We start from the raw sequence: 57,671 nt of genomic DNA, 5'->3' as shown, positions 1-57,671 counted from the left end.
TGGACATCAGCGGCCGGATGCGGACGCTGCCGTTCGGGCGGTCGTCGGCGGGCGGCGGGCCGGTGGCCTATCACGAGAGTTTCGTCGCCGCGCCCGATGAGGCGTTCGCCGGGTTCGGGGAGTCGTTCGCGCGGCTGGACAAGCGCGGGCAGCGGCCGGTGATGTGGAACTTCGACGCGTTCGGCGCCGAGTCGCAGCGCGCCTACAAGAACGTGCCGCTCTATCTGTCGAGCCGGGGCTACGGGGTGCTGGTCGACAGCGGCGCGCCGACGGAGTTCGACGTGTGCCAGTCGACGCACAGCGCGGTGCAGATCGTGGTGCCGGACGACGTGCTGGACTACTACGTGATCGCCGGGCCGACGCCGCCGGAGGTGCTGGAGCGCTACGACCGGCTGACGTGCCGGCCGGAGCTGCCGCCGAAGTGGGCGTTCGGCACCTGGATCTCCTCGGGTTTCTGCGTCGACAGCCAGGAGCGGGTGCTGGCCAGGGCGCGGACGATCCGGGAGCGCGGGATCCCGTGTGACGTGCTGCATCTGGACACCTACTGGCAGGCCGACGGGCACTGGTCGGATCTGCGCTGGGACCCGGTGAACTTCCCGGACCCGGCGGCGATGCTGGCGGAGCTGGACGGGATGGGGTTCAAGGTCTGTCTGTGGATGAACCCGTACATCTCCCACCTGAGCCCCGCGTTCGCAGAAGCCGCTAACGCGGGATATTTCCTGAAAAATGGGGCGGGGGAGGCGTACGTCGCCGACACCTGGCACGGGTCGTTCCCCGCCTGCGGCATCCTCGACCTGACCCGCCCCGCCGCGAAACGCTGGTTCCAGGACCGGCTCCGGGCGCTGTTGCGCCAGGGCGTGCAGGCGTTCAAGACGGACTTCGCCGAGGGCGTGCCCGCCGACGCCGTCGCCTACAACGGCATGACCGGCACCGACCTGCACAACGTCTACACGCTGCTGTTCAACGACGCGGTCGCCGAGGTGACCCGGGAGGTGCACGGGCACGGCCTGGTGTGGGCGCGCTCGTCGTTCCTGGGCGGGCAGCGGCACAGCGCCCAGTGGAGCGGCGACACGTACACGAGCTATGCCGCGATGGGCAGCACGATCCGGGGCGGGCTGGCGCACGGGCTGTCCGGGGTGCCGTTCTGGAGTCATGACGCGGGCGGGTTCACCGGGAGGCCGAGCGACGACCTGTTCGTGCGGTGGACGCAGTTCGGCGCGCTGTCGCCGCTGGTGCGGCTGCACGGCACGACGACGCGGGAGCCGTGGGAGTTCCCGGCCGTCGAGGAGCAGGCGGTCGACGCGCTGAGGCTGCGTTACCGGCTGATGCCGTACCTCTACTCGGCGGCCGTCGAGGCGGCGCGGACGGGAGCGCCGATGATGCGCGCGCTCTGCGTGGACCACCCGGAGGACCCGGTCGCCTGGCAGGCCGATCTGGAGTACCTGCTGGGGCGGGACCTGCTGGTCGCGCCGATGACCTCGCCCGGCGGCACGCGGGACGTCTACCTGCCGGAGGGCGAGTGGGTGGACTACTGGACCGGCGAGACGCACGAAGGCGGGCGGTACGTGCGCGTGACGAAGCCGCTGGAGCAGATCCCGCTGTTCGTGCGGCGCGGCGCGCTCGTCCCGGTCGCCGAACCGGGCGAGACCGTGACGACGCCGGACACGATCACGCTGGTCGCCTTCGGGGGCGGCGACTGCCGGATGCGGATCCACGACACCGACGGCGAGACCGCCGTCGTGGCCACCCGGGACGGCGACACGCTGCGCGTGACCGTCACCGGGCCGAAACGGGTCGCCGCCGTCGAGTTCGCCCCGGTGGCGGGCGCTCCCGGCAGGGCCGTCATCACCCAGGAGGGACCATGATCAGAAAGACTGGCGTGGCGGCGCTGGTGGCCGTGACGCTCGCGCTGTCGGCGTGCGGTGGCGGCGGTGGTGAGCCGGCGGCCGAGCCGGGTCAGCCGCGCGTGCTCAAGCTTTGGCACTACGAGGCCGCCGAGAGCGCGATGGGCAGGGCGTGGGCCGAGGCGATCAAGAAGTTCGAGGCCACGCACCCGGGCGTGAAGGTGCGGTTCGAGGAGAAGAGCTTCGAGCAGATCCAGAAGACGGCGAGCATGGTGCTCAACTCCGACGAGGCGCCCGACCTCATGGAGTACAACAAGGGCAACGCCACCGCCGGCCTGCTGTCCAAGCAGGGCCTCATCGCCGACATGAGCGAGGAGGTGACCAAGCGCGGCTGGGACAAGCTGCTGCCGGGCGGCCTGGCGACCACCGCCCGCTACGACGACCGGGGCGTGATGGGCTCCGGCAACTGGTACGGGCTGCCCAACTATGGCGAGTTCGTGATGGTCTACTACAACAAGGACCTGTTCGAGAAGCACAAGGTCGAGGTCCCGGCGACGTACGAGGAGTTCACGGCCGCGCTGGACGCCTTCGTCAAGGCCGGCGTGACCCCGGTGTCGCTGGCGGGCGCCGAGTACCCGGCCCAGCAGATCGTCTACCAGCTCGCCCTCAGCAAGGCGGACCGCGCCTGGGTCGACGCGTACCAGTCCTACCAGGGCAAGGTCGACTTCCAGGGCCCGGAGCTCACGTACGGGGCGACGACGTTCGCCGACTGGGTGAAAAAGGGGTACGTCGACGAGAAGGCGTCCGGGCTGAAGGCCGAGGACATGGGCGTGGCGTTCATGAAGGGCGACTTCCCCGTCATGATCAGCGGGAGCTGGTGGTACGGCCGGGTCGCCGAGGAGGCCAAGGGGTTCGAGTGGGGCCACTTCCTGTTCCCCGGCTCGACGATGGCGCCCGGCTCCAGCGGCAACCTGTGGGTGGTGCCGGAGAAGTCGGAGAACAAGGACCTGGCCTACGACTTCATCGACATCACGATGAGCAAGGAGATCCAGAACCTGCTCGGCAACTCGGGCGGCGTCCCGGTCGCGGCCGACCCGGCGGCGATCACCGACCCGAAGAGCAAGGAGCTCATCGAGACGTTCAACAAGCTGACGGCGGCCGACGGGCTGGCCTTCTACCCCGACTGGCCCGCGCCCGGCTACTACGACGTCCTGGTCGCCGGCACGCAGCAGCTCATCAACGGCGCCAAGTCGCCGGCCGAGGTGCTGACCGAGATCGCCGGGCCGTACGAGGACAACCTCGCCGACCTCGGCAACTGAATGAGAAGGAGAGGCTACTGGCTCTACCTGGCGCCCAGCCTGCTGCTGTTCCTGGGCGTCATCGTGGTGCCGTTCCTGATGAACCTGGGCGTGAGCTTCACCCGCTGGTCGGGGGTGGGCACGCCCAGGTGGGTCGGCCTGGACAACTACGCCAGGCTGCTGGAGGACGAGCGCTTCTGGCTCTCGTTCCAGAACAACGTCGCCCTCATCGTCGCCATGGCGATCGTGCCCACGGTGATCGGCCTGGTGCTGGCCGCCGCGCTGTTCGACTACGTCGGCAAGCGGTTCGGGACGCGGACGGCGGCGGCGCTGCGGGCCATGTACTACCTGCCGCAGGTGCTGCCGGTCGCGGTGGCGGGCGTGGTGTGGGGCTGGATGCTGCACCCGTCGTACGGGGCGGTCAACCGGGCGTTCGGGCTGGAGCTCGACTGGCTGGGCGATCCCGATCTGGCGCTGGCGACGGTGATGGCGGTCATGGTCTGGTTCCAGCTCGGCTACCCGGTGGTGATCTTCATGGCGGGGTTGCAGCGCGTGGACCCGGCCTACTACGAGGCGGCCGAGCTCGACGGGGCGTCCTGGTGGCGCCGGGTGTGGCACATCACGGTGCCGCAGATCCGGCCGGAGATCTTCGTGGTGCTGCTGACGTGCACGATCGCCGCGCTGAAGGTGTTCGGGCCGATCTTCGTGCTCACGCGTGGCGGGCCGGGCAACGCCACGATGGTGCCGTCGTACTTCTCGTACCTGAACTTCTTCCAGAAGAGCAACGTCGGGTACGGGTCGGCCATCGCCACGGTGCTGGCGCTGATCATCGTCGTGGTGACGTTCCTGTTCCTGCGCGTGCAGGAGCGTGAGCGATGAGGGGCCCGGGGCGCTGGGCGGTGCTCGCGGCGCTGGTCGTGCTGGCCGTGGTCATGGTGTTCCCGTTCCTGGTCGTGGCGCTCAACGCGGTCAAGTCGCGGGAGGAGTACAGCTCGGAGGGGCCGCTGAGTCTGCCCGGCGGCCTGTACCTCCAGGGCGTCGTGGACTTCTGGGAGCGGGTGGACTTCGGCGAGAAGCTCGTCAACAGCCTGCTGATCAGCGGCTCGGTGGCGGTGCTGGCGGTGGTGCTGTCGGTGCTCAACGCGTACGCGCTCGGCATCGGGCGGGTGCGCGGCCGGCTGTCGATCCTGGTGCTGTTCCTGGTGGCGAACACGCTGCCGCAGGAGGCGCTCGCCTACCCGCTCTACTACCTGGCCAAGGAGCTCGGGCTCTACGACACCCGGCTGTCGATGATCATCATTTTCACCGTGATCCAGGCGGCCTTCGGGACGTACCTGCTCAGCGCGGTGCTCGGCCAGTTCCCCAAGGAGATCCTGGAGGCGGCGGAGATCGACGGCGCGGGGCGGTTCCGGGCGCTGACCCGGATCGTGGTGCCGATCAGCCGGCCGACGCTGAGCGTGCTGATGATCTTCTTCTTCATCTGGACGTGGAACGAGTTCTTCCTCCCGCTGATCTTCCTGATCTCCAACGACAACCAGACGGTGCCGGTGGCGCTCGGCGTGCTGCAGGGAGAGCGGTACATGGACGCGACCATGTCCAGCGCCTCGGCCCTGCTGGGCATCGTCCCGGCCGTCGCGTTCTTCCTGATCTTCCAGCGCACGCTCACCCGAGGCATCACGGTCGGCGCCGTGAAGTGAGCCTCCCTTTCCCGAGGAGACACCCCCCATGTCCTTACGGTTACTCACCGCGGCCGTGCTGGCCGCCTCGCTGCTCACCGCGCCGGCCGCGCATGCGACGGCCGAGCCCGCCTTCCGCGACCCGGGGCTGCCGCTGGAGCAGCGGGTGGCCGACCTGCTCGGCCGGCTCACGCTGCCGGAGAAGCTCGGCATGCTGCACCAGTCGCAGCCGGCCATCCCCAGGCTGGGCATCCCGTACCACAAGAACGGGACCGAGGCGCTGCACGGCGTCGCCTGGTCCAACCACCGCGACGACAACTGGAACATGAAGCTCGCCAGCGGGACCGTGTTCCCGCAGGCCGTGGGCCTGGCCAGCACCTGGGACCCGGCGCTGGTCAAGCGGGTCGGCGACGCCGTGGGCGACGAGGCGCGCGGCCACAACGCGCTCGACCCGGTCCTGTGGGGGCTGCAACTGTGGGCGCCCGTCGTCGACCCGCTGCGCGACCCGCGCGCCGGCCGCAACGAGGAGGGCTATTCGGAGGACCCGCTGCTCAGCGGCACGATGGCCACCGCCTACGGCAAGGGCCTCCAGGGTGACGACCCGTTCTACCTCAAGACCGCGCCCGTGCTGAAGCACTACCTGGGCTACAACAACGAGACCGACCGCAGCCTGACCTCGTCCAACCTGACGCCCCGGCTCAAGCGCGAGTACTACGAGCAGCCGTTCAGGCAGGCGATCTCGGCCGACGCCGCGACCGGCGTGATGGCCTCCTACAACCTGGTCAACGGCCGCCCCAACCACGTCAACCGGGACCTGGACGAGGTCGTCCGCTCCTGGACGGACCGGACGCTCTACAACGTGAGCGACGCATGGGGGCCGCACGCGCTCACCGACCCGGAGAAGTACTTCGACGACAAGCCGGAGGCGTTCGCCGCCGTGCTCAAGTCGGGCCAGGACAGCTTCACCATCGACGGCGCCGACTCCGGCCCGCTGGTCGAGAACCTGACGATCGCGCTGGAGCGGGGCCTCATCACCGAGGCCGACGTGGACCGGGCGGTGGGGCACGCGCTGTCGGTGCGGTTCCGGCTCGGCCACTTCGACCCGGACGGCGGCCCGTACCGGGACATCGGGCCCGAGGTGATCGACAGCGCCGAGCACCGGCGGCTGAACCGGGAGGCCGCGGGCAAGGCGGCGGTGCTCCTGCGCAACTCCGGCGTGCTGCCGCTGCGCGACCCCGGCTCGGCGGCCGTGGTGGGCCCGCTGGCAGGCAAGCTGTACGGCGACTGGTACGCGGGCAGCATGCCGTACCAGGTGACGCCGCTCGACGGGATCAAGGAGCGCGTCAAGGACGTGACCACCGCCCAGGGCCTGGAGCGGATCGCCCTCAAGCACCTCGGCTCCGGCAAGTACGTCACCGCGACGGCGGGCAACACCGCGCTGGCCGACACCACGCCCACGGCCGCCTCGCAGTGGGACCTCACCGACTGGGTGAGCGGCGTCTCCACGCTGCGCAACGCCGGCAACGGCAAGCTGCTCGGCGGCAACTGGCGCTCGCTCGACACCGACGACGACGAGCCCAACGGCTGGTACGTCCAGCAGCAGTTCGCGCTGGAGAAGCAGGCCGACGGCAGCCATCTCGTCCGTTACGCCGGGTTCGAGAGCGTGGAGAGCTGGTACGGGCTGCGCGACCCGTACGTGACCGTCAACGCCGACGGGACGCTCGGCCTGGCTCCCAAGGCGCAGGCGGCGCGCTTCGCCAAGGAGGTCGTCTCCGACGGCGTCGCCGAGGCCGCCGAGCGGGCCCGCAAGGCCGACGTGGCCGTGGTGGTCGTCGGCAGCCACCCGTGGGTGCACGGCCGCGAGTTCCACGACCGCGACGACCTCCGGCTCGGCGAGGGGCAGCTCCGGCTCGTCGAGGCCGTGCGCGCGGCCAACCCGAGGACGGTCGTGGTGCTGGAGACCAGCTACCCGGTGATCGTGGACGCGCCGACGCTGCTGTGGACCACGCACGCCGGCGCCGAGACCGGGCACGCCGTGGCCGACGTGCTCTTCGGCGACGTCAACCCGGCCGGGCGGCTCACCCAGACCTGGTACGCCACCGACGACCTGCCGAGCATCCTGGACTACGACCTGGCCAAGACCGGCATGACGTACCTGTATCACCGGGGCGGCGAGCTCTACCCGTTCGGCCACGGCCTCAGCTACACCACGTTCGGCTACCAGGGGCTGCGGGTGCGCGGTGACGAGGTGAGCGTCAAGGTCACCAACACCGGCGACGTGGCGGGCGAGGAGGTCGTCCAGCTCTACACCCGCCAGCGCGTGTCGCGGTTCGACCAGCCGGTCAAGCGGCTGCGCGGCTTCGAGCGGATCGCGCTGGCGCCGGGCGAGTCGCGTACCGTCACCTTCCGGCTCGCGCGGGCGGACCTGGCCGTGTGGGATCACACGCGGGAGCGGTGGGCCGTCGAGTCCGCCACCCACGACGTGCTGGTCGGCTCCTCGTCCGACCGGATCCGCCAGCGGGCCACGCTGCGCGTCAAGGGGGAGACGATCCCGCCGAGGGACCTGTCGCGGACGACCCGGGCGATGAACTTCGACGACTACTCGGGCGTCGCGTTCGCCGACGAGAACAAGGTCGCCGGTGACGTCGTCGCGGGCTCCTCCGGCGACTGGATCTCCTTCACCGACGCCGTGTACGGGGGCGCGCTGACGGCCGGCGTCGCGTCGGTCGCGGGCGGCTCGATCGAGGTCCGGCGCGGCTCCCCGGCCGGCGCCCTGCTGGCCACCGTCACGGTTCCGGCGACGGGCGGCGTGTACGCGTGGGGCACGGCCACGGCGTCGCTCAGGGCGGGGAAGGGCGATCTGTACCTGGTGTTCCAGGGTGACGTCCGATTGCGGGACGTGGCGTTTAAGTTCGTTGATTAACCAAACTATTGACCTCGATCGCCGCCTGTGTGAGCCTCTGTGGTAGCTCATGCGCGCGAGGCGCGGCGACGGTCAGGGTCCTGCAACCTGGTTCGTGCATGGCGCTCTGTCTGTTCGTCCTCGGGTGCGCTTCCGGCGTGCCCGGAAAGGGAGAGCCGCTCATGCGAAAGGCACTGCTCAGCCTGATCGCGATCACCGCCGTGCTGATGGTCACGGCGGTGGTCCGGATGGCGCCGGTCTCCGCCGTGTCGGCGGACCCGTACACCTACAAGAACGTCAGGATCGACGGCGGCGGGTTCGTGCCCGGCGTCCTGTTCAACCCCGGCGAACGCGACCTGATCTACGCCCGCACCGACATCGGCGGCGCCTACCGCTGGAACCAGTCCACCAGGTCGTGGAAGCCGCTGCTCGACTGGGTCGGCTGGGACAGGTGGGGCTGGAACGGCGTGGTCAGCATGGCCGCCGACCCGGTCGACACCGACCGGGTCTACGCCGCCGTCGGCATGTACACCAACGACTGGGACCCCGGCAACGGGGCCGTCCTCCGCTCCACCGACAAGGGCGACTCCTGGCAGGCCGCCGAGCTGCCGTTCAAGCTCGGCGGCAACATGCCGGGCCGGGGCATGGGCGAGGCGCTGGCCGTCGACCCGAACAAGAACAGTGTCCTGTACCTCGGCACGCCCAACGGCAACGGCCTGTGGCGCAGCACCGACCACGGCGCGACCTGGGCGAAGGTGGCGAGCTTCCCCAACCCCGGCGACTACGCCCAGGACCCGGACGACCCCAACGGCTATCTCAGCCACCGGCCCGGCGTCGTCTGGGTGACCTACGACCCGCGCTCCTCGTCGCCGGGCAGCGCCACCCGGACGATCTACGTGGGCGTCGCCGACAAGGACAACACCGTCTACCGCACCACCGACGCCGGGGTCACCTGGGAGCGGCTGGCCGGGCAGCCGACCGGCTACATCGCGCACAAGGGCGTGCTCGACACCGAGAACGGCCACCTGTTCATCGCCACCAGCGACACCGGCGGCCCGTACGACGGCGCCAAGGGCGACGTGTGGCGGTACGCGACCGCGACCGGCACGTGGACGCAGGTCAGCCCGGTGCCGTCGTCGAGCGCCGACGACTACTTCGGCTACAGCGGCCTCACCCTCGACCGGCAGAACCCGGGCACGCTCATGGTCGCGACGCAGATCTCCTGGTGGCCCGACGTGATCTTCTTCAGGTCCACCGACTCGGGCGCCACCTGGACCCGCGTGTGGGACTGGACCTCGTACCCGAACCGCAGTTTCCGCTACAAGATGGACATCGCCGAGGTGCCGTGGCTGACGTTCGGCACCAACCCGCAGCCGCCGGAGGTCACGCCCAAGCTCGGCTGGATGACCGAATCGCTGGAGATCGACCCGTTCGACTCCGACAGGATGATGTACGGCACCGGCGCGACCATCTACGGCACCGAGGACCTCACCCGGTGGGACTCCGGCGGCCAGTTCACGATCAGGCCGATGGTCCGGGGCCTGGAGGAGACCGCGGTCCTCGACCTGGTCAGCCCGCCGACCGGCGCACCGCTGGTCAGCGCGCTGGGCGACATCGGCGGCTTCCGCCACACGGACCTGGACGCGGTGCCGCCGATGATGTTCACCTCGCCCGGGTTCACCTCGACCACCAGCCTCGACTACGCCGAGAAGAACCCGGCCGTCATGGTCAGGGCCGGCAACTTCACCGACGCCGACCGGCCGAACGACAGCCACGTCGCCTTCTCGACCGACGGCGGCGCGAACTGGTTCCAGGGCGGCGAGCCGGGCGGGATCGACGAGGGCGGCACGGTCGCGGCGGCGGCCGACGGCTCCCGGTTCGTGTGGGCGCCCAAGGGCGTCGCCCCGCACTACTCCGTCGGCTACGGCACCTCCTGGCAGCAGGCGCGGGGCCTGCCCACGGGCGCGATCGTCGAGTCGGACCGGGTGAACCCGATGAGGTTCTACGGCTTCAGTGCCGGCCGCTTCTACGTCAGCACCGACGGTGGCGCGAGCTTCACCGCCACGGCCGCGACCGGGCTGCCCGCCGAGGGCAACACCCACTTCAAGGCGCTGCCGGGCAGGGAGGGCGACGTCTGGCTCGCCGGCGGGACGGGCCTGTTCCACTCGACCGACAGCGGCGCCTCGTTCACCAAGCTGCCCGGCATCACGTCGGCGGTGAACGTCGGCTTCGGCAAGGCCGCGCCCGGCGCCACCTACCAGGCCCTGTACGCGGTGGCGACCGTCGGCGGCGTCACGGGCCTCTACCGGTCCGACGACGCGGGCTCGTCCTGGGTGCGCATCAACGACGACGAGCACCAGTGGGGCAACATGGGCGAGGCCCTGACGGGCGACCCGCGCGTGTACGGGCGCGTCTACCTGGGCACCAACGGCCGGGGCATCATCTACGGCGACCGCACCGGCCCCGAGCCGACGATCACCCCGACGGCCACGGTCACCCCGACGGCCACGGTCACCCCCACGGCCACGGTCACGCCCACGGCGACGGTCACCCCGACCACCGACAAGGCGTGCACCGCCACCTACCAGCCCGGCAACCAGTGGCCGGGCGGCTTCCAGGCGGGCGTGACGGTCAAGAACACCGGCGCCTCGGCCGTCTCCGGCTGGAAGGTCACCTGGACGTTCCCCGGCGACCAGCGCATCACCCAGCTCTGGAACGGCTCCCACACCCAGACGGGCGCCGCGGTGAGCGTGACCGACGCCGGTTACAACGGCGCCGTCCAGCCGGGCGCGAGCACGTCGTTCGGCTTCACCGGCGGCCACTCCGGGAGCAACACCCCGCCCGCCACGCTCACCTGCGCGGCGAGCTGACCTGACGCGAGGGGGCGGCGTGCGGGCCGCCCCCTCGCGCTCAGCCCTTGATCGCCCCCACGATCACGCCCTTGGTGAAGTGGCGCTGCACGAACGGGTAGATGACCAGCGCCGGGACCACCGCGATCACCACGATCGCCATCTTGATCGCCAGCGTCGGGGGAGCGTCGTGCCCCATGCCGCTCACGCCCAGCGTCGCGGTGGGCAGCGGGTTGGAGTCGACCACGTACTGCCGCAGGATGAGCGCCAGCGGCCACTTGCGCGTGTCGTCGATGTAGAGCATCGCGTTGAACCACGCGTTCCAGTAGCCGACCGCGTAGAACAGGCCGACGACCGCCGTGACCGCCTTGGACATGGGCAGCACGATCCGCCACAGGATGCGGAACTCGCCGGCCCCGTCGATCCGCGCGCTGTCCATGATCTCGCCGGGGATGTTCATGAAGAACGCCCGCAGCACCACGACGTTGAACGCGGACACGGCCGTCGGCAGGATGAGCGACCAGTAGCTGTCCTTCAGCCCGAGCCCGCTGACCATCAGGTAGACGGGGATGATGCCGGGGAAGAACACGAACATCAGCAGCACGCTGAACAGCAGCGGCCGGTGCGCGAACGAGCCGGGCCGCGACAGCGAGTACGCGCCCAGCACGCTGACGCCCAGGCTGATGGCGGTGCCGCCGACGGTCACGAGCGTGCTCACCAGGACGGCCCGGCTGACCACCGAATCCGAAAATATTTGGATATAGGCGTCGAAATGGATGCCTTCGGGCACCAGGACCAGCCCGCCCACCCGGTTCACGGTCGCCGCCGAGCTCAGGCTCGTCAGCACGATCGTGTAGAGCGGGAACAGCACGGCCAGCACGATCAGCGTGAGCAGCGTTCCCTTGCCGACCCGGCCCGCGGGGGAGGGCGCCTCCTCCCACGCCGCCAGCCCGGCGGGCTTCCTGCCCCGCCTCGTCGCCAAGAGCGTCATGACTTCGAATACACCCCTCGCTCGCCGAACGCGTGGGCCACCCGGTTCGCCGCCAGGATCAGCAGCAGTCCGACCAGCCCCTTGAACAACCCGGCGGCCGCGCCGTACCCGAGGTCGCCGGTGCGCAGGCCGGACCAGTAGACGAAGGTGTCGAACACCTCCGACGCCTCGCTCCCGACGGCGCTGCGCTGCAGCATGAACTGCTCGAACCCGACGTTCAGCGCGTCGCCCAGGCGCAGGATCAGCAGCAGGATGATGACCGGGCGCAGCCCGGGCAGCGTGATGTGCCACATCCGGCGCCACCGCTTGGCGCCGTCGACCGCCGCGGCCTCGTACAGGCTCGGGCTGATCGTGCTGAGCGCGGCCAGGAAGATGATCGCGCCCCAGCCCGCGTCCTTCCAGATCGTCTGGGACGTCAGCAGCAGGATGAACGTGTCGGAGTTCGTCATCCAGTCGACGCCCTCGTGGCCCCGCTCGCGCAGGAGTTGCGACAGCAGCCCGGCCCCGCCGAACATCTGCTGGAAGATGGCCACGACCAGCACCCAGGAGAAGAAGTACGGCATGTAGACGACGCCCTGCACGAACGCCCGCAGCCGGGCCGAGACCACGCTGTTGAGCAGCAGCGCCAGCATGATCGGCACCGGGAAGTAGAACACGAGCTGGAACGCGGTGATCGCCAGCGTGTTCACCATCGCGCGCAGGAACTGCGGATCCTCGAAGAGCAGCGCGAAGTTCGTGAACCCGATGACCGGGCTGCCCAGGATGCCGTCGGTGTAGGGGTTGTAGTCCTGGAAGGCGATGACGTTGCCGAGCGCCGGGATCCACCAGAAGGCCAGGACGACCAGCAGCATCGGCAGGTTCATCAGGACCAGTGGCCAGTCCCTGCGCAGCTTGGCCCGCCAGGTCAGCTCCTTGCCGGGCCTGGCGGCCCGCCTCCGGCGTGGTGTGGCGGCGGTCGCGGAGATCACAGCCTGCCGTTCTCCCGGGCGACCTTGCTGTAGAAGTCCCTGGCCTCGTTGCCGCCCTGGTCCTGCCATTCCTTCACGATCTGCTTCCACTCGGAGACCGGCCGCTTGCCTCGGTAGATCTCGTTGAGCTTGTCCTCGGTCGGCTGCGCGAGTGCGGCCATCTTCGACGGCACCTCGACGCGGATGCCGACGAACGGGTCGTTCTCCAGGTGCTTGGAGGCGGCGGTCTGCCACTCCCACATCGCCTGGACGTAGCCGGGGTACTGGCTCTGCGAGGTGGCGCCGGGCCGGCCCGACAGGAACAGGTAGGTGGGCGCGACCTCCTTGCGCCCGAGCGCGGTGGGCGTGACCTTGCCGTCCTTGACGTCGTAGTGCTTGCCCTCGACGCCGTTGTTGACCAGCTCGTACTCCTGGGTGCCGAACGGGGCCGAACACCAGTTGGCCAGCCCGAGCAGCTCGCGGGTGCGCGCGTCGCCGAGGCCCTTCTTGATGAAGGTGAACATGCCGGCGGGCTCGTTGCGCCACACCATGATCTTGCCGCCCGGCTTGGCCGGGTAGGGGGCGACCGCCCGCATGTCGAACTTGGGGTTGTCCGGCAGGAAGCGGCCCAGCGCCTCGTGCCAGGAGCCGGGGCCGTCCTTGTAGATGACGAGCTGGCCGCTGCCGAAGGGCGCCTTCTGGTCGGCGTCCTTGTTGGCCACGACGTCCGGGTGCACCCAGCCGCTCTCGAAGAGCTTGGTCACGAACTCGACGGAGGCGGCGAACTCGTCGGTCTCGTACTTGTACACCAGCTTGCCGCCGACGTTGCGCCACTCGCGCGGGGAGTCGAAGGCGCGCTGGATCTCCTGGTCGACGGCGCCGAACGCCCAGCGCTTCTTCTTCGGGTCGGTCAGCTCCTTGCCGAGCACGAGCAGGTCGTCGGCGCTCTGGGGCTGCGCCAGGCCGAGCTCGTCGAGGATGTCCTGGCGGACGAACGTGGCGAGCGCGTACGGGTCGTTCTGCCACGGGATGCCCTGGAGGACGCCGCCGAACACGCCGTAGTGCCAGGCGGCGGTGTCGTAGTTGGCCAGCAGCGGGAACTCCTTGGCCTTGTCCCCGGCCAGGTAGGGCGACAGGTCGGCGAAGAGCTTGTTGGCGGCCTCGGTGAAGTGCGCGATCGTGATGAGGTTCCAGCCGGGGATCTGCATCATGTCGGGGACGTCGCCGCTGGCCAGGAGGGTGTTCAATTTCTGTACGTACGTGTTGCCGTCGGAGATGTTGAACCGGACGGTGCCGCCGAGCCGTTCGTTGACGGTCTCGTAGTAGGAGTTGTCGCCGAGCCCCGGAGGGACCGTGCCCCACAGCGGCGTCATCGCCGTCACCTCCTTGCCGCTGGTCAGCGGCGTGGCCGTGACCGCCCGCACCATCTGGGCCGGCCGGGTGACGAAGCCCGGGTAGACGAACTCGGAGCCGGGCAGGTCGGGCGTGAGGCCGGGGATCTCGAACGGGATCCGGTTCGGCACCAGGCTCTTGAGCTTGTCCGCGGCCACGGCCGTGCCTTTGGACAGCTCGCGCTTCTCCGCGCAGCCGGTGGTCGCCGCCAGGACGCCCGCACCTACCAGGCCGAGAAACCCGCGACGGGTCGTCTGAGGTGACATGGCTCGGTCCCTTCTCTGAGTGGGGGATGGCCTCGAGAAAATTAGTTGGTATTTCGACCAAACAAATTAGTAGACTGTGACCGTACCCACAAGGGAGCGTCACGGTCACAGGTTGGTGAAGGGAGCCCGCGATGCGGCATGCTGGGGTCACTTCTCGGCGGGAACGGGGCTGATATTGATCACATCCACGACCGGCCCGCAGCCGGCCGACTTCGCGGACGTCCGGGCCACCAACCTCGCGGTCGTGCTGCGCTTCGTGCGCGAGCACGCGCCGTGCTCCCGGGCCGACATCGCGGCGTCGACGGGGCTGAACAAGGCCACCGTGTCCAGCCTGGTCGCCGACCTCATCGACCGGCGGCTGGTGCGCGAGACCGGCCTGACGGAGAACCGCGTGGGCAGGCCCGCCACGATGCTCGTGCTCGACGGCTCGCCCTATGCCGCGATCGGCGTCGAGATCAACGTCGACTACGTCACCGCCGTGGCCACCGGGCTGGCCGGGGAGCGGCTGCTCACCTGGCGGCGCTCGTTCGGCGCCGGTGACTCGGTCAACCAGGGCGTGGCCGCCGTCGCCGCGATCGTCCGCCGGGTGATCAACCGGATGGCCAAGGAGGAGCGGCAGGTCCTCGGGCTCGCCGTCGGCCTGCCCGGCCTCGTCGACGTGCAGGGCACCGTGCGCATCGCGCCCAACCTCGGCTGGTACGACGCCGACATCGGCGGCGACCTGGCCAAGGCGCTGCGCGATCCCGGGTTCGCCATCCAGGTCGACAACGACGCCAACCTGGCGGCCCTGGCCGAGCAGCGGTTCGGCGCCCACGCCGGGGGCGCCGACCTGATCTACCTGACCGGCGAGATCGGCGTCGGCGCGGGCGTCATCCTCGACGGCCGGCTGCGGCGCGGCGCCCTCGGCTACAGCGGCGAGCTCGGCCACGTCCAGCTCGACCCGGACGGCCCGGAGTGCCGCTGCGGGCGGCGCGGCTGCCTGGAGGCGGTGGCCGGCATCGGCGCCGTGCTGCGCAGGCTGGACCCCTCACCGGCCGAGATCGAGGTGGAGATCGAGGAGGTCGTGCGCTCCGCCCGCGCGGGCGACGACAGCACGCTGACCCTGCTCGCCTCCGTCGGCGCCGGGCTCGGCCGGGGCGTGTCGATCATCGCCAACCTGCTCAACCCGGAGGTCGTCATCCTCGGCGGCTACTACGTGCCGCTCGCGCCGTGGCTGCTGCCCGCCGTGCATGCCGAGGTCGCCGACCGGGCCATCGCGCCGCAGGCCGGCGGCGTGCGGGTGGTGGCCTCGACGCTCGGGCACGACGCCGCCGCGCTGGGCGGCGCCGCCCGCGTGCTCGACTCGGTGGATTCGGGAAGATTGCCCGGAGGAATCTCGCGAAACTCTTGACCCGGGTTCGCGGCGACGTGCACCCTTCATGAAACTCCACGAAACATCCCCGAAACGCCCCCGGCCGGTCATCGAAGCGCTTCGACACCCCCTCAGAGGATGGCCATGCACGAACCCTTCCGCGACCCCGAGCTCCCCCTTCCCGACCGGATCGCCGACCTGTCGAGCAGGCTCACTCTGGCCGAGAAGGTGAGCCTGCTGCACCAGTACCAGGCGCCCGTCGAGCGGCTGGGCGTCGGCCCGTTCCGCACCGGCACCGAGGCGCTGCACGGCCTGGCCTGGCTCGGGCCCGCCACCGTGTTCCCGCAGGCGATCGGGCTGGCCTCCACCTGGGACCCGGAGCTGGTCCGCCGGGTCGGCGAGGCGACCGGCGACGAGGTGCTGGCCTTCCACCACAAGGACCCGACCGGCGCCGGGCGCAACGTGTGGGCCCCGGTCGTCAACCCGCTGCGCGACCCGCGCTGGGGGCGCAACGAGGAGGGCTACTCCGAGGACCCCTGGCTGACCGGTCTCATGGGCGCGGCGTACGCCCACGGCCTTCGTGGGAGCGCTCCCGTACTGAAGACGGCGCCCACGCTCAAGCACTTCCTCGCCTACAACAACGAGACCGACCGCTGCGAGACCTCCAGCAACCTCCCGCCGCGCGTGCTGCACGAGTACGAGCTGCCCGCCTTCCGCCCCGCGCTCGAACAGGGCGCCGCCGTCGCCGTCATGCCCTCCTACAACCTCGTCAACGGCCGCCCCGCCCACCTCAGCCCGCTGATCAACGAACTGCTGCGCGCCTGGGCGCCCGACGACCTGCTCGTCGTCAGCGACGCCTACGCCCCCGGCAACCTGTACGGCCTCCAGGGCTACCACGACACCCCCGCCGAGGCGTACGCGCACGCCGTCCGCGCCGGGCTCGACAGCTTCACCCAGGACGACGACCGCGCCGAGGCCACCCTCGGCCACCTGCGCGACGCCCTCGACCAGGGGCTGCTCACCGAGGACGACATCGACACCGCCGTGCGGCACGCCCTGTCGATCCGGTTCCGGCTCGGCGAGTTCGACCCCGCGACCCCGTACGACGACATCACCGAAGAGGTCGTCAACTGCCCCGCGCACCAGGAGCTCGCCCGCGAGGCGGCCCGGCGCTCGATCGTGCTGCTCGACAACGACGGGCTGCTGCCGCTGCGCGACGTCACCACCGTCGCCGTCATCGGGCAGCTCGGCGACACCGTCCTGGAGGACTGGTACAGCGGCACCCTCCCGTACGCCGTCACCGCCCGAGGCGGGATCGCCGAACGGTGCACGACCGTGTTCTGCGAAGGCGTCGACCGGGTCACGCTCACCGCCGAGGCCGGGCCCGTGACCGCCGACCCCGCCGGCGGCCCGCTCAGCCTCGGCGGCGCGGAGGCCGACACGTTCGACGTGTTCGACTGGGGCGGCGGCGCCTACGCCCTGCGCGCCGTGGCCACCGGCCGGTTCGTGTCCGTGGCCGACGGGGTGCTCGTCAACGACCAGCCGGGGCCCAACGGGTGGGAGGTGCGCCAGACGTTCCGCATGGAGGAACGCCCGCGCGGCTCGCTCGCCCTGCGCCACATCTCCACCGGCTGCTACGTCGGCGCCGCCGGCGACGGCACCCTGCGCCTCGTCGACGACGCCGACCAGGCCGTCTGGCTCGTCATGGACGTCATCAGGGGCGGCGCCCGGCAGGCCGCCGACCTGGCCGCCGCCGCCGACGTGGCCGTCGTCGTCGTGGGCGACCACCCCCTCGTCAACGGCCGCGAGACCGAGGACCGCACCACCCTCGCCCTCGCCCCAGCCCAGGACGCCGTCGTCCGAGCCGTGCGCGCCGCCAACCCGCGCACCGTCATGGTCGTCACCAGCGGCTACCCGCTCACCTGGACCGCCACCGGCCTGCCCGCCGTCCTCTGGTCCGCCCACGGCGGCCAGGAGCACGGCCACGCCCTCGCCGACGTGCTCTTCGGCGACGCCGACCCCGAAGGCCGGCTCACCCAGACCTGGTACCGCTCCGAACAGGAGCTCCCCGACCTGCTCGACTACGACATCATCACCGCCGACGCCACCTACCTCTACTTCCGCGGCACCCCCCGCTACCCCTTCGGCCACGGCCTCAGCTACGCCGCCTTCGACTACAGCGGCCTGCGCGTGACCCTGACGGGAGACACGGTGACCGGCGAGGTCACCGTCACCAACACCGGCGACCGGCCCGGCGCCGAAGTCGTCCAGTTCTACACCCACCAGCAGCGCTCCCGCGTCAAGCAGCCGCTGCGCCGCCTGCGCGGCTTCGAACGCGTCCGCCTCGCCCCCGGCGAGAGCCGCACCGTCCGCCTCACCCTGCCCGTGACCGAGCTCGCCTTCTGGGACGTCACCCGCAGCCGCTTCGTCGTCGAGACCGCCCCGCACCAGCTCATGGTCGGCCGCAGCGCCACCGACCTGCGGCTCAGCGCCCGCTTCGAGGTCACCGGCGAGAGCGTCCCGCCCCGCCGCGGCCTCCTGCGCGCCGTCGACCACGACTCCTACGACGCCGTCACCTTCACCGACGCCGCCCGCGAGAACGGCGAAGCCGTACGCGCCGAGACCGAAGGCGCCTGGATCCTCTTCCGCCAGGTCGACCTCACCGGCGCCGCCTCCTGCCTCGCCGTCGCCGGCAGCACCGAAGGCGGCGTCATCACCCTGCGCCTCGGCGACCCCCTCTACGGCAAGTCCCTCGCCACCTTCCCCGTGCCCCGCACCGGCCGCCACGACCAGCACGCCATCGCCGCCTCCCTTGCGGGCGTGCGCGGCGTGCACGATCTTTATGTCGTGTTCGAGAACGACGGCATCACGCTGGCCCAGCTCGACCTCGGAGCCGGCGCTTGAGCGGGCGCACGGTCACGATCGCCGAAGTCGCCCGGCACGCCGGCGTGGCCGTCAGCACCGTCTCCTACGTGCTCAGCGGCAAACGCACCATCTCCGCCGACACCCGGCGCCGCGTCCTCGACAGCATCAACGCCCTCGGCTACCACCCCCACGCCGGCGCCCGCGCCCTCGCCAGCAAACGCGCCAACGTCATCGCCCTCGTCCTGCCGCTGCGCGCCGGCATGCACGTGCCCGTCCTCATGCGCTTCGCCAGCGCCGTCGTCACCGCCGCCCGCGGCTACGACCACGACGTGCTCCTCCTCACCGCCGACGAAGGCACCGACGGCATCCGCCGCGTCGCCGCCAGCGCCCTCGTCGACGCCTTCGTCCTCATGGACGTCGAACTCGACGACCGCCGCGTCCCCCTCCTGCGCGACCTCGCCGAACCCAGCGTCCTCATCGGCTTCCCCGCCTCACCCGCCGGGCTCACCTGCGTCGACCTCGACTTCGCCGCCGCCGGCGAACGCTGCGTCGCCCACCTCGCCGAACGCGGCCACACCCAGATCGCCCTCCTCGGCGCCCCCGCCGTCGTCTACGAACGCGGCACCGGCTTCGCCCGCCGCACCCGCGAAGGCTTCCTCGCCGCCCTCACCGTCCACCACGTCACCGGCGTCGCCCTGCCCTGCGAGGAGACCTTCGACGAGGTGTACGAGACCGTCCGCACGCTCCTGACCGACCGGCCCGGACTCTCCGGCCTCGTCGTCCACAACGAAGCCGCCGTCGGCCACGTCCTCAGCGCCCTGCGCCAGCTCGGCAAACGCGTCCCCCACGACGTCGCCGTGGTCGCCATCTGCCCCGACGACGTCGCCGAACGCGCCAGCCCGCCGCTCACCTCCGTCCTCATCCCCGCCGAGGAGGTCGGCCGCGAAGCGGTGCGCCTCGTCATGGACAAACTCGCCGGCAAGCCCGCCCCCCAGGCCACCCTCCTCCCCCCACACCTGGCCCTCCGCGCCAGCACCTAGGTTCAGGCCCCCTCCCTTTGAGACGCCCGCCGTAGCGGGCGCGGCCTTTCCGGGGAGGGCGGCGGCTGCCCCGAGCCGCCGCGCGCCGCCACAGAGAGACGCCCGCCGTAGCGGGACCTCGCCTTCTCAGGGACGTGGGCTTCGGGGAGGCGGTGGGGTCGCTTCCTGCGGAGGCGTGCGCCGTCGTCGGGTCTGCCGGCTCGTCGTGGGGCCGTCAAAGGATCAAGAAGGCCCCGAAAGCTCCCAGCAACACGGCGGGCACCGCTGGGGACAGCCAGGTGTGCCAGGCGGGGGGCCGGGAGGCGAGGGGCAGGGTGGGCCAGCGGGTGAGGGTGGCGGCCGTGGCGGCGGCGAGGGTGGCGGCGCCGAGGGCCCAGGTGAACGGGGGGACGGGACCCCAGGCGCCGGCGCGGTGGCCGAGCCAGAGGAACAGGGCCGCCCAGAGGATGCGGCTGACGGCGGAGACCCGGTCGAGGGCGGGGTTGCGGAAGGCGGAGTAGAGCAGCCCGAGCCCGATGAAGGGGAAGGTGAGGGCGAAGAGGAGTTCGCGGATCGGGGGTCCGTCGCCGTCGGGCGGGGTGACGCCGAGGAGGCGCCGGCCGAGGTCGTCGACGTCCTTGCTGGTGTTGCCGAGGACGACCACGCCGCGCCCGCTCGCGGGGTCGAAGCCCGCGTAGGTGCTGTGCCCGCCGGTGGCGCCGTTGTGCCAGGTGATCTGGCGGTCGCCGTAGGCGGTGGTGAACCAGCCGTAGCCGATGCGCCGGTGCTCGCCGGCGGGGAAGCGGGGCTTGGCGGCGTCGGCGCCGGGGGCGGTGCCCGCCATGACGGCCTGGACGAGGCGGGCGATGTCGCGGGAGGTGGACCAGACGGCTCCGCCCGCGCCGGCGTGGCCGTGGTCGCGCCAGGGGTCCATCGGCTGGCCGTACTGGCTCCGGCCGTGCGCGTGTCCGGCGGGGAGTGGTTCGCCGGGCTGGAGGACGACGGTGGAGGTCATGCCGAGCGGCCGGAGGAGCCGGTCGCGCAGCAGGGTCTCGTAGTCGGTGCGGGCGTGTTCGGCGAGGGCGAGGCCGAGGAGTGAGACGCCGAGGTTGGAGTAGGACACCTTGCCCCGGCCGGAGGCGGAGACGGCGGCGGCGTCGGCGAGTGCTTGCTGGGGCCCGGCGGCCGCGTAGGGGTCGGCGCCGCCGAAGACGTACAGGTAGGAGCGGAGGAAGCCGGCCGGGGTGGTGCGCACGCTGGGCACTCCGGCGCGGTGGGAGGACAGTTCGGCGAGGGTGGCGGAGCCGACGGCGGGGTCGGAGAACGGGACGGCGGGTAGCAGGTCGCGGACGGGGGTGTCGGGGGAGAGGCCGAGGTCGGCGAGCAGCATCCCGGTCATGGTCTTGGTGACGGAGCCCAGCTCGTAGGCGGTGTCGGGGCCGACGGGGCGGGGGTCGGGGCCGCCGGTGTCGCCGACTCCGGCGTGGCGGACGCGGCCGTTCTCGATGAGGGCCACCGACAGGCCCTGGTGTCCGGCGTCGCCGGCGGCGCGGCGTACCTGCTGGGCGAGGGCGGGGTCGCCGGTCGTGGCGGGGCTCAGGGCGGGCGGGCGGGGGGCGATGAGCAGGGCGAGCGCGGCCACGACCAGGGCGGAGAGGACAGCTACTCGCTTCATATTTCCGATAATACGTAATTCCGAAGTTCGGTGCGAAGGCGCCGGAAACGCGAAGGGCGCGCCCCCCGAAGGGGACGCACCCGGAAAGGGTCGTGCGGGCTGTTACCAGTCGCCTCCGCCGAAGTCTCCGCCACCGAAGTCTCCGCCGAAGTCGCCCCAGCCGCCACCGCCCATGTCGCCGCCGAAGTCGCCGCCACCCGCGTCGGACATGCCCTCGGCATAGCCGGCGCCGTAGCCGCCCATGCCCCAGCCGCCCATCATGCTGCCCATCATGGTGCCGATGAACATGCCGGTCATGATGTCGCCGAAGCCGCCGTAGTAGCCGTAGGCGTAGGGCTGGTAGGCCGGGCCCGCGTCGTAGTAGGGGCGGCGCTGGCCGTTGACCATGACCTCACGCATCTGCGGGTCGAAGCCGCGCTCGACGGCCTCGGCGTCGGCGGCGCAGGCGGGCACGTCACGCGCCACCCCGCCCTGCGGCGCCCAGCGCACGTCGCGCACCGACGGGCCGTGCTGCGGGTTGAAGAAGCAGGGCGCCCGGCGCTCGGGCACCGGCTGGTTGTTGACCCGGGCCTTCACTACGGCCAGCGCGTAGCGGCCGTCCTCCAGCGTCTGGGTCACGTCGCGCACCTGGTCGGGCCGCTCCACCGCGTTGAGCTGCGTCTTGGCCTTCTCGTAGGAGTCGAGAGCCTGCTGCCACTCCTGGATGTGGCTGCCGCCCTGGCCGGCGAGCGTGACGTCGGTGTCGAGCGCGGCGATCTCCTCGCCGAGCTTGGTGACGTCCTCCTCGACGGTCTGCTTGACCGCGGCCAGGTCCTTGGCGTCCTGGATGGCCTGCTTCTTCTTCCTGTTACGCGAGTAGAGGAAGTAGCCGCCGCCGCCCGCGAGCGCGAGCACGCCCAGCGTGGCGAGCACGCCGGTGCCGCCGCCGCTGCCGCCGACCGGGCCGGAGGTGAGCGCGGAGGAGCGCTTGTTGGTGGCCAGCAGGTTGACCCGCTCGACGAAGTCCTTCATGCCGTCGGACAGGTTGTCGTGGTTGCGGGTGGACAGGTTGGCGGCCTGCCCGGTGTAGCGGCTGAAGTTGGACGCGGCGAACAGCGACTTGCCGTCGAGCACCGCGATCGTCACCTCGCCGCTCTTGGCCGCGGACACGGCCTCGCCGAGCTGCTTCAGGTAAGGGCCGGCGGCGGCGTTGGAGGCCAGCGTGCCGTCGGGCAGGGCGGCCACGTAGATGCTGCTCTTGGAGTCCTTCAGCGCCTCGCGGATCGCCGACTGCTCGTCGGAGGTCAGCGGTGAGCCGGACTGCACGAAGAGCGGATCTTTCTGGTCCTTCCAGTGGGCCAGCACCGATTGGGCGTCAGGGGGCGCGGCGGCCGCGTTGGCGGCAGGGGACAGCGCGAGAACAACGAGTAGACCGGCGATCAGAGCCGCGATCGCGGCCCCTGCACGGCGCAGCGAATGGGTCATTGGCAGCAAGCCTCCTTCGCCCATGAGGACGAACGGGCGGTCGGCAAAGTTCCTCACTGCGCACGTTACCCGCCCGGCGCGCTCCGGGCGCGCCCCGGTGCGGGCATCCTGGCGGGTCCGGACGCCCGCGCCGCGAATCTTTGCCCTCGATCTCGGCGCCGGTGACGGTCAGGCGTCCTTGATCTCGCAGATCACGGCCCCCGAGGTGATCGTCTGGCCGACGGCGGCGGAGAGCCCGGTGATGACGCCGGATTTGTGCGCGGTCAGCGGCTGCTCCATCTTCATGGCCTCCAGCACCACCACGGTGTCGCCCTCGGCCACGGTGTCGCCGTCGGCGGCCACGACCTTGACGATCGTGCCCTGCATCGGCGTGACGAGGGAGTCGCCGCCGGTGGCGGCCGTGCGGGCGCCGCCCCCGGACCGCCTGGGCTTCTTGTTCGCCGAGGGCGTAGCGACGCCCGCGCCGAGCCCGGCAGGCAGCACGACCTCCAGGCGCTTGCCGCCGACCTCGACCGTCACCGTCTCCCGCGACACCGGCTCGGCCGTCTCGGGGGCGCCGGCGTAGGGCGGGATCGTGTTGTCGAACTCGGTCTCGATCCACCGGGTGTGGACGGCGAACGGCTCGCCCGTGAAGGCCGGGTCGGTCACGACCGCCCGGTGGAACGGCAGCACGGTCGGCATCCCGTCGATCTCGAACTCGGCCAGCGCCCGGCGCGCGCGCTCCAGCGCCTCCCGGCGGGTGCGGCCGGTCACGATCAGCTTGGCCACCAGCGAGTCGAACGTCTGGGGCACGGTCATCCCGGCCTCGTAACCGGAGTCGAGCCGTACGCCGGGACCCGACGGCGCGCGCATGGCGGTGAGCGTGCCGGGCGTCGGCAGGAAGTTGCGGCCCGCGTCCTCGGCGTTGACGCGGAACTCGATGGAGTGGCCGCGCAGCTCCGGGTCGCCGTAGCCGATCGGCTCGCCGTCGGCGATGCGGAACATCTCGCGCACCAGGTCGATGCCCGCGACCTCCTCCGACACCGGGTGCTCGACCTGGAGCCGGGTGTTGACCTCCAGGAACGAGATCGTGCCGTCCTCGCCGACGAGGAACTCACAGGTGCCGGCCCCGACGTAGCCGGCCTCCTTGAGGATGGCCTTGGAGCTGGAGTAGAGGATGTCGACCTGCTCCTGGGTGAGGAACGGCGCGGGGGCCTCCTCCACCAGCTTCTGGTGGCGGCGCTGCAGCGAGCAGTCGCGGGTGCTGACCACGACCACGTTGCCCTCGCGGTCGGCCAGGCACTGGGTCTCGACGTGGCGCGGCCGGTCGAGGTAGCGCTCGACGAAGCACTCGCCCCGGCCGAAGGACGCCACGGCCTCGCGGACGGCCGACTCGTACAGCTCGGCCACCTCCTCCAGGCGGCGGGCGACCTTGATGCCGCGCCCGCCGCCGCCGTAGGCGGCCTTGATGGCGATCGGCAGCCCGTGCTCCTCGGCGAACGCGACGACCTCGGCGGCCCCCGAGACCGGGTCCTTGGTGCCGGCGACGAGCGGCGCGCCGACCTTCTGAGCGATGTGCCTGGCCTGCACCTTGTCGCCGAGCGCGGCGATGGCGGCGGGCGGCGGCCCGATCCAGGTGAGCCCGGCGTCGATGACCGCCTGGGCGAAGTCGGCGTTCTCGGCCAGGAAGCCGTAGCCGGGGTGCACGGCGTCGGCGCCGGAGCGCTCGGCGACCGCCAGCAGCTTGCCGATGTCGAGGTAGGTCTCGGCGGGGGACGCGCTGCCCAGGGAGTAGGCCTCGTCGGCGACCCTGACGTGCAGGGAGTCGAGGTCCTGGTCGGCGTAGACGGCCACGCTCCCGATGCCGGAGTCCTTGCATGCCCGTGCCACTCGTACGGCGATCTCGCCGCGGTTGGCGATCAGAACCTTGTGCACCGACGTCCGTCCTTCCTGGCTCGTACTCATCGGAGTTTAAAGCGCCCATCCCGGACGGACCCCCGCTGCCCCGGACGGGCCGAACAATCCTCCGGACGACCATAGCCGCTCGGCATAACCGGGGCGATCAGCGATTCACGCGTCTATGGTGAGGGCGCTTTCATGTCGATCCAGGAGGTACGCATGAGCCAGAGCATGCTCGGTGGCGATCCTGCGGAAATGCAGGCCATGGCCACCCAGTTCACGCAGCAGGCGGAGGCCGTCCGCGCCACGATGACGGCGCTGGACCGCGAGGCGTCCAAGGTCGGCACCGCCTGGACCGGCCCCGGCGCCCAGCGGTTCCAGGGCGCCTGGCAGAACTACCGTGCCGCCTTCCAGCGCATGTCCGAAGAGCTCAACGAGGCGTCCCGGGTCATCAACACCTACCGGGGCAACATCGAGTCGGCGACCCGCTGACGGGGGGAGCCCCGGTCCGGGCCGGGGCTTCTGCCTGATCGACAGGGCAGGCTACTCTTTTCGGACATGATTGCCCGCGCCTTTCTGGCCTGCCTGCTGGCCCTTCAGCTCGGCGTGGCGCCCGCGGCGGCGGCGACCGCCGACGAGTGCCGGCCGAAGCGGGGCACCCAGCAGCTTCCCGGCGCCGAGCCCTGGGCGCAGAAGCGGCTCGACCCCAAGCGCGTGTGGCCGCTGTCGACCGGCGCGGGCGTCCGGGTGGCGATCATCGACAGCGGCGTCGAGCTGAACCATCCGCAGCTCCGCCTGGCGGGCCGGGCCGACCTCACCAACACCGGCATCCGCGACTGCATCGGGCACGGCACCGCGGTCGCGGGCATCATCGGCGCCGTCTACGTCGAGGGCGTGCCCTTCCACGGCATGGCGCCGGCCGCGCAACTGCTGTCGTACAAGCAGACCAACACCGAGCGCGACGGCGACCCCGACCTGATGGTCAAGGCGATCAGGTCGGCCGCCGACGAGGGCGCCGACGTCATCAACATCTCCTCGGCCACCACCGACTTCCCCGCGCTGCGGGACGCGGTGGCGTACGCGCTGGCCAAGGACGTGGTGATCGTGGCGGCGGCCGGCAACAAGCGGGCCGAGGACGGCACCCCGATCCCGGCCTATCCGGCGTCGTACGAGGGCGTGCTGGCCGTCGGGGCGGCCGGGCAGTCGGGGGCGCTGTCGGAGTTCTCCAACGACAAGACGCCGGTCTCCGTGCTGGGCCCGGGCGAGAGCATCACCTCCACCTGGCCGGGCAAGGCCTACAACCTGGAGCTGGAGGGCACCAGCTACGCGGTGCCGTACGTGGCGGGGGTGGTGGCGCTGGTGCGGGCCAGGTTCCCGACGCTCGACCAGGACCAGGTGCGGCGGCGCGTCATCGCCACGGCCGACCTGGGCACGGGCACCACGACGGCGGGGATGGTCAACCCCATGCAGGCGGTCAGCGCCGTGCTGCCGTTCGAGCCGGCCAACGCGCCCGTGGTGGCGCCGCCGCCGCCCGCGCCGCTCCCGCCGGGCGCGGTGGCCGCGGTGCCGCCCGTCGACCACGCGGCGCGGAGCCTCGGGCTGATCGTCGCGGCGTCGGCGCTGGGTCTCGTGCTGCTCGTCGCGGTCGCGCGGGCGCTGGTCCCGATGGGCCGCCGCCGGGGCTGGCGCCCCGGCCGCACCGACTGACGCAGGCCCCGCCGCGGCTCCTACTGCGTCAGCAAGGAAACAAGACCATGAATTGTTGGGTACGGCCCGAAACCTATGTGGCGTATGTGACCAATCTGGTTGAATATAACTAGATCTTGCTTTTTGCCGTGGAAAGGTTTGGGCATGCACCCATTGCGCCCTGGTGATCCCGAGCGGATCGGTGATTACAGCATCCTCGGGCTGCTGGGAGAGGGGCCGCGCGGGGAGACCTTCCTCGGGCGGGAATCCGATGACGCCCCCATCCGGGCCATCAAGCTGCTCCCCGGCGTGCCCGAACCGGCACCCGACGCCCTCGCGCCCTACCTGGCCGCCCAGCGGGTCTCCAGCTCGTACGTGGCGCGGGTGCTCGACGCCGGTTACCTGGCGGACCGCCCGTACGTCGTCCGCGAGCACGTCGAGGGCAAGAGCCTGGCCGAAACCGTCGAGGCCGACGGGCCGCTGACCGGCGACGCGCTGGAGCGGGTGGCCGTCGGCGTGCTGACCGCGCTGTCGGCCGTGCACCTGGCGGGCCTGACCCACCGCTCGCTCACGCCGCACAACGTGATCCTGGCCGCCGAAGGGCCGAGGGTGACCGACGTGACCGTCGGCGACCCTGTGGGCGAGCCCGGCTACCAGGCCCCCGAGCAGCTCACCGGCCTGCAGTACGGGCCGTACGCCGACGTGTTCGCCTGGGCCGCGACGATGACGTTCGCGGCCACCGGCAAGCCGCCGTTCGCCGACCGCGACGCCGTGCTGACCGGCGAGCCCGAGGTGGGCGTCGGGGACGAGGCGCTGCGCCGCGTCCTGCTGTCGGCGCTGGCCAAGGACGTCAGCCAGCGGCCGACCACGTACAGCGCGCTCATGCAGGTGCTCGGCGACCCCGGCGCGGGCCGCCAGCAGGCGCCGGACCAGACCGCCATCGAGGGCGTGCCCGTCCCCGGGGTGGCGCTCCAGGGCGTCCCGATCCCGGCCGTGCCGCTCCCGGGCATGCAGCCGATGGTGCCCCCGCAGGGCGGCCCCGGCCAGCCGATGCAGGGCCCGCCCATGCAGCACCCGACCATGCAGGGGCCCCCGATGCAGGGCTCGCCCGTGCCGGGCGTCCCGCAGCAGGCGGAGCCGATGTGGGGCCCGCCCGAGCCGGGCGGTCAGCCGCAGCAGCCGCCTCAGCCGCAGCAGATCCGGCTGGAGGCCGTGCAGCCCAGGGGCTCGCAGGGGCCGCGCAGGAAGTTCCCGATGGGCCTGGTCGCCGGGGTGGGCGCGGTCGCGCTCGTCTCCGCGATCGGCCTGTGGGGCGCCAACCGGTACGTCGAGTACCAGCAGGTCGGCACCACCGTGGCCGCCCAGGCGAACGCCGACGGCATCCCGGTGCCCAACAGCGCGTCCGCGGCCCCGGTTCCGCAGGGCACCGCGCCTGACGGCGGCCCGGTCCCGCAGCAGCCGCAGCCGACGGTCACCGTGCCGTGGGGCGCCACGCCCGACGTGGACGAGGCCGGGGTGGCCCCGCTGGTGCTGCCGACCGAGTGGCCGACGACCACCGCGGGCGTGCCCGAGCTGACCTCGGTGCCGACGACGCCGACGGCGATGCCGACGCAGCCGGTCGTGGTGCCCACGGTCACGCAGCAGCCGACGGCGGCCCCGACCGCCGAGGCCGAGCCGACGCCGACCAAGAGGAAGAAGAAGCCGCAGCCGACGGCGACCGTCACCAAGACGGAGAAGCCGACGGAGCAGCCCTCCGAGCAGCCGACGGAGAAGCCGTCCGAGAAGCCGACGGAGCAGCCCTCGGAGCAGCCGACCGAGAAGCCTTCCGAGAAGCCGACGGAGAAGCCCTCCGAGAAGCCCTCCGAGAAGCCCACGGAGAAGCCGACGCAGGCCCCGGAGCCGAAGCCCACGCCGACCAAGCCGAAGCCGACGCCCACCCAGCCGAAGCCCACCCCGACGCAGCCCAAGCCCACGCCGACGCAGCCCAAGGCGACGGCCAAGCAGGCGGCCCCGGTGAAGAACCCGTACACGCCCACCCAGGTGTGCGGCTCGGGCTTCGTCGTCCAGCGCTCCAGCTCCTTCTCCGGCGGCGCCACGTACCAGCTCTGGAACAACAGCACCGGCCAGAACTGCGTGGTCACCATGAAGACGGTGGACGTGGGCAAGGCCACCCCGGTGAGAGCCACCCTGGAGGTCCAGAACGGCCCCAGCAAGACCGACTCGGGCAACTTCGAGTACTACGCGGGACCGGTGAAGCTGCCGGCCGCCGGGAAGTGCGTGCGCTACTCCGGCAGCGTGGGCTCCGGCTCGACGAGCGCGGGCTGGGCCAACTGCGGCTGACGACGCCTTGACGAAAGGGCCCGGACGATCACGTCCGGGCCCTTTTCGCTGTCCGTTCCCTAGTAGCCGACGTACCCGCTGCCGTTCTTGGTGCCGACGACGCCGGGCACGTTCGACACCGACCCGTAGCGCGAGATCGCGTAGCGGACGCCCGCGATGATGTTGTCCACCGGGTCGTAGATGTTGCCGTGCCCCGGCAGCTTGTAGGCGTTGAACGTCGGGTCGATGGTCTGCATCAGGCCCTTGGACGGGGTGCCCTTGTCCGCGTTCGAGTCCCAGTTGTTGATCGCGTGCGGGTTGCCGCCGGACTCGTGCCGGATGATCATCCAGATGTCGCTGGCGTTCATCTTCGACACCGGCACGCCGTGCTGCTTGAGGATGGCGATGGCCTCCTCGATCCACTGCTTGACCTGGCCCGTCGGGGCCGGGCCGCCGCCGGGGGGAGGCGGGCCGCTCGGTCCGTAGCCGCCGAAGCCGCCGCCCCCGCCACCGCCACCGCCACCGTTGCCGCTGCCGTTGCCGCCGCCTTGCAGGGCCGTGCGGTCCTGCCGCGGGTTGTAGCCGGGCTCGGGCTGCCAGTCGATCTTCCTGCCGTCCTGCGGCGTGAACTCCTGGGTGACGATCTCGGGGATGCCGCGGAAGGTCTGGGCGCGGTCGCCCAGGAAGGCGTCGATGTCGGTCTTCGCCTTGGTCAGCGCCGTGTTGGCCGAGGTCACGTGCGGCCGCGCGTCGGTGATCGCCTGGTTCACCAGCCCGCGCAGCGCCGTGTCCTTGGCCTGCTGGGTGGCGTCCGGGTTCTCCTTCGTGTACGTGGACGCGCTGGCCGACAGGTCGCGGATGATGGCGGCGATCTCCGTACGCGCCTCGCGCAGTGCCGTGGCGGCCGCGTCCAGCGACCCGGCGGCGTTGGCCAGGGCCGTCTGCAGCTCGTGGGCCGCCCGGCCGTACTTGCGCATGTAGGTGTCGAACTGGTCGGCCGAGCGGCCCCGCCAGGCGTTGTCGACGACCTGGACGGCGCCGCCGAGCGCCCCGCCGAACTCGTTGATGTCGCCGGCCAGGGCCCGCCACTTCTCGGCCACCTTGTTGATCGCCGCGGGGTCGCCGGTGACCTTGGTGAGCATGGCGTCGAGCTGCTCGCCGCCCGGCAGGTGGGAGACGCTCATGAGGTGGCCCGGTGTGCCTTGGTGATGTTGGTCTCCACGTTGCTCAGCCCGGCCTCGGTGTCGCGCAGCTTCCTGCGGGCCTGGTCCATCTCGTCGAGCAGCGTGGACCAGACGCCGTTGGCGCAGCCGGCCAGCGCGGCGGAGCCCTCCAGGTCGCCGAAGGCGCTCGCGCTGATCGGCGTGCGGTTGTTGCGGACCCGGCCGTCCTCCTCGTAGGTGACCTCGCCGGGATTGTTCTCGGTCAAGGTCTCCCGGTAGTGGCTGGTGGCCTTGCTGATGGCTGTGCGGCAGCGGTCGAGCGCGGAGAAGTGCATCTCCAGGTCGGTCATGATCCCCCTTCTCGGATGGCCTGCTCGTCGCCCAGGAACGCGGTCTGCATCAGGCGCGCGCCCAGGCGGCGGTCCACGAAATGGCCGCGGCCGGGCGGGAGCGTCTGCGGCCGGACGTTGCCGAACAGGTAGCCCTCGTCCTTGTTGCCCGACAGCAGCAGCGCCGGCGTGGCCATGTCCTTCATGCGCTGGATGACCGGGTCGAACATGGCCCGGCCGGCGCCGCCCATCTGGCGCGACAGCACCAGGTGCAGGCCGATGTCGCGGGCCTGGGGCAGCAGGTCGACCAGGGGCGCCAGCGGGTTGGCCGAGGTGGCGACCAGGTCGTAGTCGTCGACGAACACGTACAGGTCGGAGCCCTGCCACCAGCTGCGGTCGCGCAGTTGCTGCGGCGTCAGGTCGGCCGGGGGCAGGCGGCTCATCAGCGCTTCCCTGGCGTCCTTGATGAGGTCGGCGGCGGCGGCGCTGGATGCGGCGTAGCCGATGCGGTGCGGGGTCGCCGCCGAGTCCAGCAGGGCCCTGCGGTAGTCGATGACGATCATCATGGCCTGGCTGGGCTGCTTCCTGCTCACCAGTCCTTCGGCGATGAGGCGCAGCAGGTTCGACTTGCCGCTCTCGTTCTCGCCGAACACGACGAAGTGCGGGTCGGCGTCGAAGTCGAGCGTGACCGGCATGAGCGTGGCCTCGTCGATGCCGATGGGGATGCGCTCCTCGTCGGCGGGCAGCGCGGCCAGCGGCAGCACGGCGGGCAGCAGCCGCACCCGGGGCGCCACCGGGCCCTTCCACGAGTCGCGCACGGCCTGGACGAGCCCGCGCGCGCCGTCGGCGAGCGACCCGGGGTCCTGCACGGCGTCGATCCTGGGCAGCGCCGACAGGAAGTGGAAGCCGTCCTTGGTCAGGCCGCGTCCCGGCGCGCCCTCGGGCACGGCGAGCGCCTTCTTCCTGCTGACCTCCGACTCGTACGCGTCGCCGAGGCGGAGCTCGACCTTGGTGCCGAACAGGTCGCGGATGCCGGGCCGGAACTCCGACCACTTGTTGGAGGCGGCGATCACGTGGATGCCGTAGCCGAGCCCGCGCGCCGCGATGTCGGTGATGACCGGTTCGAGCGAGTCGAACTCCTGGCGGAGCGTCAGCCAGCCGTCGACGACGAGGAAGACGTCGCCCCAGCCGTCGCCCTCGATCGTGCCTTCGGCGCACAGCTGGCGGTAGGCGGCGATGGACTCGATGCCGTGCTCGCCGAAGTCGCGCTCGCGCTGTTCCAGGATGGAGCCGATCTCCGCCACCGTGCGGCGCACCCGGTCGCCGTCGAGACGGGCGGCGACGCCGCCGACGTGCGGCAGGCCCTCCAGCGACGACAGCGAGCCGCCGCCGAAGTCCAGGCAGTAGAACTGCACCTCGCGCGGCGTGTGCATGAGCGCCATGCTCGACACCAGGGTGCGCAGCACGGTGCTCTTGCCGCTGCGGGTGCCGCCGGCGACGCCGACGTGCCCGGCGCCGCCGGACAGGTCCAGCCAGAACGGGTCGCGGCGCTGCTCGAACGGCTTGTCCACGATGCCGACGACGGCGTGCAGCTTGCCTCGGCCCTGCCAGCCGGCCGTGGTCAGGCCGTGGCCGGCGGTGACGGACAGCGGCGGCAGCAGGTGGGCCAGCGTGGGCGGCTCCGACAGCGGCGGCAGCCAGATGCGGTGGGCGGCGGGCCCGTGGCCGGTGAGCCGGCCGACCACGACGTCGAGCAGGCTGCGCTGGTTCCCGGCGGCCGGTTCGTCGTCCGGCTCCGGCTCGCCCGTCTGGACGGGCGTGGTGACCTCGGGCAGCGGGATGTGGGCGGGGCCGTACTCGACGACCTCGCGCACCGGCACCTGGCCGTCGGCGGTGGCCGCCTGGACGGGGTCGGCGTGGTGCGCGCCCGACACGTACGCGGCCTTGAACCTGGTCATGCCGGTGGTGTCGTACTTGAGGTAGCCGTTGCCCGGCGCGGACGGCAGCTCGTAGGCGTCGGCGACGCCCAGCACGACGCGGCTCTCCATGGCCGAGAACGTGCGCAGGCCGATCCGGTACGACAGGTGGGTGTCGAGGCCGCGCAGCCGTCCCTCCTCCAGCCGCTGGGAGGCCAGGAGCAGGTGCACGCCGAGCGAGCGGCCGAGCCGGCCGATCATCACGAACAGGTCGATGAACTCTGGCTTGGCGGCCAGCAGCTCGCTGAACTCGTCGAGCACGATGAACAGCGTCGGCATCGGCCGCAGGTCGGCGCCCTGTTCGCGGGCGCGCTCGTAGTCGCGCAGGGAGGCGTAGTTGCCGGCCGCGCGCAGCAGCTCCTGGCGGCGCACCATCTCGCCGTGGAGCGCGTCGTACATGCGGTCGACCAGCGGGAGCTCGTCCTCCAGGTTGGTGATGACGGCCGAGACGTGCGAGAGCGTGTCGAGGCCGAGGAACGTGGCACCGCCCTTGAAGTCGACGAGCACGAAGTTGAGGATCTCCGACGAGTGCGTGATCGCCAGGCCGAGCACCATGGTGCGGAGCAGCTCCGACTTGCCGGAGCCGGTCGCGCCGATGACCAGGCCGTGCGGGCCCATGCCGCCCTGCGCCGACTCCTTGATGTCGAGCTCGACCACGCGGCCGTCGACGCCGAGGCCGATCGGCACCCGCAGCCGGTTGCGGCCCGCCCTGGGCTGCCAGGTGACGGCCGGCTGCAGATGGGCGGGGTCGCCGACGCCGAGCAGGTCGGTCAGCGTGGTGTTGGTGCTCAGCAGGTCCTGCGTCTCGCCGCCGGAGGCCGTCGAGGCGCGCAGCGGCGCGAGCTGCCTGGCCAGGCCCTCGGCGCGGGCGTAGTCGAGGCTGTCGGGGTCGCCGAGCCGGTTCGTGGACCGCTTGCCCGCGTGGTCGATCTTGACCATGTGGAAGCCGTCGGGCTGGACGTCCAGGCGCAGCGTGTTGCTCTCGCCCGCCGGGCCCGCCGACTCGGACAGGTCGATGACCGTGACGCCCTGGATGGCGTCGACGCCGAGCTGGGAGTCGTGCGGCACGTGCCCGCCGTCGACGATCACCACGTGGTACGGCAGCGCGTCCGAGGCGGCGCCGGGCCGGAACCGGGCGCGCTCCTTCAGCTCGTCGCCGACGAGCTGGTCCAGCCGTTCCATGCTCTCGGCCATCAGCCGGACGTGCCCGGCGGCGTCCACCTCCTCCGGGTGCAGCGCGTGCGGCAGCCACTTCACCCAGTCCCAGTGCGGCATCCACTCCCGGCTGGCGCACACCATCACCCGCATGTCGTCGGGGGAGTGGAAGGTGGCGAGCTGGGCGATCACCGCCCGGACCATGGCGCGCACGGCCCTGGGGTCGCCGGTGAGGTTGATCCTGGCGAACGAGTGGAGGGCGACGGCGACCGGGAGTCCCGACACCGTGGAGTGGGCGCGGACGAAGCGGCGCAGCGCGCCCGCCGTCAGCGCGTCGAGGTCCTCGACCGGCTTGGAGTCGGGCGGCACGAGCTGGACGGCGAGCTTCTGCACGCCGGTGCCGAGCCGGACCGTGCCGAAGTCGTCGTCGCGCGGCCTGCGCTCCCACAGGCGCGGCCCCATCGCCACCCACCACAGCGTGTCGGGGGCCGGGCCGCTCCACTCCAGCGCCTCGCGCTGTTGCAGCGCGGCCTTGCGGACCTTCTTGCGGACCTGGGCGAGGTAGCGGAAGTAGTCGCGGCGCAGGCCGTTGAGCCGGTTCTTGCGCTCTCCGGCGTTGCGGCCGAACTGGCCGAGCGTCATGCCCAGCATCGAGACGGCGAACAGGCCGCTGGCCACGTACATGAGGGGGCTGGAGTTGCCTCCTGCGGTGAACATCAGGGCCATGGCCGCGCCGCCGGCGAGCATGGGGACGTACATGAGCACGCCCATCAGCCCCGCAGGCTGCACCTCGGGGATCTCCGGCGGCGACTCCAGCAGGATCTCCCCGCGGGGTGGCTGGGGAGTGGGGCGGCGCTCAGGACGCCTGACAACGACGATGCTCATTGACGGCTCACTCGCGAGACAACCCTCCTGTCACCTGAAACACTTTCTTACCAGAAGCATTGTCCCTATATGTTCGGCATGTCAGGACTTGCCGGTTAAACCCTGGAGTACGGCCTGTGACATCGCTCGCCCCTCAGCCGGCCTCGCACGCGCCGCGGCAGCAGCACCAGCCCATGCCGCACGCGCCGCTGCCGCCGCTGTGCCATGTGACGATCATCGCGCCGCGCCGCCGGGTCGACCTGGCGCTGCCCGCCGACATCCCGCTGCCGCACGTGCTGCCCGGGCTGCTCCGGGCGGTCGGCGAGGGCGGCGGCGAGGTGGTCGGCGGCCCCGGCTGGGTGCTCCAGCGGCTCGGCGGCACCCCGTTCGACCTCGGGCAGACGCTCGCCGCGCTCGGCGTGCTCAACGGCGAGGTGCTCTACCTGCGGCCCCGCGAGTCGACGCTGCCGCCCGCGCTGTACGACGACGTGGCCGACGTGGTCGCCACCGGCGTCAAGGGCAGCAGCGGCCGGTGGGAGGCGAGCCACACCCGGGCCATGGGCGCGGGCGCGGCGGCCGTGCTGCTCGCGCTCGGCGCGCCCGCGCTCGTCCTGGCCGGCGGCCCGCCGCTCGGCCTGACCGTGGTCGCGGGCATGCTCGCGGTGCTCCTGATCGGCGTCAGCGCGGCCCTGTCGCGCGCTGTCGGCGACTCCGGCGCCGGCGCGTGGATCGGCTACGCCGCCCTGCCGTACGCCTTCCTCGCGGGCCTGTACGGCCTCGCGAGCGGTTCCACGCTGGCCGGGCTCGGCGCACCGCACCTGCTGGCCGCGTTCGCCTGCACCGCGCTCGTGGCCACGATCGGCGGCGCCGTCGTGTCGGACGGCGTGGCGGGCTTCCTCGGCACGGCCGTGGCGGCGGTCGCGGGCACGGCCGCCGCGGCGGTGGTCATGGTGTTCGAGCTGCCCGCGGCGGGCGTCGCGGCGATGACCGTGACGATCCTGATGTCGCTCAGCCCGCTCATCCCCACCCTGTCGTTCCGCATCGCCCGGGTGCCGCTGCCCGCCCTGCCGACGAACTCCGAGGAGCTGCGCGCCGACAACCAGCGGCTCGACAGCGACGGCGTGCTCGCCCGCACCGCCCAGGCGGGCCGGTACGCCACCGGTATGGTCATCGGCATCACCATGACCGCCATCGGCGCGCTGATCCCGCTGGCGGCCACGCCGGGCTGGCTGGCCACCTCGATGGCCGCCGTGCTCTGCCTGGTGCTGCTGCTGCGCGCCCGCGTCTTCCACGGCCTCGGCCAGCGGCTCTGGCTGCTGGGCGCCGGGCTCGGCGGGCTGGTGCTGGGCGCCGTCTCGCTGAGCGCCGGGGCCGGCACGGTGGCCGCCGCCGCGGTGGTGATGGGGCTGCTCTGGCTCGCCCTGCTCGTCGTCGGGCTCGGCGTGTGGCTGCCGTCCGGGCAGCTCTCGCCGTTCTGGGCCCGGGCCGGGGACGTGGTGGACGTCATTCTGCTGATCGCGATGTTCCCGCTGTCGCTCGGCGTGCTGGACGTCTACACATGGATTCGCGGCCTGGCCGGTTAGTAGTCTTTCGCCGTTATGTGGGGCTCTTGTGACGTATGGGGTGCACGGATGAGCGAGCTGAACTTCGACAGCCTGGACGTCGACCAGGTCATCAGGAACGCGGACCTGCAGATGGGCCGCGTGGCCGAGCTCCAGCAGGAGATGGCCAAGGTGGTCGGCCGCGCCGAGGACGAGGACGGCCTGGTCAAGGTGGAGATCGGCGGCCCCGGCCTGCAGGAGCTGCACCTGCACCCGAAGGCCATGCGCCTCACGTCGGGCGAGCTCGCCGAGCGCATCAAGGAGACCATCGCCGCGGCCACCGCCGACCACCGGCGCCAGATGACCGAGGCGATGGAGGCGCTCTTCGGCGCGGAGAACCCCCTGCGCTTCGCCGACGACCCCGAAGGCGCCCTGGAGCAGGCTCGGCAGGCCGAAGCCGTCTACAACAAGACCTTCGAGGACGTCATGGGCGAGCTCGCCAGGATCCACCAGCGCGTCGAGGAATGACCCCCGGGCGAGAGGGTCAGCCCAGTCTCTCCGGCCCCGCCTCCTGGGCGGGGGCGAAGACGTGGCCCTCGGGCTCGTAGAACTCCCGGTTGCGCTCCTGGCCCTCGTTGCCGCCCGCTCCGGCCATCCCGCCGGGCGGGAAGCCCATGAAGCCGTGACCCGTGGCCGCCGGGCCGCCGCGCAGCACGGCAGGGCTCGCCGTCGCCGCCGAACCGCCCGTGCCGTACCACATGCCGGGGCCCTGCTGGCTGCCGATCGGGTTGACGGTGGCCGTCGGCGTCGGCGTGGTGGGCGTGTGCGTGAGCAGGTTCGGCGTGGTGGTGCCGTGCGGGGACGGCGTGGTGGGGGTCTCGGCCAGCTCGGTCCGGGGCTCGCCGCCGATCACCGGGGGAGCGGGCTCCTGCTCGCCCTCCTGGCCCTGGGGATCGGTGGGCTGCTGCTGTTCCGGCTGCTGCTGCCCAGGGGTGTCGCCGGGGCCCGGCTGCTGGCCGTCGGGGCCGCCCGAGCCCTGGTCGCCGTCCGGGCCCGGGCCCTTGCCCGGGTCGGTGGGCCCGGCGCCGTCGCCGGGGCCGGTCGTGTCCCGCGGGGGCGTGGGGGAGCCGCCCGGCTGGTCGCCGCCCTGCGGGCCGCCGCCGGACGAGGACCCCTGGCCGCTCCCGGAGCCCGAACCGAAACCGCCGCCGCCACCGTCGTTGCCGCCGCCGCCGTTCCAGTGCACGGTCGTGCCGGACGGGGTACGGGTCCCGCTGCCGGGGTCCAGAGGCGCCTGCTTGGTGAGGTTCACCTCCAGCGGGGTGATCTCCGGAAGCTCGAAGGCCAGGCCCTCGGCGATGCGGGAGTTGACCTCGGTGATCTTCCGGTTGAGCTCGGCGAGCTGCCTTCTGGCTTCCTCGTCCGGGTCGAAGTTGTTGCGGTTCTGCGACGGGTCGCCGGTCATCCCGCCGCCGGCGCCCTCGTTGAACGACGAGCCGCCGGTTCCGCCGCTGCTGCCACCGCCGTCGCCGGTTCCGCCGCTCGACCCGCCGCTGCTGCCGCCGCTCGACCCGCCGGTGCTGGAGCCGCCCGTCCCGGCGTTCTGCTCGGCGGTGGCCGGCAGCGCGGTGACGCTGGCCTGGTACTCCCTGATGTGCTGGGCGTACGTGCGCATCGGGCCGCCGGTGTCGTTCATGGCCTTGCCCAGCGCGCCCGCGCTCGCGTGCAGCAGGCGCAGCGCGCCGAGGACGGTCTGGCTGGCGTTGTCGCCGTGCCACACCTCGTTCAGCTCCTCGGCGGCCTTCAGGATGGCGCTCTGCACGCCGGCCTCGCCCAGCAGGAGCTTGCCCGCCTCGATGTAGCTCTCCCCGGCCCGGTCGACGGCCTCGGGGTCGGCCTTGCTCAGCCAGCCCGCGACCGTGTCCCTGCTGACCTCGGAGCCGGGCTCGACCGGACCGAGGTCAGCCTTGACCCGGATCGGCTTCCACGCATCGCCCATCGATCATCCCTGCCGATTCTCACGCACTGCTGTCGAGGTGACCGCGTTCGTAGTTGTCAATGGCCTTCTCGACGGCCAACGCCCACTCCTCGATGCAGTCGAGGAAATCGGAATAGCTGCCGCTGAAGACCTCGTACGCCTTGGCGGTGTTGACGCCGAAGCCGGAGGCCACCTCCCACGGGCCGGTCTCGGCGGACCCGACGTTGCTCAGCCCGGCCACGTTGCCGACCGTGCCCGGCCCGCTCCAGGTGGCGCTCATCGAGGCGGGCGCGTTGCCGCGCAGCGTCTCCAGTTCCCTGCGCAGCCGCGAGAGCACGGACCTGACCTCGTCGTGCTTGATGTCCGGACCCCGCCCGTCGGGCTCCATGCCGGGGAAGTTGGGGGCGAGCTCCAGCGACGGCGACTGCCCGCCATCCGGATCACTCATGCCTTCGCCTTGCCTTTCCCGTCGATGAGGTGGTTCGTCGTCGGCACGTCACTGCGGAAGTCGTCCTCGTCCCCGAGCAGGTACGTGGTCCGTTCGCGCTCCTGGCGGTCCTGGCCAGCGGCGGCGCCGCCGGGCGGGATCATCGGGAACATCGGGGAGCCGTTGCCGAGGCCGCGCATCCCCGCCGTGCTCGCGGCGCCGGCCGGGCCGGCGCCGCCTCCGTAGGCGGAGCCGATGCCGCCGTTCTGGCCGGACGGGTAGCCGGTGCCGGGCAGACCGTTGGCGTTGTTCGGGTAGCCGGGCAGGTTCCGGTCGCCGATGCCGGCCAGCGAGGTGTTCGCGTCGTTCGCGCCCAGGCCGTTGCCGTCGCCGACGCCGACGTCCGCGCCGGGGATCTGGGGGCCGTTCGGGAGCCCGGCGTTCACGGTCGAGGACCCGGAGTTCACGCCGCTGCCGGGCAGGCCGGGGCCGCCGGGCAGGCCGGAGCCGTCGCCGGGGAAGCCGGGAGCGCCGGGCACGGATCCGCCGGGGAAGGATTCACCCGGCAGGTTGTCGCCGATCCCGGGGATCTGGTGCTGCCCGGGGTCGAACAGGCCGTCCTGGCCGGGGCCCCCCAGCCCGTCCGGGCCCAGCCCCGACGGGTCGAAGGGCTGGTTCATCCCGTTGGGCAGGCCGCCGCCCGGCAGCCTGGCCTGGTTGAACGGGACGACCGGCGCGTCAGTGGTCAGATTGTCGAACTGCGGGATCTCGGTCCGCAGGTGTGCCGGGAAGACGTTGTTGTTGATCGCGGTGGCCTCGGTCAGCTCGCGCAGATGCTTCTTGGCCCGCTTCATGTTCTTCTCCGCCTCGGACTCGCCGAACAGCTTCTCGCCGAGGCCGTAGACCAGTCCGCCGCCGGTGCCGATGATGCCGCCCTGGGGGCCGCCGAACTTCAGGCCGATCTGGCCGCCCTGGACACCCCGTTCGAGGACCGACGGGTTGTCGGCGTTGTCCGGGATGGCCTCGCCCCTGAACCGCTCCAGCGTGGCCGCGTGCATGTTCAGCGCGGGCGCGATGCCGGACGGGTTGACGGGGCAGAGCTGCTGCGGGTGCTCGCTGATCGTGCGCGACACGTCGGCGGCCGACTCGCGCAGCCGGCGCAGCGCCGTGCGCACCACCTTGGAGTCCTCGCTGTCGGTCCAGCTCGTCTCCAGCGTGCGCATGTGCTTGTCGAGCACGCCGACCAGGTTGTCCAGCCGTTCCTTGGCCGTGTAGAACTCGGTGGCCGCCTCGCGCAGCAGCTCCGGCTTGTTGCCGTTGAGCGCCTCGCGCAGCGCCTCCAGCGTGGTGATCTCCTCCTCGGAGGGCACGAACTGGTACTGGATCTCGCTCTGGTAGTCGACCATCAGGCCTCGGCCGTCCGCTTCGCGCCCTCACCGGCCTGTTCGGCGTTGTCGTAGCCGCGCAACGCCTGGGTGAGCAGCTCGATCATGCTCTCCACCTGCGTCGTGATGTTGTCGTACGACAGCTTGACGGCGCCGATGCCCCGGGTCGTGCTGTTCTGGAATGCCATGGCCGCCGTCCACGGTCCGGTGAGGGCCTTGTCGTCGGAACTGAGCCTGACGACCGCCCCGCCCTCGGCCAGCACGGGCTGGACCTCGCCTTTTCCGCGTTCGGGACGCAACAGTGCGAGGGCTTCGATCAGGTCGGTCCTGGCGGCCTTGATCGCACTTCTACTCAGGTTCACGCCACCGCGGTCGGTGCCCATGCTTTCCCTCCGGTGTCAGCCAGCGGCCGTCGGCTCCTACCTGCCGTCGAAGATCTTGGAGTTGATCATGTCGACCTCGTGCATGTTCATCTTCGTGATGTCGATGTTGCTCTTCAGCAGGTCCACGAACTGCGACATGTCGTTCGCCTCGCGGTTCCACACCTGCCGGACCTCGTCGAATACGGTCTTGGCCGCACCCTGCCAGATCGCGCTCTTCTGCAGCAGCGCGGTCTCCAGCTCGTCGAGCACGGTGACCATCTCGTTGTGCGCCTTGGCGAAGGCCTCCTCGCCGCGGCCGAGGCCCGCGTAGTTGACAAGGGTCCTGTCGAAAGCGTCTTCTGCGGCCATCGCGGCCTCCAGTTCTGTGAGTAGGGGGTCAGCGGGGCGGCTGAGCGCTGATGAGGTTCGCGATGTGGTTCATCGCCTGCTGGCGCTCTTCGTTGAAGGCGGCGACGTTCTTGTTGGTCGTCCCGATGTTCGCGGCCAGCCGCTGCAGGCTCTGGAGGACGACGTCCATCCGCTCGTGCCACTTGATGAGGACGGCGGAAAAGGCGGCCTCCGACTGTCCGGCCCAGGAGACCTTGAGCTCGGCGCCCGCCGTGTCGAGGTTCCGCTGGACGGTGCGCAGCCGGGTGGCGGCCTCCTCGATGAGGTTGACGGCCGCGATGAGGTCGGACGCGCTTACTTGGGTCTGCGGCTCGGCGCCCACAGTGTCCCTCCCTTACCAGTTCGGCTGACTTGGGGCGTCAATCTGGTGTCGGCCCCTTGGTCACATTAGAGAACTATCGTCCCTAGAGTCGCACATGATCAAGTGAAAATCCCATATCCGTCAGGTGGATTCGTGGTGTATTCGCAGGACGTGCACGTTTGGGGCCATGACTGGGGAGATGGGGCTCTTGCCCGAAAAGCTGTACGGACCTGCGGGGCTGGCGTAGCGTATGGGGGCGATGTGACAAGGGGGGCTTGTGGCTGAACCGGATTCCTTCTCGGAGACTCTGCAAGGGCTGGGTGGCGCGGGGCTCCACCCCAGGACCAACGACCCCAAGTTCGTCATGCAGTACACCCGTGTCCGGGACATGGGCACCAACGTGGCGAGCTTCGGTCAGGACCTGACCGAGATGAGCAGCAAGACGCGGGCCATCGACATCACGGAGTTCTCCTTCGGGGTCATCGGCGGCGGGCTCAACGTCGCCCACCGCGCGGTTCGCGACCACGCCGCGGACGCCCTCAAGCAGGGCAAAGAGGTCCTGGAGTCGTGGCGGACCGCGATCAACACCGCCGCCGACAACGGCGAGACGGCCGACAAGGCCAGCAAGCCGCCCAAGCCGAAGGACGACGAGTTCAAGCTGCCCGGCGGGGGCATGAAGCCCATGGGCGGGGCCGGCGACCTGCCGTCGGGCCTCGGCCCCGGCGGCATGGATCCCCTGGACGGCCTGAAGAAGCCGGACGGCCTGAACAAGGACGCCCTCGACCGCCTGGACAAGGACGCTCTCGACGACCTGAACAAGGATGCTCTCGACGGCCTGGACAAGGACGGCCTCGATGACATCAAGAAGCCGGACGACGGCCTGAAGCCCGACGACCTGGACGACCTCGAACGGCCGGGCCCCGACATGCCGGACCGGCCCGACATGAACCTCCCGCAGCAGCCCGACCCCGGCGGCGGGAACCCGCCCGACCTGAACGGGCTGAACCAGCCCACGGGCACCGACCTGGCCGGCGCCGACCCGCGCGTGCCCGGCCTGCCCAACTCCGGCCTCCCCAACGCCGGCCTGCCGAACCTGTCCGGCGGCCCCGACCCGCGCGCCGCGATGCCCCGCACGGGCTCCGGCTTTCCGGAGGGCTTCAGCTCGGGCATGTCCTCGGGCGGCTCGGGCGGGCTCCCGGGCGGGCCGGGCAGCATCGCCCGCGCGCTCAACACCGGGATGCCCCTCTACCCGCCGCCCATGGGAGGCGGCGCCGCGCCGTCCCGCGACGAGCAGGACCGCGAGAAGGGCCCGCTGCTTCCCGAGGACGAGGGCGTCTGGGGAGACGACGAGGACATCGCGCCGGCAGTGATCGGTGGAGAAGGGTAGCTGAGCTGATGGCCTACGAAAACGATCACAGGCTCATGATCTCGGCCGTGGCCGCCGTGGGCGCCGCCTCGGTGATCCTGCCGTACGCCCGCCCGATCGGGATGTTGATGTCCCTGCTCATCTCCGATCCCGCCGAGCAGGATCGGGGGGGCGACCAGTGGCTCGACAAGACCCCTGTGGACGTGGGGCCGGCGGTGGTGGGGCCCGTGGCAGCCGGCAGCAAGCAGGTCCCCGACGGGCGGAGCGCGCACGCGAACGGGGTCACCGACCTGGCCTACGTGCGGGCCGAGCTGAAGCGGCTGGGCAAGGAGATCGGCGAGAACGAGGGCTGGGAGGGCCGGGCGTACACGTCGTTCACCGAGAAGATCAACGTGCTCGACGGGCACCTGGCCAAGCTGGACCAGAACCGGGTGTCCGCCGGCAACGCGCTCAAGTGCTCAGCCGCGTGCTATCACGTCCTGACGCTGGTCTGTGACGCCATCGGGGTGATCCTGCTGGCGCTGGCGGGCTATGTGGCGATCATGCGGCCGACGCCGCCCCCGGCCAACGCGACGGCGGAGGCGACCGCGATCAGCATCGTCGCGCGGTTGCACTTCATGCTGCAGGGGATCATGACCAAGCACCGGAAGCTCATCTACAAGGCCACGCTCATCTTCGGCGCCCTGGCCGTCGGCTACAACCAGTTCTCCCAGGACCTGCCCGGCCTGCAGGCCCTTCCCTCGGAGAAGCCGAACCTGATGGAGGCCAGCGTCCTCTGGGACGCCGCCAAGTCCGACCTGACCGACAACCCGCAGGCGGAGCTCGACCCGGGCAAGATCGAGTCGCCCATGCCGGACTTCGGCTTCTGATCAGCCCGCGGCCGCGCCCACGGGCGTGAGCGCGGCCGCCGGGTCCAGCGGCGGTCCCTGGGGGATGCCGTGCATGAGGCTCGCCGGCACCGGCGCCACGTCGGCCGCGTCGTAGCCGAGCCTGCCGAGCACCTCGGCCGACGGCACCGGGTAGCGGATGCCCTGGTCGGTGATCAGCGACAGCGAGGCGTTCACCGCGCCGAGCTGCCCCTCGCCGGGCAGCAGCCCGGCGACCACCGCGCTCCCCGGCGGGAGCAGAACCTGGTCGAAGCGGTCCTGGTTGCCGGGGGTCGGCGGCGCCGGGATCGTCATCGTGCTGCCGACCGTCACCTTCGCCTTCACCGAGCCGGCCTGCGTGTCGGCGTGGACGAGGCAGAGCGGCACGGTGGCGGGCACGTTGATCGCGCGCGGCATGGTCGCGGGCAGGGTCGGGTCGAGCACGGTCTTCTTCGACGGTGACGCGTTGGCCGACGCGGCGTCGATGGGGATCTCCCTGGCGGCCCTGTTCCCGTACGCCTTCTTGCTGGCCGGGTCCTCCAGCAGGAGCCTGGCCTGCACGGCGGAGATCTGCGCCAGCCCGTCGGGGTACAGCACGTACCAGCGGGCGGCCGTGCCCTGCGCGGCCGGGACCGTGAACACCTGGCCGACCGCGGCGGTGACCTTGCCGCCCGAGCGCACCTTCCGGCCGCGGTAGGGCACGTCGGGGCCGTCGAAGTCGCGGCCGACGGGCAGCGCGTTGAGCCAGGCCGGGGGCACCTTCCTGGGCTGGGCGTCGAGCGCACGCACGCCGTGCGCGGCCACCCGCATGCGGCGGTTGTTCCAGATCACCCAGTTCTGCCGGCCGTCGGTGACGACCATGGCGTCGCCGCCGACCGGCCGCCCGCCGACGTCCTTGCCGCCCACGAGCGTCGTGTACGACTTCTGCCCGCCCGAGCCGGCGGGGCCGTCGACCACGCACACCGACCAGGGCGCCTTGACGAGCTTCTCCCGCACCGGCAGCGAGTCGGGGGCGCCCGAGATGCCGACCATCGGCCCGCGCGCGAAGTCGGCCAGCGAGGCCGAGGTCACGCTGCGGGTGGTGACCTCGCCGGAGCCGAGGATGAGCCGGGCCGAGGCGTAGTTCGCCACCGGCAGCAGCCGCCGCTGCTGCTGGCTGTAGACGTACGCGGCGCCGCTCTCCTCCTCGATGAGGAGCTGCCCCGGGTCGGTGAGCTTGGTGGCGTTGCCCGGGCTCACCAGCCCCCAGATGCCGAACACGGCCAGCACCAGCACGCCCACGAGGATGCCGCTGAACGTGGCCACGTTCTGGCGGCGCATGGGGGACTCCGGAACGTCAGGCTCGCCCTGCAGCAGCGCCATGCCGAGCCGCTGCTGCATCAGCCGGTGAGCTTGGTGGAGATCCTTGTTGGTCTGCATGCTGGGCCCGCGTATCCCCTCATCGGTACCTTTGGTCTCCAATATCCCAGCTTGCACACAGGCGTCGCACCTCACTCCCGCCGATTACTGTGACCTCCGTGGAACCAGCCAGCCCTTTCGAGGAACAGCTCTGGGCGGCGCACGAGGCCGGCCGGATCGACCTGTGCCTGAGCCTCCTGCGCGACGCCGACTTCGCGCTGCCGATCTCCGCCGCCGCGGCGGCCGGCGCCGAACCGCCCCGGTGGGCCACCTACACCGGCCCCGACCGCGTGTGGATGCTCGCCTACACCTCCGTCGAGGCCATGCGGGCGGCCGGCGTCGCCACCGAGCACTGGCGGGTCAGCTCGCTCCCCGAGATGGCCGCCGCCTGGCCCGACCCGCGCTGGGGGCTGGCGGTCAACGCGGGCCTGCCGGTGTGGTTCCCGCTGGAGTCGGGCACCGTGGCCCGGCTGGCCGTGCCCACGCTCGCCCAGGACCTCCTGATCGCGCCGGGGTCGGGCGTGCCCGTCATGCAGAAGGTGCTCGGCCCGGGCGACCTGGACGACCTGCTGACCGGCAACAGCTCGCGGGTGTCGGGCTACTGCCACCACGCCCTGGACGTCTCGCACATCGCCACGCCCACCGTGCTCGCCGAAGCGCTCGGCGCGACGGACAAGCTGACGCCCGAGGGCTCGCTCAACCTGCTGCGCTGGCGTCCGGCCGGCCTCAACCTCTACCGCACCCCGTACGGCGGCCTCGACGAGGAGGGACGTGACGCGGTGGCGGGCTGGGTCGTCGAGGAGCCGCCGTTCGCCGGGATGGGCCTGGTGCCCAACCCCGAGCTGCTCGTGCGCGAGTACAAGATCTACGGCGTCGGGCTGCCGCACGGCGCGGAGATCTGGGAGCTGACCGACGCCGGCACCGAGCACCGGCGCGCGCTCTACCACGGCGACCTGCGGCGCTGGCTGCTGACGGTGGCGGTGACGCCGTGAGCTGGCACCACTACCGCGCGCGCTGGCAGGGCGAGGACTTCGAGGCCAGCCCGGAGCCGCACTCGCTCGAACTGTGGATCAGGCTGCGCAGCGCCGAGCCGCGCGAGGGGTTCGAGGAGGTGGAGCCCGGCTGCCACGTGCTGCCGGTGCCGGCGGAGGAGTGCGAGGCGCTGCACTTCGTCATCACCGTGTGCGAGTGGCGCGGCGAGCCGTTCCACGTGCACGCCGAACGCGACGGCGAGCTGCTGCTGGAGTACGCGGGCGCGTCCGCGCCCCGGGCCGTCGAGCTGGGGCTGGACCGGATCGAACGGGGCGTCTACCGCCGCTGGGTGCCGCGCGCCGAGGCGGCCGATCTTCGTGAGGAGGCCGTGCCCCTCGACGAGATTGTCTAGCCGGGCTCTTGTTACTTGGTATTCATGTGACAGAAACTATCCATACAGTGCGATGTGTCGCATGTGGCGCTATTGGGTGGGAGTGTCATGGAGGCAGCGAGCCGCTCGGCTGCGGGGATGCAGGCATACGCCGACGAACTCAGGACGATGTTCATGCGCTTGCAGGACGAGGGCATGGAGCTGCACACGCGGGCCAAGGAGCTGCGCGTGACCGAGAAGTCGCCCGACGGCCTCGTCAGCGTGACCGTCGGCTCCCGGGGTGAGCTCGTCGGCCTCGACCTCGACCCCCGCGTCTACCGCCGCCCCGACGCCCGCCACCTGGCCGACACCATCGTGGAGACCACCCGCCGGGCCGAGGCGCGGCTGCGCGAGAGCATCGTGGAGATCTTCGCGCCCGTCGTGCCGCCCGAGCAGATGCGGGCCCACATCGACGGCGACGTCGAGGCGATCTTCCAGGTGTTCGCGGGTGAGGAGGGAGAGGCCCGATGAACATGTGGGACGAGTCCTCTGTCGTCAAGTCCGTCGTCGACCGCGGCATCACCGAGTGGAAGACGATGGCCGGCGACCAGGAGCGCGAGTGCGCCGACCTGATCGCCGAGGTGCAGAAGTGCCTGGACGCCCAGCCGTGGGGCACCGGCACCGAAGGCAAGGCCTTCCTCACCTCTCACGTGGGCGTCAACGGCGGACCCGAGACGATCACCAAGTGCAAGAAGCTCCTCAAGGAGATCGCCGACGCCGGTGACGCCGTCCGCATCGTCGTCGACAACACCCTCCAGGCGCACGCCGACATGGCGGCCGACCTGCGCCGCCAAAAAGCGATGATCGCGGAGGTGTGAGGGCGACGGACTGAACGGGAACATCCGTGACGACTGGTGGCAATGTCCACGTCCAGGGGCCCAGCGGCCTGCCCGCCCAGCACATCGCGGTGCGGATCGACCGGGACACCGAGCCCGTGTGGGAGACCGAGGTCTTCCCCGACTGGCTGAACTACTTCCTGCTGCCCATGCTGTCGGCCGGCCAGATGTGGCCGAGGGCCAGCGAGAAGGGCATGTCCGCGCTGGCCGTCGCGTACGAGAAGCTGGCCGAGGGCACCGACAAGCACGCCGTCGCCGCCGGCACCGCCGCGCGCACCATCGTCGACGGCATGTACGCGCCGCCGACCGCCGAGTTCGTCAACCGGGCCAAGTTCCTGTACGGCGAGAGCGCCGGGCTGGCCGGCGTGCACAAGAACTGCTGCGGCCACGCCTCCCACGCGAGCGACTTCGCTGTCGAGACCCAGTACTCCAAGATCTCGATCAACGTCGCCTTCTGGATCACGGTCGTCGCTATCGCCATCGCGGTCTACGTCTCGTTCTTCACCGCCGGGTCCGGCGCCCGGCTGATCGGGCCGTACTCGGCGGCCTGCCGCGCGGCCGTCAGCCGCATCCTGGCCCGCCTGGCCGCCGTCGGCGGGCGCAAGGCCGCCGCCGGACAGCTCGGCCGGGTCACGACGCTCAGCGGGGCCACCGGCAAGATCGTGCTCGCCCGGCTGCTGGCCAGCCCCCTCGGCCGCGAGCTCACCGAGGAGATGGGCGAAGAGGGCTTCATCGACTGGTTCACCCAGCGGATCCAGATCGACAAGGGCACCCGCAAGTTCTTCGACTGGGCGCGGTTCAAGGCCTCGCTGATCGGCGCCGGAGCCGGCGCGTGGATCGGCACGAAGGTCGCCGGGCCCCTCTCCCGCGTCACCCGGCGCGTGGGCGGCTTCGCCGGGAGGGCGCTCAACACCGGCCTCAACAACATGATCGCCTCGCCGCTCGGCAGCTTCGTCGCCAACGCCGCCGTCTACGGGCGGATGGAGAACCCGTTCACCGCCGAGGCGATGATGGGCGGGTTCCTCGGCGGCGTCGGCCGCACCGGCACCATCAGCCCGTTCAACCCGGACGTCCTGTCCGCACTGACCCACCCGACCAGCGCCCTGGCGTCCGCGCAGGACGCCGCCGCCCGCTCCGACGCGGCCCGCTCCGGCGGCACCCCGCCCGGCGGCGACCCCGGCAGCAACACCACGTCGTCCAACGGGCCCGCCAACGGCCCCGCCGGCCCCGCCCCGGCCGGGCCCGCGCCCTCAGCGCCGAACTCCACCACCACGCGGGGCGGCGCCCCGGCCGGGTCGTCCGCCTCGGACGGCGCCCGCTCCTCCGGCTCCGACACCGACACGCGGACCAACCGCTCGCAGGACGACAACGCGGCGGGCCGCCGCGGGCCCGCCACGCCCGACGCCGACTCCCGTACCCGCTCCTCGCAGCCCGCCCCCGACGAGGACCGGGAGGAGGAGCGGCAGCAGGAGCCCGCCGCGAACGCGGCCCCGGCGCCCACCGCGACCCCGGCCTCCACCACCTCGACCAACTCCGCTGCGGCTCCGGCGTCCACCGACGACACGACCCCCGCCCCTGACGCGGCCCCCGCCCCAGACGAAGCCCCCGCTCCCGACGCGGCGCCCACTCCCGACGAGGCCCCCGCCCCGGACCCCGCCTCCACCCCGGAGGCCGCGCCCGCCGCCGAGGAGCGGGTGCCGGTCAAGGACGCGATCCCGGCCCCCGCCAACGCGCCCGCGCACGTCACCGGCGCGCACACCGCCCTGCTGGACGCGGCCGAGACGAACTTCCCCACCATGCTCGCCACCCGAGGCGGCGACCTGGTCCTCAGCGTGGACAACAGCGAGCTGGTGATCCCCGCCTCCACGGTGAACGCCGTGCGGACCGCCCTGGAGGAGCGCGCCGCGCAGGGCATCGACCAGGCCCGCCTGCGCATGGACGCGACCCTGCTCCTGGTCCAGGCCGCGAGCAGGCCCAGCATCGACACCGCCCCGCAAGCCCGGACGAACGAGGACGGATCCCAGGCGGCACGCCCCACCCGGAGCAAGCCCGGCACCGTCACCTCGCGCGCCCTGCCCGGCACCCGCTTCGTCCCGGACGGCCGCACGGACGGCACCACGCTGACCGACGCCGAGGTGAAGGCGGGCGTGGACGCGCTGCGCCCCCACCACTTCCGCACCGAGGGCGTCACGGGCTGGAGCTGGTCCGCCGACGGCTCCACGCTGCTCGTGCGCACCCGCCAGGGCATCCACCACTTCCGCCCGGTGATCGGCCGCCTCGACGCGTCCCTCATGGGCCGCACCGAGGTCAACGCCGGGACCAGCAGCGCCGAGGCGCACGTCGTCCACCTCGCCCGCGGCATGGCCGCCGACCAGGTGGCGCGCACCATGCTGCACGAGATCACCGACACCCTGCACCACCTGCATGCCCCGGAGAAGCAGGGGGTGGTGCGCCGGATGCTGTCACGCGGCAGGATGCGCGAGACGCAGGACCTGTGCGTGGCCGCCCGGATGAACGAGCTCGGCTACCTCGTCGAGCAGTGGCAGCAGGCCACCAACTCCCGAGAGCAGCGGAGGCTCGTCGCCGACATCGACGGGGTGATGGCCGACCTGGCCACGCGCGGCCACGCCGCGCCCCCGCTGCCCTTCACGCCCACCCCGGCCGAGCAGCCGCCGCGCGTGCCCGGCGTCCCCGACGGCACCCCCGACCTCCTGGAGATCCGCCGCCTGGTCGACTTCTTCCACCAGGCGGAGGACAACCTGACGCAGCAGGTCGCGTCCAAGAAGAAGACCGCCCAGGAGGCGCGGAACAAGGCCAAGGAGTCCGCCGAGGCGGCGAAGAAGGCCCGTAAGCAGCGCGACCAGGGCAAGCAGGTGCGCGTGCGCAAGGCGCTGGCCGAGGCAAAGGGCCACCGGGCCAAGGAGGCCAGGCACCTGCGGATGGCCGAGCGTTACGAGAGGACGCGGACCGCCGCCCAGGCGGCCGAGCGCGCGTACCGGACGCTGCGGGTGGACCCCAGCAAGGAGAACCTGGCGAAGGCCAGGCAGGCCCACCGGGCCTACCTGGTCGCCCGCGCCGCCACCCAGCCGGCCGCCGACAGCCGGACCACCGCGATGCCCACGTCCCGGATCGCCCACCTGACCAAGCTCACCGAGGCGGTCAACGAGCTGCTGGAGGGCAAGGGCGTCAGCCACCGCTACACCATCAACGAGCTCGAGACCGCGATCCGGCAGAACTTCCACAAGGTGCTGAGCGAGGACGGCCTCGTGCTGCGGCCCGGTGTCGGCAAGGACGCGGCCGAGGTGCGGCTCAAGCTCACGCTCAGCGACCTCGTCGAGGTGTTCGAGCCGTCCGTGATCGCCTCGGAGATCATGGTCGGCATGTTCGTCCTGGGCGGCCGGACGGTCAACGGCACCGCGGCCAACAGCGGCGGCCTGGCGCCGAACTTCGACACCGGCATCCTGACGCCGATGCTGCCCGAGGACTCGTTCCTGCAGATGGCCAACCAGTTCCTCGGTGCGGGATTCGGCGTCAACGCCGGCCGCAGCGCGAGCGTCACCGGCGGCGCCGGCCCCGCCTTCCAGTCGGGCTCCGTCGTCGACAACCGCAGCGAGTCGATGCTGTACGAGGGCACGGCCACCTGGACGGCGGAGATCCGCGTGCCCGGCTCGCGCACCTGGGAGGGCCGCGTCACCGTGAGCTCCGGCGCTCCCGCCGACGCCGCAGGCCAGCGGGTGTGGTTCACGCACCCGCACGTCGAGCCGCCGCCCCGGAACGTCACCAGGATCGACCCCGACAAGCGCGACCCCGAGCTCCGGAACGTCACCGTCACCGGCATGACCGGTCTCGAAGGCGCCCTCGACATGGTCGCCGACCACCTCGGCGGCGACTACGCCACGGTCGGCTCCATCGCGCACCACAACCTGCGCACGACCCTCGTCGACGAGCTGCCGATGGCGCTGCGCGAGGCGGTCAACGGCGGGTTCAGGCGGCCCCTCACCGTCGGGGGACGCACCGACGTGCGCATCAGGGTCGACACCAGGATCGTCCAGGTCCCCGACAGCCCGCTGGTGGGCCAGCCCAGCTCGGACGAGTGGGAGGAGGAGGTGCTCATCGACTTCGCCAACGTCCCCGGCGGGGCGTCGGCGGGCGGCTCCACCGGCCTCAGCGCCTCAGCCAAGCTCAAGATCCACCGGCTTGAGGACCTCGACGTCCTGGGGCCCCTGGGCGAGTTCGAGCCTTCCATCAACCCCAAGGCCGAAACCGGAAGATCGGCCTCGCACTCCCACTCGTCGACCGCCAACCAGCAGGCCATCCACCCGAGCGTGCACCGCAAGAAGGGCCCGCGGCAGTCGTACAAGCTCATGATGGTCCACTCGATCACCGTCGAGCGCCCCGGCCAGGCCCCCGTCACCCTCCCGGACGTCGACAGCACCGCGCTGGTCGCCATGCAGGAGTCGGCCGCCTACCGGTTCGGCCTGCCCGTCGACGAGGGCGCGCTCCTCCGCAAGGACGGCAAGGTGGTGATCGGGGCCGACGGCATCCCGGTGCTGCGCGGCGACCCCATCCCCGAGGTGCCCGAAGGCCGCACGGCCGGACTGCCCCCCACGATGGGCGACCAGCCCGGCCAGCTCCGCGGCGCCGGCCCGGCCCTCGTCCAGGAGGTCCTCGGGATGGACGAGGTCGCCCAGGACGTCCTGAGCGACCTCGGCGAGCGCGGCGTGGTGCCGAAGATCGTGAACGGCGAGTTCGTGTTCTCGGACAACGAGCTGGAGCTCGCGAGCCAGATCCACAACCTGCGCGAGGTCCTCACCCAGCTGTCGGCCCGGCGCATGCAGGCCGGCTACGACCAGGCGGCGCAGGACGGACTGCACTTCGACCTGGTACGGCACCGCCCCAACCGCACCTCCGAGCACTACACCGTGCACATCCAGCTCAAGCAGGACTTCAAGGACTTCACCTACATCGGCTACACCGACGCGGAGGCGGTGGTCTACCTCGACATCGGCTCCGACACCTCCGGGCGCGGCTTCAGCCGGTCCAGGACGTACCCCGGCAAGGTCGGGCTCGCCGAGAGCGACGCGCCGGGGGAAGGCCAGAACGGCTTCGGCCACGAGGTCAACGGCAGCTACAGCCGTGGATACAACCGGAACGTCGGCTCCAGCCACGGCGGCACGCAGAACATCGTGACGCTGGGCGAGAGCGGCGACATCGTCGGCGTGTACACCATGCGGCACCGCGTGATCGTCGAGCTGGAGCACAACGGCAAGCGCGAGCAGATCTCCTCCCGCAAGGGCGAGGCCAAGCTCGTCATCGCCGCCGACCTCATGCCCGCGAAGAACCCGAAGCAGGCGCCGGTGGGCAAGCTGTCCGCCAAGGTGCTGGCGCGGACCAAGATGCTGCACCTCGACCCCGGCAACGCGCTGGCCGCCGCCCGGGAGGTGCTGCCGAGGGCCATGCGCAGCGACTCGCCCGCCTTCCACCACTTCGCGGGCCTGGTCAACATGCGCAACCTCGCCGGGCACCGCGAGTGGGAAGACGACGCGTACAGCAGCGAGACCGGCATCCGCACCCGCGGCACCACCACCCGCTCCTTCCTGTCCGTGAAGGGCGAGTACGGCGCCGCCGAGGTGGTCGGCGTCGTCGACCACGTCAGCGGCGACATCAAGTTCGGCATGGGCAGCGCGGGCGTCAGCTACGGCGGGTCCGTGAGCCGGAACACGAGCCTGTCCGCGAGCGGGACCGACCACGACGACGGCGGCACCACCAACGACGGCGGCAAGCTGTCGTTCCCCTCCGTCTCCAAGTCGACGTCCACCTCGATCTCGCAGCTCGACATCTGGGGCACCGAGGAACTCACGATCGAGACCGGCCGGCACTACGTCATCCGCGCCGACGTCGGCTTCACGTACACCGGCAACGAGACCGTCCCCGACGGGGTCACGCCCAGGGCCGCCCGCCCGGCCCACAGCCGCGGCGCCGCCCTGCTGACGATCCCCGAGTACGACGCCCTGCTCCTGTACTCCGACGACGACCTCGACCTGCCGCTGCACCTCGTGGCCGACGCGGTCGAGCGGTTCATCAACGGCAGCCTCACCCTGGACCGGACCCTCGCCACCGCGCTCCTCACGCGCTACACCAAGGCCCTGGCCGACGCCCGCGCCGCCGGGGAGGACCTCGGCCTGGCCGAACAGCACACCCCACACGCCCTCCTCACCGCGCTCAGGAAGGTCGTCGAACCGCAGCAGCCGGCCAAGCAGCGGCGCAAGGGCAAGGGGCAGACGGCGCAGAGCGGGCCCAGCGGGCACCAGTCCGCGCAGAACCAGAGCACGCCGCAGCGCGAGCGGCGCATGCCCATGCACAAGCAGCTCGCCCGCCTGCTGTCGCGAGCCAGGGACCTCATCCAGCAGAGCCGCGAAGTCGTGCTGGCCCGGCCGTACCAGAACGCGATGGGACTCAGCCTCATGGAGTCCCTCACCGCCAAGGACAAGAGCGGCAAACGCGTCCAGCTCCGCGACGAAGTCCTCAACATGCTCGAAGAGGTCGCGCCCGAGGTGCTGAAGGCCGCCCCCACCCTGCGCAGGGAAGTGGCGGTCGACTTCGCCCGCACCCGCACCGAGATCCGCGTCAACGACATGTGGAGCCGGAACGGCTACAGCAAGACCTACAACGCGCTCGGCGACCTGACCAGCGGGGTCGCCGAGGAGATCACGGTCAGGGTGCGGATGGTGCCCAAGCACGGCGCCGACCGCGCCGAGCTGATCGGCCACACCGACGCCGCCGGCGCCATCAAGCAGTTCTACCGCTACACCGACGTCACCGAGTCCGAAGGGTTCAACGGCTCACACGCCTTCGGCGCCGACTTCAGCGGCAAGGAGGAGACCGACACCGGCGGCGTCAGCGCCTCGACCGACCTCACGAAATCCTTCGGCGCGACGCGCGGCCGGCAGATCGTGCGGCTCCAGCGCATCGCCCTGTTCCTCGGCCTCGACCGGGTGCGGCAGGAGATGGACCTCGTCGTCGAGATCGAACGGAGACCGCTGCCCGGCGGCAAGGTCCGCTCGGTCGCCCAGAAGGCGAGCGGCGCCGTCAGCCGCAAGACCCGCGAGGTACGGCGCACCTACGACGCGGTCGTGGTGCGCCGCATCCCCACCGGCATGATCCGGCCCGCCGACGCGAACGTGACGGAGGCCCCGCCGGTCATCGACCCCCGCCGCGCCGAACTGCCCCGCGGGTACTTCCCGGAGTCGCTGTTCACCGACGCCGGCAAGCCGACGCTGCTGGAGGTCGTCAGCGGCCAGCTGGAGAAGATGGTCGGCCGCGCCACCGTGGCCGCGCGCATGGGCGAACTGACCAGCCGCCTGTCCGTGGACGCGCTGATCAGCGTGTTCGAGCGCATGTCCAGGCCCGGCGGCGAGGTGGTCGTGCCCCTGGGCCGGCAGGGCGCCCGCAACCAGGGCGTCGACGTGACCATCGAGGCGCACACCTCCGACATGCAGGTCTACAGCGGCCCGTTCACGGGAGAGAAGGGCGAGGTCGACCGCGAGGCGACCAGCATGAGCGTGACCGTGGGCCGCGGCCGCTTCGCCCCCATGAGCGGAGGCGCCAACGGCGGCATGATCCCCGAGGCGGGGATCGGCCTCGGCGCGTCCCTGGGCGAGCAGTCCGCGGAAAGCGTCACCGAAACCAGCGGCGGCCGCGTCGAACGCAGCGAGTTCCGCAACGGGGCGCTTTACACCGTCCGCCTCCGCGTCGACTACGACCTCACCTTCCAGCACGTACGCCGCCTGCCCGGCGGCCCGCCCACCCCCATCGGCGACGCCGTCACCATGCGGCACGCCACCGGCGGCGAGATCTTCGTGACCCTCTTCGGCGAGGAGATCAACGAGATGCGGGCGCGCATGGAAGCGGGCATCCGCGTCGCCCCGCCGTCCTCCGTCCGCGAGACGTTCCGCGCCACGGGCACCCGCCAGGGACTGATCCCGCAGCTCACCGACGCCCGCCTGGAAGCGCGCGACCGCGGCGCCGTCGCCGTCGTCACCGTGACCGAGAACGGGGTCCCGCGCCGCTACTACGCCCACCCCGACGGCTCCGTACGCAGCGAGACCTTCGACGGCGGGTTCGCCGAGGCGTTCGCCACCCTGCCCCCCGACGTGCTCACCCTGGCCGAGAGCACCGGCCTCGACCTGCGCGCCGTCTTCGACACCTCGCAGGACCCGGGCACCTTCACCGACCAGGTGCTCAAGGCCCTGGAGAACAACGGGCACAACCGCCCCGCCGAGCCCAAGCCCGTCTACCCCTACAAGGCAGCCGCCGCGGAGAACCCGGCCGCCGCGGCCGGCACGCCCGGCGGCGGCTCCGCCACCTCACCCTCGTCCGGCCCCGGCACCTCTGTGACCTCGCCCGAGCTCCCCGCCACACCCCTCGACGCCGCCGCCCGGCCCGACGGGACCGAGGACCTCTCCCTGACCGAGATCCAGGCCCAGAACGTGTCGCTGACCGACTTCGGCGGCGCCGTCCGCAGCCTCACCTGGTCCGGCGACACGCTCCAGGTCGAACTGCCGTCCGGCGCCGTCCACCACGTGCGCGTGACCGTCGGCGACCCCGGCCCGGGCCTGACCGGCCGTACGCACCTCCGCACCGGCACCACCGCCGACGAAGCGCACGTCATGGTCCTCGCCCCGCGCCTCCACCCGGACGTCGTGTCGTCCGTCCTGGTGCACGAGATCACCCACCTCGCCCAGGACGGCGCCGCCCGCGCCGCCGGCCGGCCCCAGGGCGTCGTCCGCTCCTTCCTCGCCGCCCTCTCCTCTCGTGGCGAGCCGGTCGTCGACCACTGCCTGACGCCGCGCCTCAACGAGCACGCCCACCTGTCCCGCAAGTGGCACGCCGCCACCGACACGCCGACCCGAGACCGCCTCGCGCAGGCGATCGACGCCGTCGCCGCCGACCTCACCCGCCGCGGCCACACCCCGCCCCCGGCGCCCTGGGCCGGCGCCCCCCAACCCCGCAGCCGGATAGCGAGCCTCCTCAACTGGGGCGCCACCACCGCACCCGCCCCCGCCCCCGTCAGCCTGGCGACGCTTCCGCTGACGGCCGTCGTCCGCGCGGTCGAACGAGGCGCGGCGATCGCCGGCGCCCGCGCCCACCACCACGGCGACGGCCGGATCACCCTGGAGATCCCCGGCCGCCCCCCGACCGACCTCCAGATCCGCCCCGCGACCCCAACCCCCCGCATCCCCGGCGCCCCCACCCCGAACGGCACCCGGGGCCCCGCAGCCTCCCCGAACGACACCCGGGCCTCAGGAGCCTCCGCGAACGGCACCCAAGCCCCCGGAGTCGGTACGAACGGCTCCCAGGCCCCCGGAATCGGTACGAACGGCTCCCGGACCTCCGGGGACACGTCGAGCAACCCCGTGGTCATCGAGCTCGACCCGTACGCCACGGTGGACGTCAGCGAGCGCGCCGCGGCAGCCATCGCGGCCGGGGCGGCGGCCCGGGCGGCCGGCGACCCCCGGATGGCCGCCCACTTCCAGGCCGTCGCCCAGCTTGCCGAAGCCGCACGCCAGGTCCGCACCTCCATCCCCGCCGAGCGCTCGGCCCGCATCGACACCCTGCTCACCCTCGCCGCGCGCGCCGACATCAGCTACGCGATCCCGCCCAGCCTCGCCGCCGAGCTGATCGCCCTCATGAAGGACACGCCCAAACGCCACCGCAGCGAGAAGTGGCGCCCCTACCGCAAGCTCACGAACGTCACCGGCTGGTACCCGGACTGGGAGGAATGCGACTGCCGCGACGACGAGCCGTGCCAGTGTGCCCCCACCCCCGTGGCGACGGCATGATGGGACCCCGGGACCTCCGGGACCGGGACTTCCGGGACCGGGACTTCCGGGATCGGGACTTCCGGGACCGGGACTTCCGGGATCGGGACTTCCGGGATCGGGACCTCCGGGATCGGGACCTCCGGGATCGGGACCCCCGGGATCGGGACCCCCGGGACCGAGACTCCCGGGACCGAGACCTCCGGGAGCGGGACCCGCGGGACGAAAGGACGGCAATGGCATTCGCGGTGGCACGCACCAGGGACGAGGCGCACCTCTACCTCGACCTGCACCCGTGCGAGACGTGCGGTTCTGCGGAAACCACCTGGGACAGCGGCCTGACCACGGTCGACGGCACGCTGGTCAGCCGCTACGCCGGCGACTGCGGCGAGTGCGGCACGAGCCGCGAGTTCCTCTTCGGCCTGCCGGAACGCCCGATCCCGCCCGACGGCTATCCGACGTTCGGCGCCGCCGAGCCCTCCGAACTCCTCGACGCCGGCGAATGGCTCTGGGTCGCCGACCTCACGGCCGGCCACGTGCCCGCCGACGACCGGGCCGAAGCCCACCGCGCCCTGTCCATCGCGGCCGCCGCCGTCGGCGAGGCCATCAAGTTCGTCCCGCCCGGCCAGGACGAGGTGCCCGACGACGCGTTCTGGTCCGAGCGCGGCCTGGAGATGCGCGCCGCCGAACCCGGCCGCTTCCACCTCGACCGCCTCCTCATCGTCCGCGACACCTACCGCGACCTGGCGGCCCAGCATGCCTGACTACGCCCGCTCCCTGGTTGAGGCGTACGTCTACCTCGACATCACCAGCCCCGGAGCCGAACGCGTCGTCACCGAGCAGGACGACGACTGGCTCGTCCGCGCGGGCGACGCCGAGATCGTCGTCCCCTTCGTCTCGGAAGAAGAGGCCCGCCTCGAGGACGCCACCTTCGGCCTGGGCCTCTCCGAGCTGATCGACCTGGGCCAATGGGTCCTCATCGCCGCCACGTACGCGGACCGCGCCCTGGAAGGCGGCCTCCTCTACTCCGCCGACACCACCGTCGACGAGCGCTACCACGACGTCGTCGCCGACTGGCGCTTCGCCGCCGACGCCGTCGCCGAGGCGCTCAAGTTCGTCCGCTCCGACGGCACCCCGCCCCCGCCGGAGGCGTTCTGGACCGACATGGGCAGAGCGGCGTACGAGGACAACCCCGAACGCTTCACGTACGAGGCTCTGGTGGACGACCTCGCCTACTACCGCGACAGCCTCACCAACTTCCAACGCCTCCACCAACCCCCCGACCAGTAACCCGCCTCCCACCCTCCCCACCGCCTCGGGTCTCCGCCTCGGGTCTCCGCCTTGCGCTCGCTACGGGTCCTTCGCCACGGCCCTGTGCCCCTGCCCCCCTGTCACGGGCCTCCGCCTCGGGCCTTCGCCTCGGGCTTCTGCCGCGGGCCTCTGCCTCGGGCCTCCGCCTTGGGCTTCCGCTTCGCGCCCCGCCACGGCCCCCTGCCCCCTGTCACGGGCCCCGCCGCCGGGCACGCTGTCACTGGACGCCCTGCCACCGGGTGTGGCCTTCTGGCGGGACGCTGCCATTGGCGGAGCTTCCCGTGCGCGCTGCCAGCGCCCCGGCCCCTTGATCGACGCCCTGTCAGTGGACGGGCCTGCGCCGGCACGCTGCCCACGGGG

The 57,671-nt window shown here is 71.8% G+C and carries 39 protein-coding genes (1 of these 39 cut by a window edge); 23 read left to right on the top strand and 16 right to left on the bottom strand.

Annotated elements, in window-relative coordinates:
* The 6 genes from KME80_RS02855 to KME80_RS02830 all read left to right on the top strand — a co-directional run.
* A protein-coding gene (locus KME80_RS02855) for a TIM-barrel domain-containing protein (RefSeq protein WP_219499903.1) crosses the window boundary here: on the top strand, positions 1–1,865 show its 3' portion. The gene continues 433 nt to the left of window position 1, outside the view; only the last 1,865 of its 2,298 coding nucleotides appear in the window; the start codon falls outside the window, past its left edge; the stop codon is at positions 1,863–1,865.
* The gene (locus KME80_RS02850; RefSeq protein ID WP_219499900.1) at positions 1,862–3,163 is read left to right on the top strand and encodes an ABC transporter substrate-binding protein; all 1,302 of its coding nucleotides are present in this window, start codon (positions 1,862–1,864) and stop codon (positions 3,161–3,163) included. The genes KME80_RS02855 and KME80_RS02850 overlap by 4 nt, the downstream gene beginning before the upstream one ends.
* On the top strand, positions 3,164–4,021 hold the full coding sequence (locus KME80_RS02845; protein ID WP_219499898.1) for a carbohydrate ABC transporter permease: 858 nt from the start codon (positions 3,164–3,166) through the stop codon (positions 4,019–4,021).
* Positions 4,018–4,839: a carbohydrate ABC transporter permease gene (locus tag KME80_RS02840; RefSeq protein ID WP_246643783.1), complete on the top strand. Its 822-nt coding sequence runs from the start codon at positions 4,018–4,020 to the stop codon at positions 4,837–4,839. The genes KME80_RS02845 and KME80_RS02840 overlap by 4 nt, the downstream gene beginning before the upstream one ends.
* Before the next feature lie 28 nt (positions 4,840–4,867).
* Positions 4,868–7,741: a glycoside hydrolase family 3 protein gene (locus KME80_RS02835; RefSeq protein WP_219499896.1), complete on the top strand. Its 2,874-nt coding sequence runs from the start codon at positions 4,868–4,870 to the stop codon at positions 7,739–7,741.
* Positions 7,742–7,902: 161 nt separating this feature from the next.
* Entirely contained in the window at positions 7,903–10,590 is a 2,688-nt protein-coding gene (locus KME80_RS02830; RefSeq protein ID WP_219499894.1) for a cellulose binding domain-containing protein, read from the top strand.
* Between the two features lie 40 nt (positions 10,591–10,630).
* On the opposite strand, the gene KME80_RS02825 is transcribed toward KME80_RS02830, so the two are convergent.
* The 3 genes from KME80_RS02825 to KME80_RS02815 are packed head-to-tail and all read right to left on the bottom strand — an operon-like array spanning position 10,631 to position 14,165.
* The gene (locus KME80_RS02825) at positions 10,631–11,560 is read right to left on the bottom strand and encodes a carbohydrate ABC transporter permease (RefSeq protein WP_219499892.1); all 930 of its coding nucleotides are present in this window, start codon (positions 11,558–11,560) and stop codon (positions 10,631–10,633) included.
* Entirely contained in the window at positions 11,557–12,528 is a 972-nt protein-coding gene (locus KME80_RS02820; RefSeq protein WP_219499890.1) for an ABC transporter permease, read from the bottom strand. The genes KME80_RS02825 and KME80_RS02820 overlap by 4 nt, the downstream gene beginning before the upstream one ends.
* Positions 12,525–14,165, bottom strand: a complete 1,641-nt coding sequence (locus KME80_RS02815; protein WP_219499888.1) for an extracellular solute-binding protein — start codon at positions 14,163–14,165, stop codon at positions 12,525–12,527. Before KME80_RS02815 ends, KME80_RS02820 begins: the two co-directional genes overlap by 4 nt.
* 175 nt (positions 14,166–14,340) lie before the next feature.
* Between KME80_RS02815 and KME80_RS02810 the strand changes: the two genes are divergently transcribed.
* The 3 genes from KME80_RS02810 to KME80_RS02800 all read left to right on the top strand — a co-directional run bounded on the left by KME80_RS02810 (position 14,341) and on the right by KME80_RS02800 (position 19,421).
* On the top strand, positions 14,341–15,555 hold the full coding sequence (locus tag KME80_RS02810; RefSeq protein ID WP_219499886.1) for an ROK family transcriptional regulator: 1,215 nt from the start codon (positions 14,341–14,343) through the stop codon (positions 15,553–15,555).
* Between the two features lie 105 nt (positions 15,556–15,660).
* On the top strand, positions 15,661–18,420 hold the full coding sequence (locus KME80_RS02805) for a glycoside hydrolase family 3 protein (RefSeq protein ID WP_219499884.1): 2,760 nt from the start codon (positions 15,661–15,663) through the stop codon (positions 18,418–18,420).
* Entirely contained in the window at positions 18,417–19,421 is a 1,005-nt protein-coding gene (locus KME80_RS02800) for a LacI family DNA-binding transcriptional regulator (RefSeq protein WP_219499882.1), read from the top strand. The genes KME80_RS02805 and KME80_RS02800 overlap by 4 nt, the downstream gene beginning before the upstream one ends.
* Before the next feature lie 214 nt (positions 19,422–19,635).
* Here KME80_RS02800 and KME80_RS02795 read toward each other — a convergent pair whose 3' ends face one another.
* The 3 genes from KME80_RS02795 to KME80_RS02785 all read right to left on the bottom strand — a co-directional run bounded on the left by KME80_RS02795 (position 19,636) and on the right by KME80_RS02785 (position 24,453).
* Positions 19,636–21,075, bottom strand: a complete 1,440-nt coding sequence (locus KME80_RS02795) for a serine hydrolase domain-containing protein (RefSeq protein WP_219499880.1) — start codon at positions 21,073–21,075, stop codon at positions 19,636–19,638.
* A 102-nt stretch (positions 21,076–21,177) separates the two neighbouring features.
* Positions 21,178–22,539 carry a hypothetical protein gene (locus tag KME80_RS02790; RefSeq protein ID WP_246643779.1) on the bottom strand — a complete coding sequence of 454 codons (1,362 nt, stop codon included), beginning with the start codon at positions 22,537–22,539 and terminating at the stop codon, positions 21,178–21,180.
* Positions 22,540–22,707: 168 nt separating this feature from the next.
* Complete coding sequence (locus KME80_RS02785) at positions 22,708–24,453, bottom strand: acetyl/propionyl/methylcrotonyl-CoA carboxylase subunit alpha (RefSeq protein ID WP_219499878.1); 1,746 nt, start codon at positions 24,451–24,453, stop codon at positions 22,708–22,710.
* 183 nt (positions 24,454–24,636) lie between these two features.
* Between KME80_RS02785 and KME80_RS02780 the strand changes: the two genes are divergently transcribed.
* The 3 genes from KME80_RS02780 (at position 24,637) to KME80_RS51635 (ending at position 28,443) form a co-directional block, all read left to right on the top strand.
* Positions 24,637–24,909, top strand: a complete 273-nt coding sequence (locus KME80_RS02780) for a WXG100 family type VII secretion target (protein WP_219499876.1) — start codon at positions 24,637–24,639, stop codon at positions 24,907–24,909.
* A gap of 66 nt (positions 24,910–24,975) precedes the next feature.
* Positions 24,976–26,124: a S8 family serine peptidase gene (locus tag KME80_RS02775; RefSeq protein ID WP_219499875.1), complete on the top strand. Its 1,149-nt coding sequence runs from the start codon at positions 24,976–24,978 to the stop codon at positions 26,122–26,124.
* Positions 26,125–26,268: 144 nt separating this feature from the next.
* Complete coding sequence (locus KME80_RS51635; protein WP_281426720.1) at positions 26,269–28,443, top strand: serine/threonine protein kinase; 2,175 nt, start codon at positions 26,269–26,271, stop codon at positions 28,441–28,443.
* 59 nt (positions 28,444–28,502) lie between these two features.
* Here the strand turns inward: KME80_RS51635 and KME80_RS02765 are convergent, their stop codons facing one another.
* Genes KME80_RS02765 through eccCa form a run of 3 tightly spaced genes read right to left on the bottom strand, consistent with a single transcriptional unit; the run spans position 28,503 to position 33,930 of the window.
* Entirely contained in the window at positions 28,503–29,606 is a 1,104-nt protein-coding gene (locus KME80_RS02765; protein ID WP_219499871.1) for a transglycosylase SLT domain-containing protein, read from the bottom strand.
* On the bottom strand, positions 29,603–29,935 hold the full coding sequence (locus KME80_RS02760) for a hypothetical protein (RefSeq protein ID WP_219499869.1): 333 nt from the start codon (positions 29,933–29,935) through the stop codon (positions 29,603–29,605). Before KME80_RS02760 ends, KME80_RS02765 begins: the two co-directional genes overlap by 4 nt.
* Positions 29,932–33,930, bottom strand: a complete 3,999-nt coding sequence (gene eccCa / locus KME80_RS02755) for a type VII secretion protein EccCa (protein WP_219499868.1) — start codon at positions 33,928–33,930, stop codon at positions 29,932–29,934. The genes KME80_RS02760 and eccCa overlap by 4 nt, the downstream gene beginning before the upstream one ends.
* Positions 33,931–34,046: 116 nt before the next feature.
* Here eccCa and eccD point away from each other — a divergent pair, with 116 nt between their 5' ends.
* Together eccD and KME80_RS02745 are read left to right on the top strand one after the other, a co-directional pair.
* Entirely contained in the window at positions 34,047–35,492 is a 1,446-nt protein-coding gene (gene eccD / locus KME80_RS02750; protein ID WP_308125592.1) for a type VII secretion integral membrane protein EccD, read from the top strand.
* A 48-nt stretch (positions 35,493–35,540) separates the two neighbouring features.
* On the top strand, positions 35,541–35,978 hold the full coding sequence (locus tag KME80_RS02745) for a YbaB/EbfC family nucleoid-associated protein (protein ID WP_219499866.1): 438 nt from the start codon (positions 35,541–35,543) through the stop codon (positions 35,976–35,978).
* 16 nt (positions 35,979–35,994) lie between these two features.
* Here the strand turns inward: KME80_RS02745 and KME80_RS02740 are convergent, their stop codons facing one another.
* From KME80_RS02740 to KME80_RS02715, 6 genes are read right to left on the bottom strand one after another with little or no spacing between them, the layout of a single operon-like run.
* Positions 35,995–37,449 (bottom strand): hypothetical protein, encoded by a 1,455-nt coding sequence (locus tag KME80_RS02740; RefSeq protein WP_219499863.1) that lies wholly within the window; start codon positions 37,447–37,449, stop codon positions 35,995–35,997.
* Between the two features lie 19 nt (positions 37,450–37,468).
* Positions 37,469–37,876 carry a hypothetical protein gene (locus KME80_RS02735; RefSeq protein WP_219499861.1) on the bottom strand — a complete coding sequence of 136 codons (408 nt, stop codon included), beginning with the start codon at positions 37,874–37,876 and terminating at the stop codon, positions 37,469–37,471.
* Positions 37,873–39,261: a WXG100 family type VII secretion target gene (locus KME80_RS02730; protein WP_219499859.1), complete on the bottom strand. Its 1,389-nt coding sequence runs from the start codon at positions 39,259–39,261 to the stop codon at positions 37,873–37,875. The genes KME80_RS02735 and KME80_RS02730 overlap by 4 nt, the downstream gene beginning before the upstream one ends.
* Positions 39,261–39,623 carry a hypothetical protein gene (locus KME80_RS02725; protein WP_219499856.1) on the bottom strand — a complete coding sequence of 121 codons (363 nt, stop codon included), beginning with the start codon at positions 39,621–39,623 and terminating at the stop codon, positions 39,261–39,263. The genes KME80_RS02730 and KME80_RS02725 overlap by 1 nt, the downstream gene beginning before the upstream one ends.
* Before the next feature lie 36 nt (positions 39,624–39,659).
* Positions 39,660–39,971 (bottom strand): WXG100 family type VII secretion target, encoded by a 312-nt coding sequence (locus KME80_RS02720; RefSeq protein ID WP_219499854.1) that lies wholly within the window; start codon positions 39,969–39,971, stop codon positions 39,660–39,662.
* A 28-nt stretch (positions 39,972–39,999) separates the two neighbouring features.
* On the bottom strand, positions 40,000–40,332 hold the full coding sequence (locus tag KME80_RS02715; RefSeq protein ID WP_219499852.1) for a WXG100 family type VII secretion target: 333 nt from the start codon (positions 40,330–40,332) through the stop codon (positions 40,000–40,002).
* Between the two features lie 256 nt (positions 40,333–40,588).
* Between KME80_RS02715 and KME80_RS02710 the strand changes: the two genes are divergently transcribed.
* Both KME80_RS02710 and KME80_RS02705 read left to right on the top strand, forming a co-directional pair.
* Positions 40,589–41,698 carry a hypothetical protein gene (locus KME80_RS02710; protein WP_219499849.1) on the top strand — a complete coding sequence of 370 codons (1,110 nt, stop codon included), beginning with the start codon at positions 40,589–40,591 and terminating at the stop codon, positions 41,696–41,698.
* A 35-nt stretch (positions 41,699–41,733) separates the two neighbouring features.
* Positions 41,734–42,546, top strand: a complete 813-nt coding sequence (locus KME80_RS02705) for a hypothetical protein (RefSeq protein WP_219499846.1) — start codon at positions 41,734–41,736, stop codon at positions 42,544–42,546.
* On the opposite strand, the gene eccB is transcribed toward KME80_RS02705, so the two are convergent.
* Positions 42,547–43,962 carry a type VII secretion protein EccB gene (eccB, locus tag KME80_RS02700; RefSeq protein ID WP_219499844.1) on the bottom strand — a complete coding sequence of 472 codons (1,416 nt, stop codon included), beginning with the start codon at positions 43,960–43,962 and terminating at the stop codon, positions 42,547–42,549.
* A gap of 98 nt (positions 43,963–44,060) precedes the next feature.
* Between eccB and KME80_RS02695 the strand changes: the two genes are divergently transcribed.
* The 7 genes from KME80_RS02695 to KME80_RS02665 all read left to right on the top strand — a co-directional run bounded on the left by KME80_RS02695 (position 44,061) and on the right by KME80_RS02665 (position 57,290).
* Complete coding sequence (locus tag KME80_RS02695) at positions 44,061–44,933, top strand: SseB family protein (RefSeq protein WP_246643774.1); 873 nt, start codon at positions 44,061–44,063, stop codon at positions 44,931–44,933.
* Positions 44,930–45,325, top strand: a complete 396-nt coding sequence (locus KME80_RS02690; protein ID WP_219499842.1) for a UCP033725 family protein — start codon at positions 44,930–44,932, stop codon at positions 45,323–45,325. The genes KME80_RS02695 and KME80_RS02690 overlap by 4 nt, the downstream gene beginning before the upstream one ends.
* 153 nt (positions 45,326–45,478) lie before the next feature.
* Positions 45,479–45,814, top strand: coding sequence for a YbaB/EbfC family nucleoid-associated protein (locus tag KME80_RS02685; RefSeq protein ID WP_246643772.1), 336 nt, complete (start codon positions 45,479–45,481; stop codon positions 45,812–45,814).
* Positions 45,811–46,161 carry a hypothetical protein gene (locus KME80_RS02680; protein ID WP_219499838.1) on the top strand — a complete coding sequence of 117 codons (351 nt, stop codon included), beginning with the start codon at positions 45,811–45,813 and terminating at the stop codon, positions 46,159–46,161. Before KME80_RS02685 ends, KME80_RS02680 begins: the two co-directional genes overlap by 4 nt.
* Positions 46,162–46,187: 26 nt before the next feature.
* Positions 46,188–56,021, top strand: coding sequence for a cell envelope integrity protein TolA (locus KME80_RS02675; protein ID WP_219499837.1), 9,834 nt, complete (start codon positions 46,188–46,190; stop codon positions 56,019–56,021).
* Positions 56,022–56,236: 215 nt separating this feature from the next.
* On the top strand, positions 56,237–56,764 hold the full coding sequence (locus KME80_RS02670; protein WP_219499835.1) for a hypothetical protein: 528 nt from the start codon (positions 56,237–56,239) through the stop codon (positions 56,762–56,764).
* Complete coding sequence (locus KME80_RS02665) at positions 56,757–57,290, top strand: hypothetical protein (protein WP_219499833.1); 534 nt, start codon at positions 56,757–56,759, stop codon at positions 57,288–57,290. Before KME80_RS02670 ends, KME80_RS02665 begins: the two co-directional genes overlap by 8 nt.
* Positions 57,291–57,671 lie beyond the last annotated feature (381 nt).

The organism is Nonomuraea ceibae, from assembly GCF_019396325.1.
GTDB lineage: Bacteria > Actinomycetota > Actinomycetes > Streptosporangiales > Streptosporangiaceae > Nonomuraea > Nonomuraea ceibae.
The sequence above is the reverse complement of the archived record's forward strand: the minus strand, read 5'-3'. Positions and strand labels throughout refer to the sequence as shown.

Excerpts from the sequence above, each read along its gene's own strand:
- KME80_RS02850 (WP_219499900.1), top strand. The coding sequence starts at position 1,862 with ATGATCAGAAAGACTGGCGTGGCGGCGCTGGTGGCCGTGACGCTCGCG.
- KME80_RS02845 (WP_219499898.1), top strand. The coding sequence starts at position 3,164 with ATGAGAAGGAGAGGCTACTGGCTCTACCTGGCGCCCAGCCTGCTGCTG.
- KME80_RS02840 (WP_246643783.1), top strand. The coding sequence starts at position 4,018 with ATGAGGGGCCCGGGGCGCTGGGCGGTGCTCGCGGCGCTGGTCGTGCTG.
- KME80_RS02835 (WP_219499896.1), top strand. The coding sequence starts at position 4,868 with ATGTCCTTACGGTTACTCACCGCGGCCGTGCTGGCCGCCTCGCTGCTC.
- KME80_RS02830 (WP_219499894.1), top strand. The coding sequence starts at position 7,903 with ATGCGAAAGGCACTGCTCAGCCTGATCGCGATCACCGCCGTGCTGATG.
- KME80_RS02825 (WP_219499892.1), bottom strand. The coding sequence starts at position 11,560 with ATGACGCTCTTGGCGACGAGGCGGGGCAGGAAGCCCGCCGGGCTGGCG.
- KME80_RS02815 (WP_219499888.1), bottom strand. The coding sequence starts at position 14,165 with ATGTCACCTCAGACGACCCGTCGCGGGTTTCTCGGCCTGGTAGGTGCG.
- KME80_RS02805 (WP_219499884.1), top strand. The coding sequence starts at position 15,661 with ATGCACGAACCCTTCCGCGACCCCGAGCTCCCCCTTCCCGACCGGATC.
- KME80_RS02795 (WP_219499880.1), bottom strand. The coding sequence starts at position 21,075 with ATGAAGCGAGTAGCTGTCCTCTCCGCCCTGGTCGTGGCCGCGCTCGCC.
- KME80_RS02790 (WP_246643779.1), bottom strand. The coding sequence starts at position 22,539 with ATGACCCATTCGCTGCGCCGTGCAGGGGCCGCGATCGCGGCTCTGATC.
- KME80_RS02780 (WP_219499876.1), top strand. The coding sequence starts at position 24,637 with ATGAGCCAGAGCATGCTCGGTGGCGATCCTGCGGAAATGCAGGCCATG.
- KME80_RS02775 (WP_219499875.1), top strand. The coding sequence starts at position 24,976 with ATGATTGCCCGCGCCTTTCTGGCCTGCCTGCTGGCCCTTCAGCTCGGC.
- KME80_RS51635 (WP_281426720.1), top strand. The coding sequence starts at position 26,269 with ATGCACCCATTGCGCCCTGGTGATCCCGAGCGGATCGGTGATTACAGC.
- KME80_RS02765 (WP_219499871.1), bottom strand. The coding sequence starts at position 29,606 with ATGAGCGTCTCCCACCTGCCGGGCGGCGAGCAGCTCGACGCCATGCTC.
- KME80_RS02760 (WP_219499869.1), bottom strand. The coding sequence starts at position 29,935 with ATGACCGACCTGGAGATGCACTTCTCCGCGCTCGACCGCTGCCGCACA.
- eccCa (WP_219499868.1), bottom strand. The coding sequence starts at position 33,930 with ATGAGCATCGTCGTTGTCAGGCGTCCTGAGCGCCGCCCCACTCCCCAG.
- KME80_RS02745 (WP_219499866.1), top strand. The coding sequence starts at position 35,541 with ATGAGCGAGCTGAACTTCGACAGCCTGGACGTCGACCAGGTCATCAGG.
- KME80_RS02740 (WP_219499863.1), bottom strand. The coding sequence starts at position 37,449 with ATGGGCGATGCGTGGAAGCCGATCCGGGTCAAGGCTGACCTCGGTCCG.
- KME80_RS02735 (WP_219499861.1), bottom strand. The coding sequence starts at position 37,876 with ATGAGTGATCCGGATGGCGGGCAGTCGCCGTCGCTGGAGCTCGCCCCC.
- KME80_RS02730 (WP_219499859.1), bottom strand. The coding sequence starts at position 39,261 with ATGGTCGACTACCAGAGCGAGATCCAGTACCAGTTCGTGCCCTCCGAG.
- KME80_RS02725 (WP_219499856.1), bottom strand. The coding sequence starts at position 39,623 with ATGGGCACCGACCGCGGTGGCGTGAACCTGAGTAGAAGTGCGATCAAG.
- KME80_RS02720 (WP_219499854.1), bottom strand. The coding sequence starts at position 39,971 with ATGGCCGCAGAAGACGCTTTCGACAGGACCCTTGTCAACTACGCGGGC.
- KME80_RS02705 (WP_219499846.1), top strand. The coding sequence starts at position 41,734 with ATGATCTCGGCCGTGGCCGCCGTGGGCGCCGCCTCGGTGATCCTGCCG.
- eccB (WP_219499844.1), bottom strand. The coding sequence starts at position 43,962 with ATGCAGACCAACAAGGATCTCCACCAAGCTCACCGGCTGATGCAGCAG.
- KME80_RS02685 (WP_246643772.1), top strand. The coding sequence starts at position 45,479 with ATGCGCTTGCAGGACGAGGGCATGGAGCTGCACACGCGGGCCAAGGAG.
- KME80_RS02680 (WP_219499838.1), top strand. The coding sequence starts at position 45,811 with ATGAACATGTGGGACGAGTCCTCTGTCGTCAAGTCCGTCGTCGACCGC.
- KME80_RS02670 (WP_219499835.1), top strand. The coding sequence starts at position 56,237 with ATGGCATTCGCGGTGGCACGCACCAGGGACGAGGCGCACCTCTACCTC.
- KME80_RS02665 (WP_219499833.1), top strand. The coding sequence starts at position 56,757 with ATGCCTGACTACGCCCGCTCCCTGGTTGAGGCGTACGTCTACCTCGAC.